Consider the following 57671-nt stretch of genomic DNA (forward strand, 5'->3'; position numbering starts at 1 on the left):
CCATGTCCAATAAGTCACCAGACTCCATGTCCAATAAGTGACCAGACTCCGCGTCCAAAATGTCCATAGACATAACACCAGCCTGCTAGACCATCAGAGTCGAGGCTGAGCGTTTCCCCAGGTGGTAATGACACTCAGTGCCGATAAAACACAGATCGTCTAGCGGGAGTCGTCGGCTGCTAGACGATCCGCACAAACCGCCCCGGTCCCGCGTGCTGCGGGCCGGGGCGGTGGGGCGCTTGAGACGTCGATAAGCAAAACGCGCTTAGGCGTGCTTCTCCTCGACGCGCTTGATGGCCTCGTCGGCCACCATCTCCTGGATGCCCATGTCCAGCTCGGAGGTGAAGCCGACGCAGGAGCAGTTGATCTCGCCGAGGACGTAGGTGTCCTCGCCGGTCTCGTCGTCGTCGGCGAGCATGAAGTCCGCGGTCCAGATCAGCGGGATGTTGTCGCCGCCGAGGTTCTCGGCGATGACCGGGCGAGCCTCAGCGAACATGTCCACGAGCTCCTGCCACTCCTCCGGCTTCTGGTAGGTGTACTTCGCGCCGGAGAACAGGGTTGCGGAAAACGCGTCGCCACCCTCGGCCGGCTTCTTGTGCACGACGAAGACCGGGTGCGGGCCGACCAGCAGGATGCGGATCTCGCCCTCGACGATGCGCGGCATGAAGCGCATGTCCACGAGCATGCCGTTGTCGCCGACGATGTACTGGTCGCAGAAGTCCATGAACTCGCCGAGCTCGCGGTCCTCGGTGTGGTTGTCCACGGCCTCGGTGCACTTGAGCTTGGTGTCCAGCGGCAGGGCGGTACCCGGCTCGACGGACTCGGCCAGGGACTCGTCGGCAAGACGCACGCGCCAGATGCCGGAACCGGTGGAGCCGCGGTTCTGCTTGAGCACGCGCTCGCCGTAGGACAGGGACTTCGGGAAGGTGTTGTGGAACTCCTCCACGTCGTAGTACGCGGCGGTATCTTCCGGCACAAGGTCGGTCTTGTTCAGCTTGACCAGGGCGTCCTTGGCGCCGTAGGAGATCATCTCCTGCGGGGTGGACATGCCCACCAGGCCGGCCTCGGACAGGCGGGTGAGCAGGTCGAAGTAGCCCTGCTCGCCGCCCGGGATGTTGCCCGGGTTCACGCGGGAGATGTAGGCGTCGAAGTTTTCGGAAACGTAGGTGAACAGGTCGTCTGCCCACTCCGGGCGGAAGTAGACAACCTCGGAGTTCCAGCCCTTTTCCTTGATGGCGTTAACGATGGGCATGGTGTCCTTGCGGTGGCCGTCGAAGGACTTGTCGGAGCCGCCTTCGACCTCGAAGACAACAATCGCCTTGTGCACGGTTGGTCCCTTTCATGGTTCACGCCCCGCGCCACTCACATACCGGTGCCGCCGGGGCTGGTCAGATACCCAGAACAAACGGGCCGTAACCTGTGTGTTCCTACCTCCGACTTTAACCGGCGGCAGTGAGTTCCACCGGACGAGCAATTTGATAGTGTGCAAGTTCACACCGCCGTATTTCTCGGCCAAACACATCAAGCTCCCCGCATTCGTTTCTGTATCGTTGACGGTGGTTTTACACACCGTTGTTGCAGATGTTGCACACCGCACACGAGCGAGAAGAAAGGTTGCCGCCATGGGCATCGAGCTCGACGACACCCCGCAGTTCCAGCAGTACGCGCACCCCGAAAAGTTCGTTTCCGCGGCGTGGCTGTCCGCCCGCCTGGGCGTGCCGGGGTTGAAGGTCGTGGAAAGCGACGAGGACGCGTTCCTCTACGACATCGGCCACATCCCCGGCGCAGTCCGCATCGACTGGAAGCAGGATTTGAACGACCCGCTGGTGCGCGACTTCATCGACGGCGAGGCGTTTGCGGAACTGATGCGCTCACGCGGCATCAACCGCGATGACACTGTGGTGGTCTACGGCGACTCCTCCAACTGGTGGGCCGCCTACACCGCGTGGGTGTTCGAGCTGTTCGGCCACCCGGACGTGCGGCTTCTCGACGGCGGGCGCGACGCGTGGATGGGCGAAGAGCGCGACACCTCCTTCGTGGTGCCGGACTACCCGCGCTCGGACTACCCGGTGGTTCAGCGCCAGGATGCACCCTTTCGCGCCTTCGCTTCGGAGTTGCTGGAGCGCACACCAGCACAGCTTATCGACGCCCGTCCGGCCCCCCTCTACCTGGGCGAAGACCCGAATCCTGAGTCTTGCTCCGCGCCGTCGCTACGCCAAGGCCACATCCCCGGCGCTGTGAACGTGCCGTGGGGCCGCTCAGTGTTCCCCAACGCGCGCTTCCGCTCTCTGGAGGACATCCAGGCGATCTACGCCGACTTCGACAAGGACGCCGAGACGGTGGTGTACTGCCAGCTCGGCGAGAGCTCCTCGCACACGTGGTACGTGCTCAAGCACATCCTGGGCTTCACCAACGTCGCGCTCTACGACGGCTCCTGGGCCGAGTGGGGCAACATGGTGCGCATGCCGGTGGTTAAAGGCGACGCGCCCGAAAACGCTGCTGAATAAACGCGCCAGCGCGGTGGCGCTGTAACATGGTTCGACGTTTGTCCGACGTTTCTAACGGTTTGTTTTTCCGATTGTAAGGACGGGATTGCTTCGTGCCTACCACTGCAGCGACTAAAGACCTGCCGAACAGCGTGACCAAGGTGCTGGTGGCCAACCGCGGCGAGATTGCCGTGCGCGTCATCCGCGCGTGTGTGGACGAGGGCATCGCGTCTGTCGCCGTGTACGCCGAGCCGGACGCGGATGCGCCGTTTGCGCAGCTTGCCGACGAAGCCTTCGCGCTTGGCGGTTCGAGCGCGGCTGAAAGCTACCTGGACATGGACAAAGTCCTCGCTGCGGCGGAGAAGTCCGGTGCGGACGCGATCCACCCGGGCTACGGCTTCCTGTCGGAAAACGCGGAGTTCGCGCAGAAGGTCATCGACGCTGGTCTGACCTGGATCGGCCCCTCCCCCGAGGCTATCGCCGCGCTGGGCGACAAGGTCACCGCCCGCCACATCGCCGAGGCCGCGCAGGCCCCGATGGCGCCGGGCACGAAGGACCCGGTTTCCGGCGCGGACGAGGTCGTCTCCTTCGCTGAAGAGCACGGCCTGCCGGTGGCGATTAAGGCCGCGTTCGGCGGCGGCGGCCGCGGCATGAAGGTCGCCTACACGCTTGAAGAGATCCCGGAGCTGTACGAGTCCGCCACCCGCGAGGCCACTGCGGCCTTCGGCCGTGGAGAGTGCTTCGTGGAGCGTTACCTGGATAAGGCCCGCCACGTGGAGGCCCAGGTGCTGGCGGATCAGCACGGCAACGTCGTTGTTGTGGGCACCCGCGATTGCTCCCTGCAGCGCCGTTTTCAAAAGCTCGTGGAGGAGGCCCCGGCGCCTTTCCTCACCGACGAGCAGCGCGAGCGCATCCACGCCAGCGCCAAAGCCATTTGCCGCGAGGCCGGGTACTTCGGCGCGGGCACCGTGGAGTACCTGGTCGGCTCGGACGGCCTGATCTCCTTCCTGGAGGTCAACACCCGCCTGCAGGTGGAGCACCCCGTCACCGAGGCCACCACCGGCATCGACCTGGTGCGTGAGCAGTTCCGCATCGCCCGCGGGGAGCCTTTGCTTTTCGACGGCGACCCCGCCGCCCACGGCCACGCCATCGAGTTCCGCATCAACGGCGAGGACGCGGCCGCGAACTTCATGCCGGCGCCGGGCACCGTCACCGTCTACGCCGAACCGGCCGGCCCCGGCGTGCGCGTGGATTCCGGCGTGCGCGCGGGCTCCGTGGTGGGCGGCCAGTTCGACTCGATGCTGGCCAAGCTGATCGTCACAGGCCGCACCCGCCGAGAGGCGATCGAGCGTGCCCGTCGCGCACTCGGCGAGTACGTCGTGGCCGGGTTCCCCACCGTGATCCCGTTCCACCAGGCCATGCTGAACAACCCGGCGTTTGTCGGCGACGAGGACGGCTTCAGCGTCTACACCCGCTGGATCGAGAAGGAGTGGGACGGCGAGCTGCCGTCCACCCCGGCAACCGACGAGGACGAAGACGCGGACACCGGTGCCCCCGCCCGCCGCACCTTCGCCGTGGAGATCGACGGCCGCCGCATCGAGGTCGCCCTGCCCGAGGAACTCGTCGCGGCAGGCCCGGCGAAGCGCAAGCCGAAGAAGCGCCGCGCGAACAAGGCAGCCGTCTCCGGCGACGCCGTCGCCTCCCCCATGCAGGCCAGCGTGATCAAGGTCAACGTGGAGGAAGGCCAGGAGGTCGCCGAGGGCGACGTGCTACTCGTGTTGGAAGCGATGAAGATGGAAAACCCGGTGAAGGCCCACAAGGCCGGCACCGTGACCGGTTTGGCCGTCGAAGTTGGCGGCCAGGTGAACAAAGGCGCCGTGCTGATGGAGCTGAAGTAGCCCTTCCGCTAAGAGCCCCAAGCCTGCATGATCCGCAGCGCGGGCTCGCGGTACTGCGGCGGCAGTGCGCCGAGAATTTGCGGCAGCGCGAACAGCACCCCGGCGAGGGCGACGAGCACGACCGCGGTGATTCCCACCGCGCTCATATCCGAGCTGCCGCCGTTTTTGACCTGCTCTGGCTTGCCTCCGGGCACCGCCGTTTCGTGCACCACCGGGGTGGTGATCCGCTTGGCCTGCGCCAGCAGCTCCATTTCCTCTTCGGGGCTCACCTGCGGGCCGTTGTCGGGCACGGAGCTGCGGTTGAGCCGGGCTTCTTCCCCTTTGCTGCCCACCGCCATGCTCACGCCGGTGTAGATGGACAGAAAACCTTTGCCTTCCACCCACACCGGGCCGCCGGAATCGCCGGGTTTGCCGGACGGGCCGTCCCAGTAGAGGTTGTTACCGATGGCGCCTGCGAAGCTGCCGCAGGTGGTCTTTTTACTGGTGCCGCCGTACACGCACACCGGGTCACCCGAGCGCATCAGCGACGGCGCCACCACCTCGTCGCCGGTGATGCCGTTTTCGCCCAGCTTCACGTCGTCGGCCCAGCGGATTACGCCCCAGTCGTTGGCGGTGCCCTCGTCCGCGTTCATCGCCGACGACGGGTGGAACGTGCCGGAGGCGCGGAACCCCTTCCCCATCACAATGGCGCGGTCGCCCTTTTCGCCGCAGTGCCCGGCGGTGTAGCTGACGTTTTGGCCCCGGTCGTTGAACGCAATGGTGCAGCGGCCTTTGCCCACAACGTCAACCAAGTCGCCCTGGGCCACCACGGGGGTGGCGCCCGATGCAGCCCCGGTGGTTGGCGCGACATCGTTGGCCACGGGCGCTGCCACGGCGTATGCCGGGGTTGCGGCGAGGGCCAGGGCGGTGGACGTCGATAGGCAAATGCGTCGAAGCATGGCAAAAGATTAACGTGGTGCGCATGGATTACACACCTGAGTTTCAACTGCGCGAGGCCACGGAGTCCGACCGCACCTATCTGCGGCGGCTGAATTACCTCACCGATGTCTTCGGCAACGAGGACGGCGACCTGGGCGACAGCGAGCGCGAAGGCTCCGAAAGCTACGTGGGCCAGTGGGACCCGGAGCGCGAAAGCGGCATCATCGCATTCGACCAATTCCATGTGCCTGCAGGTGGTGTGTGGTTGCGGTACTGGCAATCGCCTGACGACGGCTACGCGAACCTCGCCCCAAACATCCCCGAAATCGCCATCGCGGTGGAAAACCGCTACGCCGGAAACCGGCTCGCGGTACGGCTTTTGCAGGCCGCGGTGGAGCTGGCCAAGCGCCAGGGCGCACCCAAGGTGGCGCTGTGGGTGGACCCGGACAACGACCGGGCGCGCCACCGCTACGAGAAGTTCGGCTTCACAAACGTCGAGGGCGAAGACGACGTGATGGTCATCGACGTGGACGACTTCACCGCTTAGGCCGGTGTCGCCGGTGCCAGACCGCGCCGGTGCCAGACCGCGCCGGTGCCAGACCGCGCCGGTGCTCGACCGCGCCGGTGCCCGACCGCGCCGGTGCTCGACCGCGCCGGGCCGCAGATCTGCTAGTTCCCCCACGCAGCCTTGGTCGGGCAACTAGCAGATCACGCTGTTACTGGAATTCTTTTTCAACACCACCTGCGAAAACGCAAAATTGGACACTTAATCTGCTAGTTGCGCTTTTGGGCGAACTAGCAGATCCGTAAAACCCGGACCGCAAAGCGAACACCGCGCGGCCGCTCACGGTCCACGCGGTGCTGACAACGCTCCCCGCTTAGGCGATAACCACCACCAGGTCGCCGCCTTCCACCTTGGTCGGCTGGGTGAACGCGACGCGCTCGATCGTGCCATCCTTGGTGGCCGAGATCGCAGCCTCCATCTTCATCGCCTCGATGGAGGCCACCGGGTCGCCGGCCTTGACCTCGTCGCCTTCCTTCACCGTGACGGTGACGGCACCGGCGAACGGGGCTGCCACGTGGCCCGGGTTCGAAGAATCGGCCTTCTCCACTTCTGCGACGGTGGACTCGGCGGACTCGTCGCGCACGGTGATCGGGCGGACCTGACCGTTGACGGTGAGGATGACCTGGCGCATGCCCTTCTCGTCGGGCTCACCCACGGCGTCGAGGCTGACCACCAGCGGCGGGCGGTTCTCGTCGATCTCGCCGTACCAGATCATGGTCTCCTCGCCCTCTTCGAGGCCGTAGAAGAACGTCTTGTCGCCGAGCTGGTCGGTAATGCCGTAGGTGCGCAGGTGCTCCTGGTACTCCGCGTACTGCTTCGGGAAGAGCAGCTTGTCCAGGGCGGCGCGGCGGGTGTCGTGGTCCTCGGAGTCAAGGTCCACGGCCAGCTCCTCCGGCACCTTGACGGTGTGGTCGACCTCAGAGCGGTTCTCAAGCGCCTGGTCGCGCAGCAGTGGCCAACCGCCCGGAGGCGTGCCCAGCTCGCCCTGCAGGAAGCCGATGACGGATTCCGGGATGTCGTACTTGCGCGGGTTCTCCGCGAACTCCTGCGGGCTGACACCCTGGCCCACCAGCTGCAGCGCCAGGTCGCCGACGACCTTGGACGACGGGGTGACCTTGGTCGGGCGGCCGAGGATCTCGTTGACGCCGGCGTAGTAGTCCTCGATGAGCTCGAAGCGGTCCTCCAGGCCCAGCGCCTTAGCCTGCGTGCGCAGGTTGGACAGCTGGCCGCCCGGGATCTCGTGCTTGTACACGCGGCCGGTCGGGCCCGGGATGCCGGACTCGAACGGGGCGTAGACCTGGCGCACGGCCTCCCAGTAGGGCTCCATGTCAAAGACGGCCTGCAGGTCAATGCCGGTGTCGCGCTCAGTCTGCGCGAATGCCGCGACGAGGGCGGACATCGACGGCTGGGAGGTGGTGCCCGCCAGCGGCGCAGACGCCACGTCGACCACGTCGGCGCCGGCGTTCGCGGCCGCCAGGTAGGTGGCCAGCTGGCCGCCCGCGGTGTCGTGGGTGTGCACGTGCACCGGCAGGTCGAAGCGCTCGCGAAGCGCGGTGACCAGCTTGGCGACGGCTGCCGGGCGCATCAGGCCTGCCATGTCCTTGATGGCCAGGACGTGGGCGCCCGCGTCGACGATCTCCTCGGCGAGGTTGAGGTAGTAGTCCAGCGTGTACAGGTCTTCCGCCGGGTCCATCAGGTTGCCGGAGTAGGCCATGGCCACCTCGGCGACGGTGGTGTTGGTCTCCAGCACCGCCTCGATGGCCGGGCGCATCTGGGAGACGTCGTTGAGCGCGTCGAAGATGCGGAAGATGTCGATGCCGGAGGTGGCCGCCTCGCGCACGAATGCCTTGGTCACGGAGTCCGGGTACGGGGTGTAGCCCACGGTGTTGCGGCCGCGCAGCAGCATCTGGATGTTCACGTTCGGCATTGCCTCGCGCAGCTCGTCTAGGCGCATCCAGGGCGACTCGTGCAAAAAGCGCATGCCCACGTCGTACGTGGCGCCGCCCCAGGCCTCCACGGAGGTCAGCTGCGGGGTGAGGTGGCCGACGTGCTTCGCCGCCGCGACCAGGGTGTTGGTGCGGATGCGGGTGGCCAGAAGCGACTGGTGCGCGTCGCGGAAGGTGGTCTCGGTGACACCCAGGGCGGTCTGGTTGCGCAGCTTCTCCGCCCACTTTTTCGGGCCGAGTTCGAGCAGCTCGTCGCGGGAGCCGCGCGGCAGGTCGCCGTAGTTTGCCTCCGGCAGCTTCTTCGACGGGCGGATGTTGGTCGGGCGCGGGCCGTTGGGCTGGTTCACCGTCACGGATGCCAGGTAGTTGAGGATCTTGCCGGCGTCGTCGGCGGCGGCCGGGGCCTCGAGCAGGTTCGGGTGGTCCGCGATGAAGCCGGTGTTGATGCGCTCGTTGCGGAACTCCGGCTCGGACAGCAGGGCGCGCAGGAAGCCGATGTTGGTGGACAGGCCGTTGATGGTGAACTCGTTCAGGGCGCGCAGCGCGCGGTCCACCGCCACCTGGAAGTTGCGGCCTCGGCAGGTCATCTTCACCAGCAGCGAGTCGAAGTTCGGGGTGATGGTGGTGCCGACGGCCACGTTGCCGTCGAGACGCACACCCGCACCGCCCGGGGACTGGTAGCCGGTGACCACGCCGGAGTCCGGGCGGAAGCCGTTGGCCGGGTCTTCGGTGGTGATGCGGCACTGCAGGGCGGCGCCGTTGACCTCGATGAGGTCTTGGGTGAGGTGGATCTGCTCCAGCTTCGCACCGGCGGCGATGTACATCTGGTTTTTCACGATGTCGATGCCGGTGACTTCCTCGGTCACGGTGTGCTCGACCTGCACGCGCGGGTTCATCTCAATGAACACGTGGTTGCCCGCCTCGTCCACGAGGAACTCGACTGTGCCGGCGCCTTCGTAGTTGATCTCCTTGCAGAAGTTCACCGCGTCCTGGCAGATGCGCTGGCGCTGCTCTTCGGTGATGTGCTGCGCCGGAGCGATCTCCACGACCTTCTGGTGGCGGCGCTGCACGGAGCAGTCGCGCTCAAACAGGTGCACGACGTTGCCGTGCGAGTCGGCCATGATCTGCACCTCGATGTGCTGCGGGCGGATCACGGCGCGCTCGATATAGACGTTCGGGTCGCCGAACGCGGCCTCCGCTTCGCGGGAGGCTTCAGCAGCAAGCTTCTCGACGTCCTCCGGTCGCTCAATAAAGCGCATACCGCGACCGCCACCGCCTGCGACCGCCTTGACGAAGACGGGGAACTCGAAGTCCTTGGCGTATTCAGCCAGCTGCTTCGGGTCGTCGGACGGCTCGGAGTCCTTTAGCACCGGCAGGCCGGCGCGCTCCGCAGCCTGGACGGCGGCGGACTTATCGCCGGTCAGGTCCAGGGTTTCGGGGCTGGGGCCGATGAACTTAATGCCGTTGTCGCGGCAGGCGCGCGCCAGGTCGGCGCGCTCGGAAAGGAACCCGTAGCCCGGGTAAATCGCGTCCGCGCCGGTTTGCTTCGCGGCGCGGATGATCTCGTCGATGTCCAGGTACGCCTTCACCGGCTGGCCCGGCTCGCCGATCTGGACGGCCTCGTCCGCGAACGGACGGTGGAAGGAGTTGCGGTCCTCGCGGGGGTAGACGGCGACGGTCTTCGCGCCGGTCTCAAACGCTGCACGGAAGGCACGCACGGCAATTTCGCCACGGTTGGCCACCAGGATCTTGTTGAAGGTGGGCAGGTCGTGAAGCGGGAGATTATCCGGGTTCATCGGTTGCCTTTCACAAAGGAAGTTTTTGCGGTCATAGGGATAGCACAAGTTTAATACAGATCACATCATTTTCGGGGCGCTTTGGGGGACAATGTGGGGGTGGAAAACGCGGGCCGTCGACAAGCGACAGCCCGCGTTTCGGGGGTAGTGCGATCTAGCGCTCGATGTGGCGCTCCTCCGGGCCGTTGTAGGCGGACAGCGGACGGATCAGCGAGTTGTTCTCGAACTGCTCGATGATGTGCGCAGTCCAGCCGGTGATGCGCGACATCACGAACAGCGGGGTGAAGAACTCGATGTCGAAGCCAAGGATGTAGTACGCCGGGCCCGACGGGAAGTCCAGATTCGGGCGGATGTTGATGGAGGTGTTTTCGTACATGGTCTTGGCCATGATGTCGTACATCTCCACCCACTTCTGAGCGTCCTTTTCCGGGTGCTCCGCGGCAAGCTTCTTAAACGCGGCCTCCATGGTGGGCACACGCGAATCGCCCTTCTTGTACACGCGGTGGCCGAAGCCCATGACAAGCTCCTTATTCTTCAGCTTGTCCAAGCACCACTGCTCCGCCTTGGCCGGATCGCCGATCTCTTCCATGTGGTGCATGACGAACTCGTTGGCGCCGCCGTGCAGCGGCCCCTTGAGCGCGCCGATGCCGCCAGTGATGGCGGACCAGCCGTCGGACATCGTCGACGCGATGGTGCGGGCAGTGAAGGTGGAGGCGTTGAAGGAGTGCTCCGCATACAGGATCATTGTCTTTTCAAACGCCTCGATGTCGGAGGGGATGTTCGCCGGCGAGTTCTCCTCGTCGCCGAAGACCATCCAAAGGAAGTTCTCGGAAAAGCCCTTCTCCTTGTCCGGCGCGATGTACTCCTTGCCCTGTCGGCGGCGGATGTCCGTGGCCACGATGGTGGGCAGCTTGGCCAGCAGCTTGCGGCCGATGCCGCGCAGGTGGTCGGAGCTCGGGGTGAACTTCTCCGGGTCCTCTGCGCCCAGGTAGGACACGGCGGTGCGCAGCACGTCCATCGGGTGGCAGTCCTTGGGCATGAAGTTGATCACCTGGATCAGCTCTTCCCCGATGTCGCGGTTTTCCATGCAGCCGCCGCGGAATTCCGCCAGCTGCTCCTCGTTCGGCAGCTCGCCGTTCCACAGCAGGTAGGCCACTTCCTCGAAGGTGCAGTGCTCTGCCAGCTCCTGGACCGGGTAGCCGCGGTAGAGCAGCGAGTTAGTCTCCGGGTTCACCTTGGACACTGCGGTGTAGTCGGCGACGACGCCGTTGAGGCCTTTGCGGATGTCTTGGTCAGTCATGGGGGTTCACTCCTTGGGGTGAGGGTTGGGTGGGGTTACTGCTCGAAGGTGGAGCTGTAGGTGTCCTTGGAATAGGTGAAGACGGACTGGTCGAACTGGTTGTACTCGTCGTACCGGACCAGCTCGTAGAGCCGGGAGCGGTGCTGCATCTTGTCCAGCCACGGCACCTGGGAGCCGGTTTCGGCCATGTCGCGCAGCATCGCCTCGGTCTGGCCCATGGCGATGCGGAAGGTGGTCACCGGCCAGATCACGGCGTTGTAGCCGAGGTCCTCCAGCTGCTTCGCGCTGAGCAGCTCGGTTTTGCCGAACTCGGTCATGTTTGCCAGAAGCGGCGTATCCACGGCCTCACGGAACTTGGCAAAGTCCGCCTCGGAGTACAGCGCCTCGGTGAAGATGAGGTCGGCGCCGGCGTCCGCGTATGCCTTGGCACGCTCGATGGCCTCGTCGATGCCTTCGATGCCGGCAGCGTCGGTGCGCGCGCAAATAACGAAGTCGTCGTCGTGGCGCTCGCGCACCGCGGCGGTGATGCGGCGCACCATCAGATCCGTTGGCACGACCTCTTTGCCGTCGAGGTGGCCGCAGCGCTTCGGGTTGACCTGGTCTTCCAGGTGCAGCGCGGCCAGGCCCGCGGCCTCGAACTCGGCAACGGTGCGGGCGGCGGACATGGGCTCGCCAAAACCGGTGTCGGCGTCGATGAGCACGGGCAGGTTGGTGGCGCGCGCGATCTGGCCGCCGCGGTTGGCCACCTCGGACAAGGTGGTCAGGCCGATATCTGGCAGTCCGAGGTCGTTGGCTACCACGGCGCCGGAGACGTAGACGCCGGAAAACGCGCCGATGTCTTCGATGAGGCGTGCTGTCAGAGGATTGAAGGCGCCGGGCAGGGTCGTGATGCGCTCGTCGAGAAGCGATGCCCGCAGTGCTTTGCGGCGCTCATTCGGGGTTTTGTCGGGTGCGAACATTAGAAGATGCCTCCCGGAATCTGTTCCGCGGCGGCGCGGGTGGCGTCGTTGACACGGATGTTCAGCTCGGTTAAGTCGGTGAGGTTTTCCAGGTCCTGCACCGCCGCGAGGAAACGGTCCTGCTCCTGGCTGTCCACGATCCCTTCGGCCAACGTCCGGAACTTGGCAATGTAGTTCTCGCGGGCGAAAGGTCGCGCGCCGTACGGGTGGGCGTCTGCCACGGCCATTTCGTCCTCGATGACGGTGCCGTCTTGGAAGGTGATCAGCGCGCGTGCGCCGAAGGCCTTCTCGTCCGGGTCGTCTGCGTGGTAGCGGCGGGTCCACTCCTTGTCCTCCACCGTGGAGACCTTGTGCCACAACTCCACGGTCTCCGGGCGGTTGGCGCGCTCCGGGGTGTAGGAATCCACGTGGTGCCAGCCGCCGTCTTCAAGCGCGACTGCGAACATGTACATGATGGAGTGGTCGAGCGTCTCCCGGGAGGCGGAGGGGTCCATCTTCTGCGGGTCGTTCGCGCCGGTGCCGATGACGTAGTGGGTGTGGTGCGAGGTGTGCAGCACGATGGACTCGATCTCGGCGGTGGTCTTGCCGGCGTCCGCGATGGTCTGCTTCATGCGCCGCGCCAGGTCGATCGGGGCCTGCGCCTGGTATTCGGCGGAGTGCTCCTTGGTGTAGGTGTCCAAGATGGCGCGCTTTTCCTCGCCGTCTGCCGGCAGGGGCACGGTGTAGGTGCGCTCCGGGGAGTGGAGCATCCAAGCGATGAACCCGTCTTCGCCTTCCCAGATCGGGGCAGGTGCGCCCTCGTCGCGCATGGCGCGGTCCACAGCCTCGATGGCCATCTTGCCGGCAAACGCCGGGGCGGAGGCCTTCCAAGAAGAGATCAGGCCCTTGCGGGACTGGCGGGTGGCGGTGGTGGTGTGCAGCGCCTGGCCCACGGCCTGGTAGATGGTGTCCACGTCTAGGCCGAGCATGGTGCCGATGCCTGCGGCTGCAGACGGGCCGAGGTGGGCGACGTGGTCGATCTTGAACTCGTGGAGGCAGATGCCCTTGACCAGGTTGACCTGGATTTCGTAGCCGGTGGCGATGCCGCGGATCAGGGCCTTGCCGTCGAGGCCCTTGTGCTGGGCGACGGCGAGGATGGGCGGGATGTTGTCGCCCGGGTGGGAGTACTCGGCGGCGAGGAAGGTGTCGTGGTAGTCCAGCTCGCGCACGGCGGTGCCGTTGGCGAAGGCGACCCACTCGGCGGAGTAGGTGCCGTCCTCGCCGAAGACGGGCGCGCCGTTGTTGTCGGCGGGGTGCGCCTTGGCCATTTCGCGGGCCACGGCGACGGGGCGGCGGTTATAGGAAGCGACGGCGACAGAGGCGTTGTCGATGATGCGGTTGATGATCATCTCGCGGGTGTCTTCCGGAACTTCCACCGGGTCGACTGCGACTTTGGCGATCTTGTAGGCCAGATGCTCTTCGATGGGAAAGTCCTCGGCGGACTTATGGGTGCGTACTTCGTGGTTGATCATTCGTGGGGACTCCTTCCAAACCGACCGTGATGGTGTGCCTCATACTAAGACCGCAAATGTGTCGCGGGTCATAGTCTGTTGTGTGTATTCTTGCGTCCAAAAGCAGGAAGGATTGCAAAGTGTTGTAAATCAGCAGCGCAACCATGCAATCGGAGAGGTACGACGGCTATGGCAAAGCTCTACGCGGGGGGACAAATACGCACGCTGCGCTCCACTCGCGGCCTCACTCAAGCGGAGATGGCCAAAGCACTCGAGCTCTCTCCCAGCTACCTCAACCAGTTAGAAAACAACCAGCGGCCCCTGACCGCGAGCGTGCTTGTGCAGCTCACGTCCGCTTTCGGGGTGGACGCGGCGTACTTTTCCGGCGCGGCCGAGCGCGCCGCCGCCGCGGACTTGGCGGAGCTCATCCCCGACACCCCCGAGCACGAGCTCGCCGCCTTCGCCCGCGCGTACCCGGCGATCGCAGACAAGGTGCGCGGTATCCCCGCGCGGCTGGAGGGCAGCTCACCCAACCCGTACGAGACCGCGCGCAACTTCTTCCAGAGCCACGGCAACTACTTTCACGCCCTCGATGTGGCCGCGGAGTCGCTGGCGGAGCACCTCGGCGGCCGCCAGATGCGCCTGACGCGCTTAGCGGCGGCGCTGGACCGGGACTTCGGCTATCCCGTGCGTTTTAACCAGGACGTTCAGGGGCGAAGTGCCGTCGATAGTCAGCCCCGCGAAATCCGGCTACGGGCGGGACTGACCGAAGGACAACAGTGCTTCGAGCTGGCGTACCACTACGGCACGCTCGCGCACGACCGGGAGATCGCCGAGCTCACAGCGCCTATCGACGACCCTTCGGCCCGCCACGTCACCACCCACGGCCTGGCGCAGTACTTCGCCGCCGCCGTGACCATGCCGTACGCGGAGATGCTCGCCGCGGCGAAAGAGACGCGCTACGACATCGACGTTGTCTCCGCCCGCTTCGGCACCGGCTTCGAATCCACCTGCCAGCGACTCGGCACCCTGCAGCGGCCCGGCGCGAAGGCGGTGCCGTTCGTGTTCATCCGCACCGACCGCGCGGGCAACGTGTCCAAGCGCCAGGCCACCGCAGGGTTCCACTTCTCACGTTCGGGCGCGACGTGCCCGCTGTGGGTGGTGCACCGCGCCTTTGAAACGCCGAACCGGGTAACCAGGCAGGTCTCCTCTACCCCGGACGGGCGCACGCAACTGTGGGTGGCGCGGATGGTGCAGGGGCCAGCGGTCGGTTTCGGCTCGCCTAGGCGCGAGCATGCGGTGGCGCTGGGCTGCGACGCGATGCACGCACACGAGCTGGTCTACGCCGACGGCCTCGACGTGGACCCGGCGTCCGCCACCCCGATCGGGCCCGGGTGCGCCACCTGCCCGCGCACGAAGTGTCCGCAGCGGGCGTTTCCGGAGTACTAGCCCAGCACTAGTCCAGGTCGGTGTTGGTGACCAGGCGGCGCGCCGCCTCCGTGATGGAGCCGGACAGCGACGGGTAGACCGCCATGGAGCCGGCGAGCTGGCGCACGGTGAGGTTGTTGGCCACCGCGATGGTCACCGACAGGATCAGCTCGGAGGCGGTCGGCGCGACGATCACGCCGCCGAGCACCTGGCCGGATCCCTTGCGGGCGAAGATCTTGACAAAGCCGTACTGCAGCGAGCGCATCTTCGCGCGCGGGTTGGTCGCCAGCGGCAGCTTGTAGATGTCGGCGTCGACCTCGCCGTCGCGGATCTGCTGCTCGGTCACACCCACCGCGGCGATCTCGGGGCGGGTAAACACGGCGTTGCCCACCGTCTTCAAACGGATCGGGGTGACACCCTCGCCGAGTGCGTGATCCACCGCGATGCGGCCCTGCTGCGCTGCCACGGACGCCAGCGGCATCAGGTCCGTGCAGTCGCCGGCGGCGTAGATGCCCGCCACGTTGGTGCGGGAAACGCGGTCCACGTGGATGTGGCCGGACGGGGTGACCTCCACGCCCGCGGCCTCCAGGTTGAGGTCGGCAGTGTTCGGGATGGAACCGATGGACATCATCACGTGCGAGCCCTCGATGGCGCGGCCGTCGGTGGTATGCACGACCACACCTTCGCCGGTGTTTTCCACGCGCTCCACACGGGCGTCCTTTTCCAGCTGCACGCCGCGGTCCGCCAGCACGTCCTCGAGCACGTCGGCGGCGTCGGCGTCGTCGTGAGGCAGGATGCGGTCGCGCGAGGCCACCATGGTCACCTTCACCCCCAGCTCGGCGAATGCGGAGACGAACTCCGCGCCGGTTACGCCGGAGCCGACCACGACCAGGTGCGTCGGCAGGTCTTTCAGGTCGTACATCTGACGCCAGTTCAGGATGCGCTCGCCGTCCGGCTCAGCCCCCTTGAGCACGCGCGGGCTCGCGCCGACGCATACGAGCACCATGTTGCAGGTGAGCGTCTCCGTCGAGCCGTCGGAAGTCTCGACCTCGATGTTGTGGGTGGTGTGGCCCTTCTGCTCCTCCGCAAACCGCGCGCGGCCCTCGATAAAGCGCACGCCGCCCTGCTCCAACTGCGCACGGATGTCGTCCGACTGCTTGCCGGCGAGCGCCTTCACACGATCGTTGAGCGCCAGCAGCGACAGCTTCGAATCGCCCAGCGCGTGGCTCAAGCCCATGTCGTCCGCGCGGCGCAGGTCGTTTTTGATGTTCGCACCAGCAATAAAGCTTTTCGACGGCACGACGTCCTTCCGGATCGCCGAGCCGCCAGCGCCGCTGTCCTCGACAATGGTGATGTCCGCACCGTACTTGGACGCCATCAGCGCAGCCTCGTAGCCGCCCGGGCCTCCACCGATGATGACAATCTTCTTGGACAAAACAGCACTCCTCATGGGTCGAATGACGGGAACCAAACTGGGAGACAGTCTACCCAGACAACTCCTATTCTTCGCCCGGGCGGAAGTACTCCTCCACGATGGAGCCGAACAGCCGCACGCCAACCCCGATCGCGCGCTCGTCCACGTTCAGGTTGCCCTGGTGCAGGTCCTGGTATTCGCCCTCCCCACTCCAGGCGCCGAGGCGCATCATCGCACCCGGCACATGCTCGAGGTACCAGGAGAAATCCTCACCGCCGCTGGACTGCGGGGCGGCCACCACCGACTGCGGGTCCACCGCGCGGGCCGCTTCGACGGCCAGGGCGGTCGCGGCGTCGTCGTTGAGCACCGGCGGCACCCCGCGGATGTAGTCCAGGTGATAGGTGCAGCCCGTGGGCGCGACGATGAGGTCGATGAGGTCAGTCAGCAGGTCCTCGTTCTGGCGCCAGGTGGTGATGTCGGCGGTGCGCAGCGTGCCTTCGAGCAACCCGCGCTTCGGAATCGCGTTGGCGGCATCCCCCGCCTCCGCGTGGCCGAACACCAGCACAGTGCCGGTGCGCGGGTCCACCCGGCGCGACAGCAGGCCGGGCAGCTGGGTGATCAGCGCGCCCATGGCGTAGACCACGTCCGCGGTCAGCTGCGGGCGGGAGGTGTGCCCGCCGGGGCCGTGGACCTCGATACGGATCACGTCGGACGCCGAGGTGATCGCGCCGGCGCGCACGCCGATCTCGCCGACCTTGATGTGCGGCTCGGCGTGCACGGCGTAAATAGACCCGACGCCCTCGAGCGCGCCCCACTTAATCACGTCCAGGGCGCCGCCACCCATGACTTCCTCAGCGGGCTGGAAGATGATGCGCACCGGGTTTTCCAGCTCCACCGTGGACAGCGCGCAGGCGAGTGCTAAGGCGACGGTGGTGTGGATGTCGTGGCCGCAGGAGTGGGACACGCCCGGATTGGAGGACGCGAAGCTCAGGCCCGTCTGTTCCGGCACGCGAAGCGCATCGATGTCCGCGCGAAACGCCAGGCGCTTGCCTTCCGCTGGCCCCAAGTCCACGTACAGGCCAGTGCCCGGAAACCGCACCGGGTGCAGGCCATAACTTTCCAGTGTTTCCACGAGGAAGTCGGTGGTGGCGACTTCCTCGTTGGACAGCTCCGGGTGGGAGTGGATGTGGCGGCGCCAATCAATCACGCGCTCCTGATTGTCAGTGAACCAGCGGTCCACCGCGGCGGCGATTCCGGCGTTTTCCACGTGCGCTCCCTTTATCCAGCTTCGGCTATCAGTTTTTGCTGACATGAGTGTACGCGCACCTCCCGCAAAGTAGACAAAGCGGTGCGGTGGAGGTTGACGCGGACCGCTAGAACGCGGGCGTGCCCTGCGGGGCGCCGCGGCGCAGATACGTGTCGTGGAACCTCGCGGTGTCCTGCGCGCTGCGGGGCCACTGGAACCTGATAGGTGCCGGTGCTTGCGAATCCGTCATTGGGAAACGGCCTTCGACGTTTTCCGCCGCGCCAGGCAGAAGCGCCGCCGGCGGTACCTGCAGCGCTGAAGCGAGCCGGTAGCAGGTACTCAAGGTGGGGTCGGCCACCTTGGAGTTGTAGTCGTTGCGCTCCAGGTTCGAAATCAGCGAGCGCGACACGCCAGCCAGCTCCGCGAGACGTGTTTGGCTCAGCCCCCGCATGAGCCGGATGGCGCGCACGCGCTCCCCCAGCCCGAGTGCGTAGCTCGCCCAGTGCGATTGCGGCAGTACTTCCCCCATAGTCTTTTCCCCCGTTTGTCGGCGCTCCCCTAAAGCGTTCAACTAGTTATGCCACGCAATGTAGCGCGCAATGTGCGGGCGCGCTACCGGTGGGACGTCGACAAGCTTAAAGCTCGATGTTGCGCGGGCCGTAGAGACGGTCTCCCGCATCGCCCAGGCCAGGGACGATGTAAGCGTCCTCGTTGAGCGCCGGGTCGATGGTGGCGGTGACTAGGCGCACCGGGCCGCCGTGGGCCTCGAGCTTGTCCACGCCCGGCTGGGCCGAGACCATGCAAATGCAGGTGATGTTGTCCGCGCCGCGCTCCACCAACAGGTCGATGGCGTGAATCAGCGACCCGCCGGTGGCCAACATCGGATCCACCAGGAACACGGGCTGGCCGGACAGGTCTTGCGGCAGGGCCTCCAGGTAGGGCACCGGCTCGTGCGTCTCCTCATCGCGAGCGAGCCCGATGAAGCCCACCTGCGCGTCCGGGATCATGGACAGCGACGGGTCCACCATGCCCAGGCCCGCGCGGATGATCGGCACGATAATCGGCGGGGTGGCAAGGCGCGCGCCCCGGGCGGTGGCTACGGGGGTTTCGGTGTCGAACTCCTCCACCTCTAGGTCACGCGCCGCTTCGTAGATGAGCATCGCGCCCAAGTCCGCCAGCGCCGCGCGGAACGCTGCGTTGTTGGAGCGTTTGTCGCGCATGATGGTCAGGCGGGACGCGGCGAGGGGGTGGTTGACAACCGTGATATCCATGCCGGCCATGCTAGTTCACTCGGCGGGCCGCGAAAATATTTTCCCCCTCGAGGGAACCGGGGCGGTGTTTTCAGCGTCCAATGGCCATGACTGTATTTCACATTGACTCCGCTGCCGTATCCGCCATGACCGATTCGCTGCGCGATGACGCAGCACGATTGCACTTGCTTACCGACGTCTCCGTGCCCCACACCTGGCCCCTCGGCGAATTCAGTGCCGCGGTGACCGAGTCCATCGCCAAAGCGAACACGGACGCTGAAGCGCTGCGCGCTGAGGCCCACCGCATCGCAGAAGTGATGGACCTTACGGTGGATGCCGCCGCGGCCGTAGACACCTGCACCTGCCGGAAGCTGGGAGCCGCGCTATGAGCTCCCTGAAGACCGAATTCGGCAGCGCAATCGACCTGCTCAACCGCATCGCCGGCCCACTCAACGTCAGCCTGGACGTGCACGGCACCGCCAGCATGCTGGCGAAACTTCTCCCCTTCGACCTGCCCACCCTGCCGGGTTTCGGCATGCCGGATTTCAAGGACTTCGACCCGCTGGCCGCGGTGGCAAACACGTCCGGGGCATCACGCGTTGGTGCCGCGGCGGATCTTGCGGACTACCGCGCAACGATCAGCGACGGAGTGCTGCGCGGCGGTGTGTTGATCGGCACCGCGGCATTTGATCTGGTCACCATCGCCGGAGCGCTCATTAACAAGGCGATGGCGGCACCGGCGATCGCTACCTCGCCAGCGGGCCTGTTCGGTGCCGCCGCCTACGTGGCCGGGATTATTGCCGACGCAATCAACGAGGCCACGCAGGTGCTCAACGCTTTGGAGAAGGAACTGCGAGCCATCGCGGACACGCTTACCTCCGCCACCACCGCCGCGTTAGACCGCGTCATGCCCGGCGCCGGCCCGGCAACCGAGAAGGCCCACGGGGAGCTGCAACGCCTGGCCTCTCTGGGTGCACCAGCTGCACCATCGACGCCCAAGCCCGCGCCACCGGCGGTGAAACCGGCCTCCGCCGTCGCCCCGCCACCGCCGCCGGAACCTGCCGCGGCGGCTGCCCCGCCGCCGGAGCCTACTCCGGCGCACGAGGAGGGATCCGCTGTCGGCGCCGCCGCTGTCGAGGCCGCGAAAAGTCAGATCGGCACACCCTATGTGTGGGGCGGGGCCGCACCGGGCGGCTTCGACTGCTCCGGGCTGACCTCCTGGGCGTACGGTCAGGCGGGGCTGGACATCCCGCGCGTCGCCGCGGACCAGACCGTGGGCAGGCAGGTGTCGTATCAGGAGCTGCAGCCCGGGGATCTGGTGTTGTGGTCCGGCCACGCCGCCATGTACGCGGGAGACGGGATGATGATCGAGGCTGGCAGCCCGGTGCAGATGAACCCTGTGCGCACAGAGAATCTGGGCATGACCTTCCGCGGATTCTGGAGGCCGACCGGCTAAAGTTTCCCGCATGACTACGCGCGCGATTCTCCCCGTCAAGATCTCCCTGACCGAGGGCGACTTCTACACCCTGTGGGCACCCACCTGGAAGGAAAAGGGCACCGAGTGGCAGGCGTTCCTTGGCGACGACCAAGCCGTGCTGGCCTTCCACTCCCCTGAGGAACTCTTGGCCTACCTGGAAACGACCAACGCCCACGACCTAGCGGACCACCCCAAGTGGCAGCAGTTCCAGGCCCAGGGCGACGACCGCGTGGTGCCGAACGACAAGCAGCACTTCGACATCATCGGCGCGCCCGAGTTTTTGGCCGGCCGCCCGAGCCACGAAAACGTCTCGCGCCTGTCGCGGGTGTTCCAGATCTCCCGCTCGCTTGCGGACGTAGCCTCCGCCGAGCAGGCGCAGATCTTCTTCGCCTCCCACTCCATCCTGGGCAACGTCAGCCGCGGCTCCGACCACTACGCGGGCGAAAACGGCCTGTCCGAGTGGTCCGGCGTCGGCCGTGTTGTGTTGGCGAACTGGGAGAATGTGGTCAAGTCGTTGGATGAGTCTGTGCGTGTCGTCGATACGCATCAGCTCGACACCGAGCGCGTCGCAGCCGCAGGGACCGCCATCGCCGCCGCCACCGAGGCCCGTGCCGCGGCCGCTGAGCAGGCACGCGCGGACGAAGAGGCGCGCGCCGCCGCGGAAGATCCCTACGACTCCTCCCCGTGGGGCCGCGCCGGCATCGACCCGGTGAAGATCTCCATTCAAGGCCAGAGCGTGTACACGCTGCGCACCTACCTTCGCGGCGCCCCGGTATTTTTGGGCAAGTACGGCGAGATCATCACCTTCCCCTCCACCAAGCACCTGGGCCGCTGGATCCTGGAGCACGACGACCACGACCTGGCGGGCGTGTCCACGTGGCAGGACCTCATCGACACCGCCAACGCTGGCGAGCTGAAGGTGGAGGTCCACCCGGACAACTCCTACTCCTTCAACGGCATTGCCGCCGACATCAACAAGGGCCCCGACGCCGTGGACACCGCGCAGATGTCGAAGGCGTACGAGCTGCTCGCAGATGCCGCGGACTGGGCGCAGGACGACTCGCTGAACTCCCTGCTTCTGGCCAACCCGCGCATGCAGGACTACCTGGCGTACATGCTCGGCTCCACCCGCGCCGCAGGCTACGTGCCGTCCGCGCCTTTTACCGATAAAGCGGAGGCCTGGACCGAGATGGAAAACCAACTGATCAAGCGCTTCTCCAAGTTCTAAGCCATTTCGCCGTGCGCCCAGGGCATGCCGACATGCCGGGCAAACGTGCGACCTTTACAATTCACTCATGGCAGTGGACCAGGTCGACCCCCTCATCAGCTCCATCTATCACTGGATGGACATCTCCGGCGTGCTGCTGATGGGCATCATCGGCGGCACGCTCGCCCGCCAGCTCGGCTACGACATCGTGGGCTTCTTCTTCATCGCCATGCTCTCCGCCTTAGGCGGCGGCATGCTGCGCGACGTACTGATCAACCAGGGCACCGTCGCCGCGATGAGCCAGCCGGAGTACCTCATCTTGGCGTTCACCGGCGCGCTGATCGCCCGGTTCACCTACTTCAAGGGCAAAGCCTGGGAGATGTTGCAGTCCCACGGCGACGCGCTCGTGTCGTCCCTGTGGGCCGCCACCGGCGCATCCAAGGCCATCCAATACGGCCTGCCGGTGCTGCCCACCATCATGATGGGCGTGTTCACCGCCACCGGCGGCGGCATGATCCGCGACGTGGTCACCGGCCGTGAACCCAGCGTCTTCGGCGGTAACCAACCCACCGTCATCCCGGCAGTGGCGTGCGCGGTGATCATGCTGGTGGGCAACGCCACCGGCTACCCGGCGCTCGGCATGGTCATCGGCCCCGTGACCAGCTTCGCGTTGTTCCTCGCCGGCTACTGGGGCAACTGGCGCGTTTCCACGGACTCCGAGTTCGCACCGGTGAACACCACGGTCAACGCCACCGCAACCCAGGTCGCACACCTGGCCAAGAAGGCGGAGGACAAGTCGCGCGCGGTGGCCCGCGGGCTGGAGCCGACGCGGGTGCGCTCGTGGCGCCACCGGCAGATGGAAAAAGCGCTGCAGCGCCGCATTGAGGCGGAGATCCGCAAGGGCAAGCGCCCGGCGGAGGCGGTCAGCGACGCGGATGATTTCCTCACCGAGTTCACCACCCAGTTCCCCGCCATCGACGCGGAAGTTCTGGCGGAGGCGGTTGGTGTCGCGCCGGAGCCGGAGGTTGCGGAAGACGAGGGCCTCTTCGACAGCATTGGCGTGGACCTGACCGGCGATTCCTACGAGGAAGACGCCGCCGAGGAGCCGGACCCGGCCGAGACGGAGGCGATGAACGCGGACATGCTGGATATTATTCTCTCCGACGAGGCTTTGACCGACGAGCTCATCGAGCGGCTCGCGGCCCGCTACGACCAAAAGGAGTCCTAGATGAAGCGTGCGCTCGCAGCGGTGACAGCATTGAGCTTTTGCTTGTCGACGACAGCTCACGCCCAAGACGCCGAAACCCCGACCGAGACCACCTCCCCGGCCGGCCCGACCGTCGGCTACTACGACGAGGGCGGCAACTGGATCCCGCCCAGCCGCGGCCGCGCGCCCGACACCGACGCCTGCCCACAGGCCACTTGGCCGCCGGAGCCGGTGTCCACCTCCGAGCGCGCCGCCACCTCTCCTGCCCCGCTGCCGGTGCTTTTCGACGGCCCCTGCGGCGTGACCGCCGCCGACGGCTACACCACCCCCGACGGCGTAGTCGCCTCCGCCTGGCTGGTCGCCGACCTAAATTCCGGCGAGGTAGTGGCGATGAAGGACCCGCACGGTCGCTACCGGCCGGCCTCGATCATCAAAGTGTTGCTGGCACTGACCGTCATCGACGAGCTGCCGCTAGACCAGAAGGTCGAAGTCTCCGCCGAATCCGCCGGCCAGGAAGGCTCTGCCGCCGGCATCGGCGAGGGCGGCGACTACACCGTCGAGGACCTGCTCACCGGACTGCTGCTGTCCTCGGGCAACGACTGCGCGCACGCGCTCGCCCAAGCCCTCGGCGGCGACGAGCTCGCACTCGGCAAGGTCAACGCGCTGGCCAAGAAACTAGGCATGGCGGATACCCGCGCCACCTCCTACTCCGGTCTGGACGGCGCCGGGATGTCCACCTCCGCCTGGGACATGGGCTTGGCCTACACCGTGGCGTTCGCGGACCCCACCTTCACCCGCATCGTCGACACGGAGCACACCACCTTCCCCGGCTTCGACGACCTGCCAGCATTCGAGCTGTGGAACGACAACCAGCTCTACCTCAACGACCCGGACGGCATCGGCGGCAAGACCGGCTACACCGACGACGCGAACCACACGTTCGTCGGTGCCGTGAACCACGAAGGCCGCCGCCTCGTGGCGGTTGTGCTGGACACCACGGCTTACGACCACCGCCCCTGGGAGCAGGCGCAGATGCTCTTGCACGAGGCGTATGGGGTGCGAAGCTCCGTCGCAAAGCTTGAGCCTCTCGCTGAGAAGACCACCGTCACCCCAGAAACGACAACGGCCGCCCCCACCCCCGCGCCTGAACGTGCTGGGGAGGAGACGACCTGGAACCGCTGGTGGTCCTATGTGATTGTGGTGGCCGTACTCGCGCTCGCCGCGCTGGCCACCGCGTTTAGTCTCGGGACAGGAGAGAAACCACGCCGACGCCGATAGCGCCCAGCGCCGCGCCAACCCCCAGCGTCTTGCCGGACGGCTTGGACTCCTCCCTGCCGCGGACCGCGCCGGCGCGGACGTTGATCACGGCCGGCTCCGGCACCTCAGCCGGGGCCAACGCGAGGGATTCCTCGGTGGTGGCAGTCCACGCCGCGACGTAGAGCACCACGCGCCAGATCAGATACAGCAGGACCATCAAGGTGATGATCGGGCCAAAGATCGCACCCGCCGGGTTACCGGTGGCCGAAGAAATGACCAGGCCAGCAAACTGCTGCAGGATGGCGAAGATAACCGCGCCGAGCAGCGCACCCTTCAAACCGGACTTCACCGGAACCTTCGTGCGCGGCATGTACATGTTCACCCACAGCATGACCAGGAAGCTGGCCAAAACGCTGACGAGGAAGCCGACAACCCACACCACAAGGCGCGCGCCTGGGAAATCGCCGATGCCGAGGCGCTCCATCAGGGTGCTGGTCCAGCTGGACACTCCCAGGGCAGTCACTACTGCGGCGACGATGAACAGGACGATCAGCACGATCAGGCCCAGCAGGTCCGCGAGCTTCTTGGTAACAAAGTTGCCGCCCTCGTTCGCATCCACCTTCCACATCGCGGACACGCCCACGCGCAGGTTGTTCATCCAACCCAGGCCGGACCACAAGGTGGTGAGCAGGCCGATGCCGGCCACCGCGCCACGCTGGTCGATCGCGGTCTCAACCAGCTCGTTGACCATGTCTCCCAAATCCCCGTCCAGCGACTGGGTGATCTGGTTTTGAATGTCGTCCATCAGATCTGGACGGGCGTTGAGGAAGAAACCGAGGCCCGCGAAGACCAGCATCAGCAGCGGGAACAGCGCCAGCACGGAGAAATAGGTGATGCCAGCGGCTAGCTGGTTGCCGCCTTGAGCGCCGAAACGCTCGTTCATGCGCAGCAGGTGACCAGCGGCGGGAGACTTCTTCTCCACCTTTTCCTCAAAGCCGCCCTTCTGCTGCTTCGAGGCGCGCTCAATGCCGTGTTCGTCGGTGTACGCCTTGCGCGGCGCGGTCGAGGTAGCCATCGACGTCCCTTCAAATATGTGTCATTTACCAAACACATCGTAGAGGAGGCCGTGCGATGACGGGACGGAGCCGGGGCATGGTGGCGGCAGGCCCTTCGCACACCACATCAGTTCAGTCAATTCTGTATAGTTCAGGACATACTGTATAGTTCAGTTCATGCTGACTATTGCTTCACGCCTCGACGTCATGAACCGGCTCGGCCGGGCCATGGCGGATCCGACGCGTTCCAGAATCCTGATGACACTACTCGACGGCCCGAGCTACCCGGCCGTGCTCTCGCGCGACCTGGACCTGACCCGCTCAAACGTCTCGAACCACCTGACCTGCCTGCGTGACTGCGGCATCGTCGTCGCCGAGCCGGAGGGCCGCAAGACCCGCTACGAAATCGCCGATCCGCACCTCGCGGCAGCGCTCAACGCGCTGGTGAACGCGACGTTGGCTGTCGACGAAAATGCCCCGTGCATCGACCCTGAGTGCTCGGTGCCCGGCTGCGGCGAGAAGGGAGCGGACGCATGAGCTCGGCGTGTGGATGCGAACACGAACCCACCACAGAGATCGAAGAACTCGATCGGCCATGGTGGAAGGACCCCGAGTTGCTGCTGCCGATCTTCTCCGGCGTAGCCCTCTGCATAGGCCTGACGCTGGGCTGGTCCGGGCTAGAGACACCCGCGACAGTACTGTTCTGGGTCGGCCTGCTGCTAGGGGCGTATACGTTCGCGCCCGGCGCGATCCGGAACCTTGTCACGAAGCGCAAGCTCGGCATTGGTTTGCTGATGACGATCAGCGCGGTCGGCGCCGTGATCCTCGGTTACGTCGGGGAGGCCGCGGCGCTAGCGTTCCTGTACTCGATCGCCGAGGCACTGGAAGACAAGGCGATGGACCGGGCGCAGGGCGGACTGCGGGCACTGTTGAAGTTGGTGCCGCAGACCGCGACGGTGCTGCGCGACGGCACGTCGGTCGAGGTCGCAGCGAAGGACCTCGTGGCTGGCGAGCTTATGCTCGTGCGCCCCGGAGAGCGGATCGCCACGGACGGCATCATTCGGTCTGGGCGCTCCAGCCTTGACACCTCAGCGATCACCGGAGAATCCATTCCGGAGGAGGTTGCGCCCGGCGACGAGGTGCCCGCGGGAGCGATCAACTCCGCCGGTGTGCTGGAAGTAGAGACGACCGCAGCTGGAACGGACAACTCGCTGACCACACTCGTGGACCTGGTCGAGCAGGCGCAGGCGGAAAAGGGCGACCGCGCCCGGATCGCCGACCGGATTGCTCAACCCCTAGTGCCCGGGGTGATGATCCTGGCGGTGCTAGTCGGCGTGATCGGCTCGCTGCTGGGCGACCCCGAGACGTGGATCACCCGTGCGTTGGTGGTTCTGGTCGCAGCGTCGCCGTGCGCGCTGGCAATCTCCGTGCCGCTGACGGTCGTGGCCGCGATCGGCGCGGCCAGCCAGTTCGGCGTGGTCATCAAGTCCGGCGCGGCGTTCGAGCGGCTCGGCGGCATCCGTCACCTGGCGGTGGACAAGACCGGAACCCTCACCCGCAACCAGCCCGAGGTTACCGGCGTGGTCCCGGCAGACGGGTTCGATCGGGCTCAGGTGCTTGCTTTCGCGGCGGCAGTTGAGCAGCAATCGACGCACCCCCTCGCCGCGGCGATCGCGGCAGCGGGGCCCGAAGCGCCCGCCGCCCTGGACATCAGCGAGGAAGCCGGGCATGGCATCGGCGGCACCGTCGAAGGTCGACGGGTGCTGGTGGGCAGCCCCCGGTGGATCGACGCCGGGCCACTGAAGACAGACGTTGAGCGCATGGAGTCCGAGGGCCAGACCTGCGTCCTGGTCACCGTCGATGACACCCTCGCCGGAGCGGTCGGTGTCCGCGACGAGCTGCGGCCCGAGGTGCCCGAAGCCGTGCAGACCCTGCGCGCCAACGATGTGGAAGTGAGCATGCTCACCGGCGACAACACTCGCACCGCCCGGGCGCTGGCTGAAATCGCCGGAATCGATGACGTGCGCGCCGAGCTGCGCCCGGAGGACAAGGCAAGCATTGTCGCCGCATTCTCCTCTAAGACACCGACGGCGATGATCGGCGACGGCATCAACGACGCGCCGGCACTGGCGGGCGCGACGGTGGGCATAGCGATGGGAGCGACTGGCTCTGATGCCGCGATCGATTCCGCTGACGTCGCCTTCACCGGCCACGACCTCCGACTGATCCCGCAAGCGCTGCAGCACGCCCGCCGAGGCAGCAGGATCATCAACCAGAACATCGTGCTGTCTCTGGCCATCATCATCGTGTTGATGCCACTGGCGATCACCGGCGTGCTGGGCCTAGCCGCCGTCGTATTGGTTCACGAGGTCGCCGAAGTCATCGTGATCTTGAACGGCCTGCGGGCCGCACGAGCGAAGCACTGAGGCTGCGCCGGAAGCGGACCCCCGGCCCCGCCGCGAGCCCCTAGCGCTTCGGTGCGAGGAAGCCGACCTTGTCGTACACGTCGGCCAACAGCGGGGCCGCGACCTCGCGGGCGCGTTCGGCACCGCGGGCCAGGATGGCTTCGAGCTCGCCGCGGTCGGACATCAGCTCGTCGTAGCGGGCGCGAAGCGGCGTGGTGAACGCTTCGAGTGCTTCTGCGGTGTCGACCTTGAGCGCGCCGTAGCCCTGGCCCTCGTAGCCGGCGACGATGTCGTCGATAGGCTTGCCGGTCAGCGCCGACTGGATGACCAGCAGGTTGGACACGCCCGGCTTGTTCTCCTTGTCGTAGGCGATCACGCCATCATTGTCGGTCACGGCGGAGCGGATGCGCTTTGCGGACGTCTTCGGTGCGTCCAGCAGGTTCACAATGCCCTTCGGGTTCGCACCCGACTTGGACATCTTCGAGGTGGGATCCTGCAGGTCGTAGATCTTCGCCGCGCCCTCAACGATCGTGCCCTCCGGCACGGTGAAGGTCTTGCCGTAGCGGGAGTTGAAGCGCTCCGCGAGGTTGCGAGTCAGCTCCAGGTGCTGGCGCTGGTCCTCACCCACCGGTACAAGTTGCGGGGAGTACAGCAAAATGTCGGCCGCCATGAGCACCGGGTAGGTGAACAGGCCCACGGAGGTGCGGTCCTGACCCTGCTTGGCGGACTTGTCCTTGAACTGCGTCATGCGGCTCGCCTCGCCGAAGCCGGTCAGGCACTGCAGCACCCACGTCAGCTCGGCGTGCTCGGGCACGTGCGACTGCACGAACAAGGTGGAGCGCTCCGGGTCGATGCCGAGCGCGATCAGCTGGGCGCAGCCGGCGAGGGTGCGGTGGCGCAGCTCCTCGGGGTCCTGGTCCACGGTGATGGCATGCAGGTCCGGGATGAAGTAGAAGGCGTCGTAGCCGTCCTGCAGGTCGATCCACTGTTTCAGCGCACCGAGGTAGTTACCCAGGTGGTAGGAGTCGGCGGTGGGCTGGATTCCGGAAAGCACGCGTTGCATGGGGTTCATCATATAGTTAGCCCATCACCGCCTTTGAAAGGATTGCTCGTGCCACAACTCGATATGCGTCAGATTCAGCAGGGTCTCGCAGCCCTGGTCACGTTGATCACCCTCATCAGCGCCATTGCCGGTCTGGGCAACCAGCTGGGAGTGGAGTCCTCCTCCGGCAGCTCCTCACCGTTCGGCTCCCGCACGGTGGAGGTATCGCAGCAGGAGCTCATCGATGCCACCAACCGGTTCCGCGCCGACCACGGGCTGCCGGCCCTGAAGCCGCTGCCGGAGATGAACACGTTCGCCCAGGAATGGTCTGAAACGATGGCGCGCACCGGCAACTTCGAGCACCGTTCGCCGTTGAAGATGCCGGAGCAGCCCAACCTGGTCATGGGCGAGAACATCCTGCAGAACTCCCCGTCCGCCACGGCTGACGCGATGGTGCAGCAGTGGGCGAACTCCCCCGGCCACCGCGCCAACATGCTGCACACCCGGTACACCCACATCGGCGTGGGCATCGCCGACAAGGGCGGCAAGCGTTACGCAACGCAGAACTTCGGCTACTACTTCTAAACGCCTCCGCCAATGCGCGTCACCGTCCTCCAACCCGATGCCGCCGCGCCGCTGCAACGCCTCGGCCCGTGGCTCGAGCGCGCCGGCGCCACCCTGCGCACCGTCGATCTCAGCGGCGAGAAGCCATTGCCTATCGACGCCTCCGGTGACCCCCTCATCCTCCTCGGCGGACGCGCGAATGCGCTGGACACGCACGCGTCGCCGTGGCTACCGGCGGTGCACGAGCTGCTCCGCAGCGCCTTCGAATCGGGCAGACCCGTGCTCGGCATCTGCCTGGGCCACCAGATCATCGCCGACTGTTTCGGCGGCGAGGTTTCCGTCGGTCTAGCGACGCAAGACGAGGAAGGCGCCACCCAGGTGACGTTGACCGACGCTGGCGTGGACGATCCCCTGCTCGGCCCCCTCGGCGCATCCTTGATGGTCGAGCAATCCCACCACGACGCGGTAGTCGCGCTTCCTCCCGGCGCGACACTCCTGGCCTCCAGCGAGCGCTGCCCGATTCAGGCCATGCGTCTGGGGTCGATCGTCTCGGTGCAGTTTCACCCGGAGTGCTCGCCGGAGGTGGCCGGCCAGTGGGCGGCGAATGGCGGCCACTACGGTGCCGCGGTCGAAGCGGAGCTGCTGCGCCACGACGATCATCTCACCCGCACCGGCGAAAGGCTGGCCGAGGGCTTCGTCGCCGCGGCCCGCGCCTGGCGCTAACGGAAATGGTCGCCGCTGCCCCGCCCCCATTCCGGTCCCATTCCGGCCCAATTCCGGCCCATTCCGCCCCCAATTCCGAGGATGCTTACTCCAGGATGCTTACTTCTCGAGTGGCGCGCTCCACAACGGTCGATCGCTCTCGAGGGATAAGCATCCTGGGGTAAGCATCTAGAGGCTGCCGCAGCCCGCCCCTGTGGCCACCTCCACTGCAACCACGGCCACGGCGTAGTCGCCGTCGTGGCTGATACTCACGCTGCAAACCGGCGGCCCAACCTCCCCGGCGCGGCCGTGCAGCTGGACCGCGGGGCGACCGAACGCATCCTGAACTACCTCTACCTCCGCGAAATTGAAGTCATCGGGGGCGATTTGCGGCGGCCGCCCGAAGCGGGTGGACGCCCAGGCTTTGACGTAAGCCTCTTTCACGGCCCAGCGGCCAGCCAGCGATGCGACCGAGTCCGGCTTCGCGGCACATTCGCGCCGCTCCCGGTCGGTAAACACCTGCATGAAGGTGGATCCCGGCAACTTCATTTGCTGGGCCAAACCGGGAATGTGGACCAGGTCAGTGCCGATGTACATGCGCGTTCCTCCCGTCGGCGGTTGCGACTTTGTTGTGTTTGCGATCGCATAAGAAATGCTGGCTATTTTCTGTGAATCGTGGCCAATCCTTTTACTTACGCTTCAGTAGGTTTACTATGCCCGCATGGCTTTTAATTTTGACTCCAAAACTATTTTGGATGACAAACAACGTTCGTCAACAGCCGACAAAATAGCGGAACTGCGGCGCCTGCGCACCGAGGCACACGAACCGCTGGGGCCGAAACCCCTGGACAAAGTCCGTTCCGCCGGCCGCCTCACCGCACGCGAGCGCCTGGACTACCTGCTCGATGAGGGCTCCTTCGTGGAAACCGACCAGCTGGTGCGCCACCGCACCCACGACTTCGGTATGCAGGCCAAGCGCCCGGCAACAGACGGCATCGTGTGCGGCCACGGCACCATCGACGGCCGCGAAGTGTGCGTCTTTTCCCAGGACGGCACCGTCTTTGGAGGCGCGTTGGGTGAGGTCTACGGCGAGAAGATGACCAAGATCCAGCGCCTCGCCGTGACCACCGGCCGTCCGCTGATCGGGCTTTACGAAGGCGCAGGCGCCCGCATCCAGGACGGTGCGGTGTCGTTGGACTGGATCGCGCGGACCTTCCTGCACAACATCGAAGCCTCCGGCGTGGTCCCACAGATCTCCGTGATCATGGGGGCGTGCGCGGGCGGTAACGCCTACTCCCCCGCGCTGACTGACTTTGTGGTCATGGTGGACGAGACCTCGAAGATGTTCGTCACCGGCCCGGACGTAATCAAGACGGTCACGGGCGAGGAAATCTCACAAGAAGAGCTCGGCGGCGCCTGGATGCACATGCAGCAGGGCGGCAACTGCCACTACGTTGCGGAATCCGATGAGGATGCGCTCGACTGGGTGGCTGACTTGCTTGAGTACTTGCCGTCGAACAACCGCCAGAAGTCGGCGCCGCGTCCCGCAACCCCAACCGATGCAGAGGCAGACGCCACCGATGCTGCCGCGCTGGATTCATTGATCCCAGACTCGCCCAACACCCCCTACGAGGTCCGCGACGTGATTGCGCATATCGCGGACGACGGCGAATTCCTGGAGGTCATGGAGCAGCGTGCTGAAAACGTCGTCACTGCGTTTGGCCGGATTGAGGACCAGCCGGTGGGCTTCGTCGCTAATCAGCCCATGGTGCTCGCAGGTTGCTTGGACATCGATTCGGCGGAAAAGGCCGCGCGTTTCATCCGCACGTGCGACAGCTTCAACATCCCGATTGTCATGCTGGTGGACGTACCCGGCTTCCTGCCCGGCGCGAACCAGGAGCACAGCGGCATTCTGCGCCGCGGTGCAAAGCTGCTGTACGCCTACGGCGAAGCAACCGTGCCGAAGGTGACCGTGACCATGCGCAAGGCATACGGCGGCGCGTATTGCGTGATGGGCTCAAAAGGCCTTGGCGCCGATGTGAACTTGGCATGGCCTACCGCGCAGATCGCGGTGATGGGTGCGTCTGGCGCGGTCGGCTTCATCAACCGCAAAGACATTGCAAACGCCCGCGATTCCGGCGTGAACGACGAGGAGCTCCGCGAACTGATTGCGCAGTACGAGCGCAACTACGAGGACGAGATGCTCAACCCGTACAAGGCCGCTGAGCGAGGCCTGATCGATTCGGTCATCCTCCCAAGCGAAACCCGTGCTGTTATCGCAGCGCAACTGCGTTTCTTCCGTGACAAGACCGTAGCGCGTCCAATGCGCAAGCACGGCAATATCCCGCTCTAATCCCGCTCCGATGCAAAGGACCATAAGGACACTGTTATGAATTCCACCTCTTTTTCTTCCCTGAAGCGTCCCGCAATCCTGTTCCCGGGGCAGGGTTCTTCCTGGCAGCAGGCGCTCGCTGATGCTGCCGCGACTCCTGTGGCACGTTTCCGCATGGAGCAGCTTCTTAACGACGCCCAGTCCCTCACCGCTGCTGTTGCCCGCCCGTTGGCCTCTGTCGTGCCAGGAGTTGTGCAGCGTATTCGCGACGCGATGGATGCGGACACCTCGCACGAGGCGATCGACGCCCTGCCCGCGGTCAGTGCACCGGCGATTCTGCTGTCGCAGATTGTTGCCGCGGAAGATCTCGAGCAGCTCGGGCTCGACACCACCGACGCACTGTTCGCTGGACACTCCCAGGGCATCTTGGGCGCCGCCGCGCTCAATCGCGCCAACGGCCCACAGGCTGCGGAGAAAGCTCTTGCGTTCGCCTTCATCATGGGTGCTGCCGCAACCAACGTGTACGGTGGCGCCGACTCGCGCAGCCGGATGCTTTCGGTTCGTGGGCTGACGCCTGAGCAGGTCGGTGAGTTTGTCGTCGATACGCAAGCGGCTCCTATCAGCGTGATCAATGGGCACCGCCACGTGGTGCTGTCTGGCAGCCCGGAGGCGCTCACGCAGGCACGCAAGGACATCGAAGCGGCTGCGAGCAACTACAACGCCAAGTTGGAAGTGGAGTACGGCGGATCCGAAATCACGCCGGTGTTCGACTCGCTTGATGTTGCGTACCCCTTCCACGTGGACACGAACGTCCCCGCTGTGGAGTTGGCGCAGCAGTGGGCGGACGCGTGCGGCATCACCTTTGAAACCACCACTCCCCGTGAACTTGCGCAATCAATTTTGGTGGACCGGTTCGACTTCACCGAAACTGTGCGCGACCTGATTGCCCAGGGCGCGAGCCACATTTTCACGTTTGATACGGCTACGGCGACGATTGCGACCAACTTGGCCAACGGCTCCGGCGTCGCTGTGTTGGACGCGTCCACCGCCGCGAAGCGCGACGAGCTTGCACGCCCGGGCGCTGAGTTGCCGCAGGGCGTGGACTACTCGGCCTACGCGCCACGAGTGATCGCGCTGCCGGATGGCAAGACGTACACGCAGACGAAGTTCTCGTCGCTAACTGGTCTGTCCCCGATCATCCTGGGTGGCATGACCCCAACGTCCGCGGACGGCGAGATTGTCGCCGCCGCTGCCAACGCCGGCTACTGGGCGGAACTTGCCGGTGGCGGCATGTACTCCGAGGAGGAGTTTGGCAAGCACACCGCCAACCTCAAGGCGTTTTTGCAGCCTGGTCGCACCGCGCAGTTCAACACCATGTTCTTCGACCGCTTCCTGTGGAACCTGCAATTCGGCCAAACGCGCATGGTGCCGAAGGCCCGCGCTGCTGGTGCTCCGTTTAACGGCGTGTGTATCTCCGCGGGCATTCCGGACGTCGACGAGGCCACAGAGCTGTTCGCGCAGCTGCACCAGGATGGCTTCCCTTACATTGCGCTCAAGCCCGGTACAACGCAGCAGATCCGCAACGCGCTCGCAATCGCTGCGGCGAACCCGGACGACCAGGTCATCTTGATGGTGGAGGACGGCCACGCTGGCGGCCACCACTCCTGGGTTGATCTGGAGGACATGCTGTTGGAGACCTACCCCGAGATCCGCGCGCACGACAACGCGGTGCTCACCGTCGGCGGTGGCGTGTACTCGCCGGAGCGTGCCGCGGAGCTGATTACGGGCCGTTGGTCTGAGAAGTTCGGTTTGCCTGCGATGCCGGTGGATGGAGTGTTCGTCGGCACCGTGGCTATGGCCACGAAGGAGGCGAAGGCCACGGATTCGGTCAAGCAGCTGCTCGTGGACACGCCTGGCCTGCCGCCGGAGAACAACGGCGGTTGGGTCGGCCGCGGTCGCGGCGTAGCGGGTGTGGCGTCGTCGCAATCGCACCTGCTGGCGGACTTGCACGACCTGGACAACTCCTTTGCCAAGGCGGCACGGTTCATCGCCTCGTTGGATATTGAGGAGTACCCGGCGCACCGCGAGGAGATCATCGAGGCACTGTCGAAGACGGCGAAGCCGTACTTCGGCGACGTGGAGACGATGACGTACGCCGAGTGGGTCAAGCGCTTCGTCGAGCTCGCCGATCCGTTTATCGACCAGACCTGGAACGCGCGCTTTGTTGCGTTGCTCCAGCGCATCGAGGCACGTCTGAACGAGGCCGACCATGGCGAGATCCCGACCCTCTTCCCCGACGATGTCGAGATCTCCCCGCGCGATGGTCTCAGCACCTTGCTGCAGCACTACCCGCAGGCGCGCGAGGTCGTGGTTTCCCCGCGCGATGCGGCGTGGTGGATCGGTCTGCACTATGCCTACCCGAAGCCGTTGCCGTGGGTGCCAGCACTTGATGCGGATCTGAAGTCCTGGTTTGGCAAGGACACCTTGTGGCAGGCACAGGATGAGCGCTACACCGCTGACCAGGTGCGCATTATCCCGGGCCCGGTTGCGGTTGCTGGTATTACGCGTAAGAACGAGCCGGTTGCGCAGTTGCTGGCACGTTTTGAGGATGCCGCGACGCAGATGCTTATCGACGACGGCGCCACCGCCGAATCCCGCTTCGCTCGACGTAGCGACGCCGCCGACGAGGCCGCGTATCTGCGCTCCTGCCCGACCTTGGTGTGGCACGGCCACCTGATGGCCAACCCTGCATACGCGCTGGACGAGGACGCCTTCGACGTGGAGGCAACCACCAACACGGCTGGTGAGCGCGAGTGGACGATCCGAATCCACGCTGATTCCGCGTGGGACCACCTGCCGGACGACCAGCGTCCGTTCTACGTGCGTGAGGTGAACATCCCGGTCGAGATCCCTGCCGGTGCGGGCACGGGTGCCTCCCCGATTGTGGACGGCGATCGCCTGTCTGACAGCGTCTTCGAGCTGCTGTCTGGCCTGGCTGGTGTCGGTTCGGTCAGCGAAGCCGGCGACACGATTACTGAGATCCCGCAGATCGAGGCACCGACCGAAGACGCGCCTTTTGGTGTGGCGCGCTCGTCGTTTACGCTGCCCGCTTCCCTTTTGGCATCGCACTCTGCAGTCACCGGCGGCGCTGTGGCCGACAACGCTGTGGTGGGCACGCCAGACGTGCTGGTTGGCCCCTGCTGGCCGGCGATCTACGCAGCGCTGGGCTCCGGCAAGTTGGCTGACGGCACGCCGGTGATCGAGGGCCTGCTCAACGCCGTCCACCTGGATCACGTCATCGACCTGCGCGTCCCGCTTACCGAGCTTGCAGATGGCCGGCGCATCGACGTGACCTCCAAGTGCACCTCGATTGCTGAGTCCACCTCTGGCCGCATTGTCACCGTCGAGTTGGAGCTGCGCTCCGGCGACGAGGTTGTGGCAACCCAGATGCAGCGCTTTGCCATCCGTGGTCGCGCCACCGGTACTGCAATGCCGGTCCCGGCACCGGCCTACGGTGGTGGTGCAGCAAGCGAGCAGGTTGAGCCGACCCCGCGTTCGTTCATGGACCGCACCGTGGTGCGCGCACCGTCGGACATGACCCCGTTTGCTCTGGTCTCCGGCGACTACAACCCGATTCACACCTCCGCCAACGCAGCAGCCCTGGTCAACCTGGATGCGCCGCTGGTGCACGGCATGTGGCTATCCGCCACCGCACAGCACCTGGCTGCTGGCCACGGCCAGGTCATCGGCTGGACCTACTCCATGTACGGCATGGTGCAGCTTGACGACGATGTAGAGATCACCGTCGAGCGCGTCGGCCGCGTCGGCATCCAGCAGGCCCTTGAGGTGACCTGCCGTATCGCCGGCGACGTCGTCTCCCGTGGTCAGGCGCTTCTGGCCCAGCCGCGCACCGCCTACGTCTATCCCGGCCAGGGCATTCAAACCCAGGGCATGGGCAACGGCGACCGTGCGGCTTCCGCTGCCGCGCGCGACGTGTGGCGCCGCGCTGACCGCCACACGCGTGAGACCCACGGGTTTTCCATCCAGCGCATTGTGGAAGACAACCCGTCGCGCCTGGTCATCCGCGGTCTGGAGTTCAAACACCCGGATGGCGTCCTGCACCTGACCCAGTTCACGCAGGTGGCCATGGCCGTTGTCGCCTACGCGCAGACGCAGCGCCTGAACGAGGCCAACACGTTGGCCTCCGGCGCGTACTTTGCGGGCCACTCGCTCGGTGAATACACCGCGCTTGCAGCCCTGGGCAACATCTTTGACCTGGAAGCGGTCATCGACATCGTGTACTCGCGTGGCTCCGCCATGGGTTCCCTGGTGCCACGCGACGCGGAGGGCAACTCCGACTACGGCATGGGTGCGCTGCGCCCGAACATGATCGGTGTCGGCCCGGACAAGGTCGAAGCGTACGTCGCTGGTGTTGCGCAGGATTCCGGCGAGTTCTTGGAGATTGTCAACTACAACATCAAGGGCCAGCAGTACTCCGTGGCTGGCACGAAGCGCGGCCTTGCCGCCCTGGAGCGCAAGGCTAACTCGGTTAATCCACGCGCCTACGTCACGGTTCCAGGCGTGGACGTTCCGTTCCACTCACGCGTGCTGCGCGAGGGTGTTGCAGACTTCGCCGAAAAGCTCGACGAGTACATGCCGGAAATCATCGACGTGGACACGCTGGTGGACCGCTACATTCCGAACTTGGTGGCCAAGCCGTTTGCGCTGACGCAAGAGTTCATCGACGCCGTCACCAACGAGGTCCCCTCCGAACGCCTCAAGGGCATGACGCCGGAGAACACCGAACGCAACACGCTCGCGCGCACGCTGCTCATCGAGTTGTTGGCGTGGCAGTTCGCCTCCCCTGTGCGCTGGATTGAAACCCAGGACTACCTGCTTGGTCGCATCGACCAGGTCATCGAGGTCGGCCTTGCCTCTTCACCGACGCTGACCAACCTGGCAAAGCGCGAGATGGATGTCATCGGCATTCACGTGCCGGTTTTCAACGTTGAGGCAAGCCAGGACATCGTCATGCTCAACGACGTGGTTGCCGCGCCGGAGCCCGTGCTTGTCGACGACGCCCCGGCCGACACAGAAGCCGACTCGACCCCAGCGACCGAATCCGCCCCACAACCGGCAGCCGAGGCAGCACCCGCCGCACCAGCAGAGTCAGCACCGGCAGCACCGGCTGCACCGGCATCCGGCGCGCCCGTGTCCGACCTTCCCTTCACCGCAGCCGATGCGATCACCGTCCTGTTCGCGCTGCAGAACAAGATCCGTCCCGAGCAGATCAACGCTTCGGACACGATTGAGGAGCTCACCGGCGGCGTGTCGTCGCGGCGCAACCAGCTGCTCATGGACATGTCCGCCGAGCTCGGCGTGCCTGCCATCGACGGCGCAGCGGAGGCCGACGTGGCTACGCTGAACACGCGTGTGAACACCGCCGCACCGGGCTACACCCCGTTCGGTGCTGTCCTGTCCGAGGCCGTGGGCACCCGCCTGCGTCAACTCTTCGGCAGCGCAGGCCTGAAGCCGGCGTTTGTCGGCGAGCACCTCGCGGCCGCGTGGGGCCTGCCCACAACCTGGACCGCGCACGTCGAAGCTGAGATCTTGTTGGGCAGCCGCACTGAGGAATCGGTGCGTGGCGGTTCGCTCAACAGCCTGCCGTCGGCCACGACCAAGGCGGAGATCACGGCACTGATCGACCAGGCGGTACAAAACGTCGCCGCACGCTACGGCGTTGCAGTCTCCCAGGCCACCAGCGGCGGTTCCTCCGGCGGCGGAGTGGTGGATTCGGCTGCACTCGACGCCTACAAGGACGAAGTCACCGACACCCTGGTGGCCACCGCCCGCACGTTGCTGAACAAGCTCGGCATCGAAGACGAAGTCGCGGAAATCCCCGCACCGGACACCACGATCGTGGAAACGATCGAGGCAGAACTCGGCTCCGGCTGGGTCAAGCAGGTCACCCCAGTCTTCGACGAGCGCAAGGCAGTGCTTTTCGACGACCGCTGGGCCCAAGCCCGCGAAGACCTCGCACGCGTCGCCCTCGGTGAGATCGACCTCGCACCACAGCGCTTCGCTGGCACCGGCTCCACCGTGGCCAAGCAGGCCGAGTGGTACGCCAAGCGCGCAGAAGGTGATCGTCGCAACGTACTCGGCGAGATCGCAGCAGCCGCCATCGCCGACGCGAACGAGCCGTACGCAGACGACGTCGCCTTAGTCACCGGTGCCGCGCCGGGTTCCATCGCCACCGCAGTGGTGGAACGCCTGCTCGCAGGCGGTGCGACGGTCATCATGACAGCGTCCAACGTCAGCCAGGCGCGCAAGGAATTCGCCCGCACCCTCTTCGCCGAGCACGCCTCCGTGGGCGCGCGCCTGTGGCTGGTGCCGACGAACCTGTCGTCCTACCGCGACATCGATGCACTCATCGACTGGATCGGGTCCGAGCAGAAGGAAACCGTCGGCAAGGACGTCAAGATCATCAAACCGGCACTCACCCCGACGCTTGCCTTCCCGTTCGCCGCACCTCCTGTGTCCGGCTCGCTCGCAGAGGTCGGTGGCAACGCCGAAACGCAGGCCCGCCTGCTGCTGTGGTCGGTCGAACGCACCATTGCCGGCCTGTCCGACTTGGCGCAGCGCGGCGATAACTTCCCTGCCGAGCGCGCTCACATCGTTCTGCCGGGCTCGCCGAACCGCGGCACGTTCGGTGGCGACGGCGCCTACGGCGAGGTCAAGGCTGCCTTCGACGCGATTGTGAACAAGTGGTCTGCGGAAACCGGCTGGCCGGAAGGTGTCACCCTGGCGCAGGCCCGCATCGGCTGGGTTGCCGGCACGCACCTGATGGGCGGCAACGATGGTCTCGTCCCGGCGGCACAGGCTGCAGGTATTCACGTGTGGAGCCCGGAGGAGATCTCCACGCAGCTGCTCGGCCTGGTCACCGAGGAATCCCGTGAGCAGGCGAAGCAGTCCCCGCTGGATCTCGATCTCACTGGCGGGCTCGAGAAGGCAGGCGTGTCCATCGCCGATCTGGCACGGAATGCACGTGTGGATGCGGCGGGCACGGAGTCGTCGACAAGCAATGGCGCCACGGTGCGCGCACTGCCAAACGTCACTACCCCGCGCCAACCCGCACCGGCGAGCGTGGGCGATGTCACCTGCTCGCTGGACGACATGGTGGTTGTCGTCGGCATCGGCGAAGTATCCAGCTGGGGCTCCGGACGCACCCGCCGCGAAGCCGAATACGGCATCACGCGCACCGGCGAGGTCGACCTCACTGCAGCCGGCGTCCTCGAACTGGCGTGGATGATGGGCCTGATCACCTGGTCCGAGGACCCGAACCCGGCCTGGTACGACGAAGACGGCGCGGAGGTTGCCGAGGAGGACATCTACGAACGCTTCCGCGACGACGTCATCGCACGCAGCGGCATCCGCACGCTGACGGACAAGTACTTCCTCACCGACCAAGGCTCCATCGACCTTGAGCAGGTCTACCTTGACCGCGACATCACGTTTACCGTGACCACGGAAGAAGAAGCACTTGCATACGTGGAAGGCGACGGTGAGAAGACCACTATCCGCCAGATCGACGGCGAATGGAGCGTGACACGCCACGCCGGTGCCCTGGCACACGTGCCGAAGAAGGCCACCTTGTCGCGCACCGTCGCTGGCCAGATGCCGGACGGGTTCGACCCGACCAAGTGGGGCATCCCCGCCCAGATGGCCGACGGAATGGACCGCATGGCCGCCTGGAACCTGGTCACCGCCGTCGACGCGTTCATCAACGCCGGATTCACCCCGGCGGAGCTCCTGCAGAAGGTGCACCCATCTTTCATCGCCACCACCCAAGGCACCGGTATTGGCGGAATGGAATCGCTGCACAAGGTATTCGTCTCCCGCTTCATCGGCGAGGAACGCCAGACTGACATCCTGCAGGAAGCGCTGCCCAACGTGGTAGCCGCGCACACCATGCAGGCGCTTGTCGGCGGCTACGGCTCCATGATCCACCCGGTCGGCGCGTGCGCCACCGCCGCAGTCAGCATCGAAGAAGCGGTGGACAAGATTGCGCTGGGCAAGGCCGACTTTGTCGTCGCCGGTGGTATCGACGACGTCCAGGTCGAATCCCTCCAGGGCTTCGGCGACATGAACGCCACCGCCGAAACCGCCAAGATGACGGCACAAGGTATCGACGGCCGCTTCATCTCACGCGCCAACGACCGTCGACGCGGCGGCTTCCTCGAAGCCGAAGGCGGCGGCACGGTCCTGCTCGCCCGCGGCACCCTCGCCGCCGAGCTCGGCCTGCCGGTGCTGGCAGTGGTCGCGTACGCCTCCAGCTTCGGCGACGGCGCACACACCTCCATCCCGGCACCAGGCCTCGGCGTGCTGGCGGCGGCCTGCGGCGGTACCGACTCGCGCCTGGCCCGATCCCTGTCCTCGCTGGGACTCACGCCTGATGATGTCACCGTCTTGTCCAAGCACGACACCTCCACCAACGCCAACGATCCGAACGAGTCCGAACTGCACTCCGTGCTGTGGCCGGCCGTTGGCCGCGACCCGGATGCACCGATGTACGTCATCTCGCAGAAGACCCTCACCGGTCACTCCAAGGCAGGTGCGGCGCTGCTGCAGACCGGCGGACTTCTCGATGTCCTGACAACCGGCGACCTCCCGCCGAACGCCTCGCTGGACTGCGTCGACCCTCTCATCGAGTCGAAGGCAACCAACCTGGTGTGGCTGCGCTCCCCGCTCGCTCTCGGAGCCGGCAACGTGAAGGCGGCGGCCCTGACCTCGCTCGGTTTCGGCCACGTCGGCGCGCTCGTGGTGCTGGGCCACCCGGGTGTGTTCGAAGCCGCACTGAAACGCGACAACCGCGACGCCGACGCCTGGCGTGAGCGCGCCACCGAACGCCTCGCCCAGGGCGCAAGCCGACTCGAGGCCGGGATGATCGGCCGCGCCGACCTCTTCACCCAGGTGGAGAACCGCCGCTTCACTGGTATCGACGACCACGCCGACGAGATCGCACTCCTGCTCAACCCCGATGCCCGTCTCAACGTCGACGGCACGTACCCGACCGCGACCCCGACCGTTTAAGGAGAGTCACCATGACACCACTGTTTCGTACCGACGACACGTCGCTGTCCCACGACGAACTGGCAGCACTGACCACCGTGCTCGCCGAGGCCCAAACCTGGCAGGCCACCTCCGCTGCTGAGGCCGGCGCCGGTGCTGCCTACGAAGACAACATGTTCGGCGATGCGTTCGGCCAGCCAACCATCGGCAACGTCACCTACTTCTAGAAAGGACCGCACATATGCATGACTTTCCGTTCCGCAAGGTCCTCGTCGCCAACCGCGGCGAGATCGCGGTCCGTATCATCCGCGCAGCCCGCGACGCAGGCCTTGCCTCCGTGGCGATCTACGCCGACCCCGACAAGGACGCGCCCTACGCCGAAATGGCGGATGAGGCGATTGGGATCGGTGGCGAGACGTCGTCGCAAAGCTATCTGGATATCGACAAAGTGCTCAAGGCTTGCCGCGACAGCGGTGCGGACGCCGTCCACCCCGGCTACGGCTTTTTGGCGGAAAACGCCGAGTTCGCCCGGCGCGTCATTGACGAGGGTCTGACCTGGATCGGACCGCCGCCGCGGGCCATCGACGCGCTTGGCGACAAGGTCACTGCCCGACGCATCGCTGAAGAGGTCGACGCCCCACTGGTGCCGGGCACAAAGGACCCGGTAGACAGCGCGGACGAGGTGCTCGCGTTTGCCGACGAACACGGTCTGCCGGTGGCTATCAAGGCGGCGTACGGTGGTGGCGGCCGCGGTATGAAGGTCGCCCGCACGCGTGGCGAGATCCGCGAGCTGTTCGAGTCCGCCACCCGAGAAGCCAAAGCAGCGTTCGGCCGTGGCGAGTGCTTCGTGGAGCGCTACCTCGACCGCGCCCGCCACGTTGAAGCACAGGTGCTGGCGGATACGCACGGCAACGTCATCGTCGCTGGCACCCGCGACTGCTCCGTGCAGCGCAGGTTCCAAAAGCTCATCGAGGAAGCCCCCGCCCCATATCTCACCGATGAGCAGCGCGAACGCATCCACGAGTCTGCCAAAGCGATTACGAAGCGAGCAGGCTACGTGGGCGTTGGCACCGTGGAATATCTCGTCGGTGCTGACGGGCTGATCTCCTTCCTTGAGGTCAACACCCGCCTCCAGGTCGAGCACCCCGTCACCGAAGAAACCACCGGAGTGGACCTTGTCATCGAGCAGTTCCGCATCGCCGCCGGCGAGCCGCTGCGTTTCGACGCCGATCTGGAGCCCACCGGCCACGCCTTCGAGTTCCGCATCACCGCCGAAGACGCCGGCACCAACTTCATGCCCATGCCCGGCACCGCCACCGCTTACATCGAACCCGCAGGCCCCGGCGTGCGCGTCGACTCCGGCATCCGCGCCGGCTCCACCATCGGCGGCCAGTTCGACTCGATGCTGGCCAAACTCATCGTCCGCGGCGAAACACGCGACCAGGCCATCGCCCGCGCCAAGCGCGCCCTCGCCGAATTCCGGGTCGAAGGCATGCCGACCATCATTCCTTTCCACCAGCGCATGCTTGACGACGACGCCTTCACCGGCGACGCCTCCCAATTCGCCGTATACACCCGCTGGATCGAAGAGGAATGGGACCCGGACGTCGCGCCCTACGAGTCCGACGGCGCTGGCGACGACAGTGACCAGGATGAGGTGCGACGCCGAACCGTCTCCGTCGGGGTCAACGGCCGATCGATCGAGATCACTCTGCCGGAGACGTTGCTTCTCGGCGCCTCTGCTTTGACTCGCCGCGACCGCAAGCGCCGCTCCCGTAGCGGTGGATCGGGAGGCAAGGGTTCCGGCAAGGGCGCAGCCAGCGCAGACACCCTGACCGCACCGATGCAGGGCACCGTGGTGAAGTCCGAAGTTACCGAAGGTGCTCGAGTCGAAGCCGGTGACATCGTGGTCATCCTCGAGGCCATGAAGATGGAAAACCCGGTCAAGGCTCACAAGAGCGGTGTTGTGAAGAACCTCGCGGTGGAGGCCGGCAGCCATGTAGATAAGGGCGCGGCACTCCTCGACATCACCGACGCCGAGTAGCCGCTGGCCTGCGGTTTCATCGACATAACCGGATCTCACCCGGCGCGTCAAAAATTGGGGGTTGACGCGCCGGGCTTTTCGGTTCTATGGTTACCCACATGAGTGGTAAACCCATATACCAACAAATTGCAGATGAGTTACGTGACCTCATCGGCGCTGACACCCTCGCCCCCGGCGACCGGGTGCCGTCCACTAACGAGTTGTCCGCTTATTACTCCGTCAACCCCACCACCTCCGCCAAGGCGCTCACCGAACTGTTCAACGAGGGCCTCCTGGAGAAACGCCGCGGGCTTGGCATGTTCGTCCTGGAGAGTGCGCGTGAGCAGGTGTTACGTACGCGTCGTGATGCATTTGCCCGCGATTTTGTCCAACCGTTTGTCCATGAGGCCAACCAACTCGGCATCACCACCGAGGAGCTGACCGCAATGATTGAAAAGGAGCGCACCCGATGAACCCCGGTTTTTACGCGCTGGTCGGCCCGAACGCCGCCGGCAAAACCCACTACCTGCACACACTCATGGGCCCGCACGCTGCATTGGTGCCGGCTGGTGCGGACGCGAAGTTTGCGGGCACAACCGTGGACGATCACCTGCGCGCAGTCGCAGCGATCTACCCGCACGTGGACCTAGACTTTCCCAACGCCCGCATCAGAGACCTCTCCGTTGGGCAACGCCGCCTCCTCACCATTGAGATTGCCCTGGCCATAGGTAAGGACCTACTGCTTCTCGACGAGCCGTTTGACGGCATCGACACCACCACCCGCAAACAGGTCCGCCAGAGACTGATCGACTACATCGCGGAGAACCCGCAGCGCAGAGTGGTGATGGCATCGCATCGCCCGGAGGACTTCGTGGGTCTCGCCACCCATGTCATCCAAGTGTTTGATCGGGTGGTTTCGCGCCCAGTCCCACTCGACGACGCCCGCCTGTGCTTTCCAACGGTCACCGGCCCCACCGCCGAGATCAAAGACCTTATCGCCCGCTTCCCCGTCGCCGAGACGGCGAGTCTCGGGCCCACGACACGCGCGACGTTCGCCGAACCTATCGGCGAGGCCGATGTCCACTTGCCCATCGAGTACCCGGACGATGCCGAACTCATTGACCTCCTCGCGACGGAAAGGCCCGCACGATGAAACTCTTCCTCAGCCCCTTCAAACCACTGTCCTACCTGGCAACACTGGCTGTTTTGCTGGTCCTAGTCCCGCTGGGCCGTTTCTACCAGGGCGATGGCTCCCTCTGGACCGTCTTCGGAGGCTTCGCACTGACCGTCCTATTCATCCTGGCAGGTGCGCAGTGGAGTGCGTTGAACCAGATCGGCGCAAGCTTTACTACGTGGATGAACTCAGCCACACTCACATCCATCGTGGCGGCAGTGGCGCTGGGCGTCCCCACCGCGGCATCCTCGATCTACAACCAGTTCAAGAGCCCGTACTACCAAGCCTATGACCTGTTCCTCTTCACCAACGGCGCAGACGTGCCCTGGGTGGACACTAACGGCACCCCCTACATCATGGCGAACGCCGGGCAAGACACCTCGTCAATGGCGTGGACGGTGCTGCTCCACATCGCGTTCTTCTTCGTTGCTGCCATCGTGGGGGTTGCGCTCGGCTTGGTCTACGCCTCCTTCGGCGCGGGGCGCGGTCTCATTACCGCATTTGCCACGTTCCTCATCGCGGTCGCGTTGTACTGGGCTACTGAGTCCCATGTAGACGATTGGTACACCGCCGCCGTCGGTGGCGTAAGCGCCGCATGCTTGGTCACACTCGCCGTCAGCGCGGTGGCGTTTCGCAACACGAGGCGCTTCGTGCGCTAGCAGCCACTCCCGCCCCTGCTACTTCTCCAACCATTCGGAGCGCAGCAGCCCATGGCGGGAGCAGGCAGCCTCCCACGCCATCGGGCTGATTTTTACCACCATGCGCCGCTGACATAGCGGACATATACGCGGCGCATCGTATGGCCTGGCCGGGTCAAGCGGCCAGGCGATCTCGCCGGAGAGGACTGCGTCGGCGAGTTCCGTTGAATCCGGGATTTTCATTACCGGATCTTCTTACAGCGACTTGATGGTGTCGTAGAGCACGCCGTGGCCGGAGTTGGCCTTCTCGCCCACCGGGGTAATGCCCAGGTTCACGCCCGGCGTTGCGCCCTCCATCACACGGTCGACGGCGTCGCGGTCCTTCTCCATCGGGCGGCCAAAAGTGGTCAGGTAGTTGCCACCGATAATGGCGTTGGCGCCGCCTTGGAGGCCGGCTTCGGTGCCGTCGTCGCCAAGCGCGAGCTCCGTGCCACCCGCAAAGCGCAACTGGGTCGACGGCATGGCCAGGCGGAATGCGGCGACGGCGCGCAGCGCCTCGCCCTGCGGGACCAGCGGACGGTCCGCGAACGGGGTGCCCGGGCGCGGGTCGAGGAAGTTCATCGGCACCTCGTGCGGCTGGATTTCCGCGAGCTGCACGGCGAATTCGGCGCGCTGCTCGATGGTCTCGCCCAGGCCGATGATGCCGCCGCAGCAGGTTTCCATACCCTCTGCCAGCACGTTTTCCAGGGTGTCCTTGCGCTCTTGCCAGGTGTGGGTGGTCACCACGTTGGGGAAGAAGGACTCTGCGGTTTCGAAGTTGTGGTTGTAGCGGGACACGCCCATCTTGGCCAGCTGGTGCGCTTGGTCGCGGGTGAGGATGCCCAGGGAGGCGGAAATGGAGATGTCCACCTCGTCCTGGATGGCGGTGACGGCTTCGGCGACCTGGTCGAGCAGCTGCTGGGTCGGGCCCTTCACAGCGGCGACGATGCAGAACTCGGACGCGCCCATCTTCTCGGACTGCTTCGCGGCTTCCACCAGCTCGTTGATGTCCAGGGTCACAGAGCGGACCGGGGACTCGAAGAGGCCGGACTGGGAGCAGAAGTGGCAGTCTTCGGGGCAGCCGCCCGTCTTCAGGGAGATGATGCCCTCGAGGGAGACGTCCACGCCGCAGTGCTTGATGCGCACCTGGTGCGCCAGGTCGAGCAGTTCCGGCAGGCGCTCGTCTTCGATGTTGAGGATCTGGACGAGCTCCTCCTTGTTCAGCCCCTCGCCGTTTTCCAGGGCCTTTTCGCGTGCGATTTCAAGGATGTCAGTCATCGCTGCACTCCAATCTTGGTGGTTCACATCACAAGTAGGTGCCAGTGTAGACCGTCCTTGAACGGTGTTCAGCAATTAGCGGTATTCAACCAAAAGCGGCGAGTGGTCGGACCACCGCTGCTCCACCGTGGGCGCCTTATCCACCCAGGTGCGCTCGGCGCGCTCCAGCATGTTCGCGGTGGCCGCCTGCACGTCAATGCGCCAGCCCGCGTCGTTGTTGAAGGCCTGGCCGCGGAACGTCCACCAGGTGTACGGCGCGTCCTCCGGGTGCAGCCTGCGTGCAACGTCGAACCACTTCGGGGAGCCATTCGCTTCACGACGCCCTCCGGCCGCGTACTCCACAGCGCCCGCCCAAACGGCATCAGCCTTCACGTCTAAGTCCTGCGGCTGTTCATCCGGGAAGCAGCCGAATACCGCGTCCATGAACGCGCGCTCGTGCGGCAAAAAGCCCGACTTCTTGCGGTTGGTTTTCCAATTCTTCAGATCCTCGCGGCGGTGGCAGATGTTCCAATCGCCGCCGATGACCATGTCCGGGTACTCGCCCGCCCACTGTTCCAGGAGCGGCTCGAACTCGTCGAGGAAGCGGTACTTCTCGTCCTGCTTCGGGGTGTCGGCAGATCCCGACGGCAGGTACAACGAGCCGACGCGGGTGCCGTCGGAAAGTGTGGCCGCGATAAAGCGTCCGGCATCTTCGAAACTGGGGATGCCGAAGGTGACGTCGTGAAGCGGAGTGCGAGACAGGATGCCCACACCCGCGCGCCCCTTCGCGCCGGGGGTCTCCGCGGGGGCGACGGCGAGATGCCACCCTTCATCGAGCGCGGGCGCTAACGCCGCGCGCGCCTGGTCGACGGTGGCGCGAACCTCCTGCATAAGCACCACATCCGCTGGGGTTTCATCGAGCCAGGCCAGCATGCCCGGGTTGTTTTCGTTGCGGATTTTGGTGGCGGCGCGGATGCCGTTGACGTTGACCGACGCGATTGTGAGACTCATGTGTGATGACCCTAGTAGTCTGGTTGGCTGAAGTCAGACACCTTATACCTAAGGAGCATTATGGCGAAGATCATTTGGACCCGCACCGACGAAGCGCCGCTGCTGGCGACGTACTCCCTCAAGCCGATCGTGGAGGCCTTCGCTTCCCGCGCCGGCATCGACGTGGACACCGCCGACATCTCGCTGGCCGGCCGCATCCTCGCGCAGTTCCCGGACCGCCTCGGCGACAAGAAGGTCGACGACGCGCTCGCGCAGCTCGGTGAGCTGGCGAAGACGCCGGAAGCCAACATCATCAAGCTTCCGAACATCTCCGCTTCCCTGGTGCAGCTAAAGAAGGCCATCGCCGAGCTGCAGGCCGCCGGCTTTGACATCCCGGATTACGAGGACGCGCAGGAGAAGTACGACGCGGTCAAGGGCTCCGCTGTGAACCCGGTGCTGCGCGAGGGCAACTCCGACCGCCGCGCCCCGGAGGCCGTGAAGAACTTCACCAAGAAGCACCCGCACTCCATGGGCGAGTGGTCCTCCGACTCGAAGACCAACGTGGCGACGATGGACTCCGGCGACTTCCGCCACAACGAGAAGTCCGTCATTATGCCGTCCGAAGACACCTTGACCATCAAGCTGGTCAAGGCTGACGGCGGCGAGGAGGTGCTCAAGGACGGCCTCAAGGTGGAAGCCGGCGAGGTCATCGACGGCACCTACATGTCCGCCAAGGCTCTCGACGCCTTCCTGCTGGACGCAGTGAAGCGCGCCAAGGACGAAGGCGTGCTCTTCTCCGCGCACCTGAAGGCCACCATGATGAAGGTCTCCGACCCGATCATCTTCGGCCACGTCGTGCGCGCGTACTTCAAGGACGTCTACGACAAGTACGGCGAGGAGCTGCTCGCAGCCGGCCTGGACGGCGAGAACGGCCTCGGCGCCATCTACGAAGGCCTGTCCGAGCTGGAAAACGGCGAGGAGATCCGCGCCGCCTTCGACAAGGCCCTGCAGGACGGTCCGGCTCTGGCGCAGGTGAACTCCGCCAAGGGCATCACCAACCTGCACGTGCCGTCGGACGTGATCATCGACGCTTCCATGCCGGCGATGATCCGCACCTCCGGCCACATGTGGAACGCCGACGACCAGGAGCAGGACACCCTGGCCGTCATCCCGGATTCCTCCTACGCCGGTGTGTACCAGACCGTGATCGACGACTGCCGCGCAAACGGCGCCTACGACCCGACCACCATGGGCACCGTCCCGAACGTCGGCCTGATGGCCAAGAAGGCTGAGGAGTACGGCTCCCACGACAAGACCTTCAAGGTGCCGGCCGACGGCAAGGTCCAGGTTGTGAACTCCGCCGGCGACGTGCTGATCGAGCACGACGTGGAGTCCGGCGACATCTGGCGCGCATGCCAGACCAAGGACGCCCCGATCCAGGACTGGGTCAAGCTGGCCGTCAACCGCGCACGCCTGTCCGGCATGAAGACCATCTTCTGGCTGGATGAGGAGCGTGCCCACGACCGCAACCTGATCGAGCTGGTGAACAAGTACCTGCAGGATCACGACACCGAGGGTCTGGACATCTCCATCGCCTCCCCGGTCGAGGCCACCAAGACCTCCGTGGAGCGCATCCGCCGCGGCGAAGACACCATCTCTGTGACCGGCAACGTCCTGCGTGACTACAACACGGACCTGTTCCCGATCCTCGAGCTGGGCACCTCCGCGAAGATGCTCTCCGTGGTCCCGCTGATGGCTGGCGGTGGCCTGTTCGAGACCGGTGCCGGCGGCTCCGCCCCGAAGCACGTCCAGCAGGTCCAGGAAGAAAACCACCTGCGTTGGGACTCCCTCGGCGAGTACCTCGCACTGGCTGAGTCCTTCCGCCACGAGAAGAACACGAACGGCAACGAGCGCGCCGGTGTCCTGGCCGCCGCGCTGGACCAGGCCACCGAGAAGCTTCTCGACGAAGGCAAGTCCCCGTCCCGCAAGGTCAACGAGATCGACGACCGCGGCTCCCACTTCTGGCTCTCCCTGTTCTGGGCAGAGGCACTGGCAGCCCAGTCCGACGACGCCGAGCTGGCCGAGGTCTTCGGCCCGATCGCGAAGGACCTGCGCGACAACGCCGATGTGATTGACAAGGAGCTCCTGGACGCCCAGGGCAACGCTGCCGACCTCGGCGGCTACTACTGGCCGGACGAGGAAAAGACCTCCGCGGTCATGCGCCCGTCCGCAACCTTCAACAAGATCATCGACGAACTGGAGAAGTAGCTCGCTGATCTGAGATCGGCCGGTGCCGGGGTTTCGCGCCCCGGCGCCGGCCGGTTTTTGTTGCGCTGTAATTTGCCTGAGCGGCTATCCCGCCTCGGGGTGAAAGGAGTAATCCCCGGTCCAGGGATTGTGGATATGCACTTCGTACCCGATTCCCTGCTCAGCGGCACCGTCAAGGAGCGCCTGCAGCTCCTTCGCATTGAAGTAGCTCTTGCTCAACACGAGCCCAGCCACAATGAGTGCGAGAAACAGCACGAGCGCAATCACGCTCGCGATCGTGGTGCGGTTCATAGTGGGTCCTTTCCAGTGTGGGTGCTCCCCGCAGCGTATCGGCGGGCCACCCTGAACACTAGGAACTTTCGTACTTTCTTTGAATGGCTTGGTCCATTCGACTCGCCCAGGATGCTTACCCGAGGATGCTTACCCCGGTTAAATGCTTACCCGAGGATGCTTATTTCTCGAGTAACGCGAAAGAACCAGCCGGGGGTTCGTCGAGAAGTAAGCACTTGGGAGTAAGCATCTAGGAACGGGTAAGCATCCTGCAGTAAGCATCTAGCCCATCCGCGCCGCCAGCACCTCGGTGCCGGCCAGCGCAGCCCGAACTTCCGCGATGAACACGTGGGGTTGTTCCCGCAGGAGCTTGGATTCGAACCGCAAGATCACGTAGCCCTTGTTGCCAATCCGTTTCTGGCGGCTGAATTCCTTCTTCCACACCTCGCCAGCGTCGTCACGCTCGTATTTGATTTCGCCGTCGATTTCGATGATCAGCCATCCCTGGACCAAAAGGTCGGCAAAGTAGCGCTCGATCCTGGCCTGGGCGACCACCGGCCCGATCCCAGCCTCGATCAACAACCCTCTGGCCAGGGATTCGTACGCCGAATCCGAATTCGGTATGGCGTGCTCCAAACACTTCCGGGCCACACCGATCCCCTTGGCCCGCCCCATTTTCCGGATCTCTTTTTCAATCGCGTCCCTTTCAATGCCGCGGCGCAGCAGATAGTCGGCGGCGATGAGCCCTTCGATGAACCCGTGGTAGCGGGCGATATCGATGAACGTGCGAGTCGGAGTAGTGATGCAGTGTCCTTCGTAGATCAACTGCTCATCGCGACGAAGCTTGGAAAACCGAAACGCGTAGCGCCCACTTTGGGCTCGGCTCTGCGACACACTCCGCGACGGCAGCGCCACTTCCACCGGTTCCTCTCCGCGTGAGATCACCCACATGCCCAGCTTCCGCGCCGCCGACCTCCCCACCAACACGGCGGCGTTGCTCACCATCGCGGCGGCCTCCACGCGCAGCCACTGCCGTTCGTGGTATTTCAGCTCGCCCCACGTCGCAGTCGGAAACCACACAGTCGGTTCCAGCTCCACAAACTCCTCATCAGGGAAGGTGTCGTGCGCGAGCCTTCGCTTATCGACGAGCTCCGCCCTCAACTCCCTTTTCCGTTCTTCCCAACGCCCCAGTTCATGTGCGTCTTCTCGGTCCATCCCCATGGCTCTTAGACGCACGGAACCCCGCCACGGTTCCCTGGCAGGTTTATATTCACGCAAAGCCACAGCCCACAGCACGTATAGACCGCTTGGTACGCAACGACAGACAAAGCGGACTACATTGCACCCCATGACGAACTCGAAGCAGAAGTACGACAACTCCAACGCCAGCGAATGGTCGTTCGGCACCCGCTCCATTCACGCCGGACAGCAGGTGGATCAGGATTACGGCGCGCGCAACCAGCCGATCTACATGACCACCAGCTACGTCTTCGACGACGCCCAGCACGCTGAGAACCGCTTCAACCTCTCGGATGCGGGCCCGATTTACACCCGCCTGACCAACCCGACGCAGTCCGCGCTGGAGGACCGCCTCGCCTCGCTCGAGGGCGGCGTGGCAGCAACGGCGTTCGCCTCCGGCATGGCTGCGGAGACCGCCGCGATTCTCACCCTCGCCCAGGCTGGTGACCACGTGGTCACCTCCCCGCGCCTCTACGGCGGCACCGAGACGCTCTTCCAGCACACGCTGCCGAAGCTGGGCATCGACTTCACCTTCGTGGACAACCCGGACGATCCGGAGAGCTGGCAGGCTGCAGTCAAGCCGAACACAAAGGCGTTCTACGGAGAGACCTTCGGCAACCCGATCGCGGACGTGCTGGACATCCCGGCCATTTCCGAGGTGGCCCACAACAACCAAGTCCCGCTGATCGTGGACAACACCATGGCCACCGCAGCACTCGTCCGCCCGCTGGAGCTGGGCGCGGACATCGTGGTCCTTTCCACCACAAAGTTCTACACCGGCAACGGCGCGGCCATCGGCGGCGCGATTGTGGACGGCGGCTCGTTCGACTGGACCGTCGAGCGCGACGGAGAATCAGTCTTCCCCCTGTTCACCACCCCGGACCCGGCGTACCACGGCCTGAAGTACGCGGACCTCGGCGCGCCCGCCTTCGCGCTGCGCGCCCGCGCCGGCCTGCTGCGTGACACGGGTGCGGCGATTTCCCCGTTCAATGCCTGGGTGGCGCTGCAGGGGATCGATACGTTGGCGTTGCGCGTCGAAAAGCATAATGCGAACGCAAAGAAGGTCGCCGAGTTCCTCGCAGCCCACGACAAGGTGGCCAAGGTCAACTACGCGGGCCTGGAGGGCTCGCCGTACAAGGCCACGCAGGAGAAGCTGGGGCTGAAGTACACCGGTTCGGTGCTGTCCTTCGACATCGCGGGTGACCAGAACGACAAAACCGCGGCCTGGAAGTTCATCGACGCGCTGAAGCTGCACTCCAACCTGGCCAACATCGGCGACGTGCGCTCGCTGGTGGTCCACCCGGCATCCACGACGCACTCGCAGTCCGACGCCGAGGGCCTCGCGCGCGCCGGCATCACCCAGGCCACGGTGCGCCTGTCAGTGGGCATCGAGGACGTCGAGGACATCATCGCGGACCTCGAGCGCGGCTTCGCGGCGGTGTAAATGCTGGCTGCGGAAGGCGAGCTGGCAACCGTCGCTATCGGCGACGTCCACACCGAGGCAGGCGCGGTGATCGAGGATGCGCACATTGCCTATCGACGGTGGGGCGTCCCCCGTGGCGACCTTGCCGGCAAGAACAACATCCTGCTGATCGAGCATGCACTCACCGGCGACTCCGACGCCGCCGACTGGTGGTGCGAGGCCATCGGCCCCGGCAAGGCGCTGGACACCGACGAGTGGTGCGTGATCTGCACGAACGCGCTGGGGTCCTGCTACGGCTCCACCGGGCCTGCCAGCGAACACCCGGACGGTGGTGTCTGGGGCTCGCGCTTCCCGGCGATCAACATGCGCGACATGGTGCACGCCGAACACGCCTTTTTGGAAGCGCTCGGCATCGGCCGTGTCCACGCGATCATCGGCGGTTCCATGGGCGGCGCGCGCACCCTGGAGTGGACGCTGCTCTATCCCGAGACCGTGGACTACGCGCTGGTCCTCGCGGTTTCCGCACGCGCGAGTGCCTGGCAGATTGGTATCCAGACCGCCCAGATCACCTCCATCACCCAGGACCCCGACTGGCACGGCGGCGACTACCACGGCACCGGTTCCGCGCCGAACGCCGGCCTGGCCGCCGCGCGGCGCATCGCGCACCTGACCTACCGCGGCGAACTGGAAATCGACGAGCGCTTCGGCACCGCCGCCCAGTCGGGCGAGAACCCGCTCGGGCAGTTCCGTGCGGACGGCGAGCGCTTCGCCGTGCAGTCCTACCTGGAGCACCAGGGCAAAAAACTCACCGAGCGTTTCGACGCCGCCAGCTACGTCACCCTCACCGAAGCCTTAAACCGCCACGACGTGGGCCGCGACCGCGGCGGGCTGAACAAGGCACTGGCGTCGTCGACGGTGCCGACCATGATCGTGGGCGTGGACACCGACATTTTGTACCCCTACCACCAGCAGGAACACCTCTCACGAAACCTGGGCAACCTGCTCGCCATGGCGAAGTTGTCCTCCCCCGTCGGCCACGACGCCTTCTTGGTGGAGGCCCGCCAGATGGACCGGATCCTGCGCAACTTCATTTCGCTGACGCACGAAACCCCGTCCGCGCGCGAGGTCGCAGCGGAGCGCGGCGCCTACGACATCTAGAGGTCGTTGATCTGCACTTCGGTGCCGTCCGCGGTGGCCAGGTAGGCCCTACCCATGCCGACCCAGCCGGCAAACGGGGCGTCGGAAAGCGTGATGCGCTCGTGCACATGTCCGAGCAGCCACGCGCCGTACCCGCAGGCGGCAAGCTCGTCGCGGGTGCACGGCAGGCAGGGGTTGTTGGAGTACTCCCCTGTCACCGAGGTGTGCAACAGCCCCAGGTTCGGCGCGTCTTCGATTGGCGCGGGGAACTTTGCGACGAGCTCACGCGGGTCCCGGTCCACCTCCACCGCGGCGGTGTGCAGCGCCCACCCACCCGCTCGGATGGTCTGGGGCTCTTGCCTTGCGACGATCACGCCACCCGGAATAATTCCAGTGAGGTCGTGGTGCACGTCGTGGTTACCAGCGACGAACACGACGTTGTCGAACAGCTCGAGCCCGCGGTCGAAAAACCTGGTGACCTCGCCGTATGTAGCGTCGGTGAAACGCTTGCGGTCGATGACGTCGCCGAGCATGACCAAATGCCGCGCCCCCGCCTCCGCGCCGCGTCCGAGGGTGTCCAGGGCCCAGTCGATGCCCGGGCCGGTCTTCTTGTCGCCGTGTTGCTTGCGGCCGAGGTGGATGTCGGCGACAACGAGGATGGGGGCGGCTGCGAAGACGGGGTCGGCTGCGTGGTTGGGCATGGTACAAGGATATCCGTTGATCCTTCAGTCGCAATTTTGTACGAATCAACGACGCCGAAAGCTGACCTGGGCGTTTGCAAGCCCAAAAACGGCCAAATGGTCGATTCGTACAAAATCTTGTCCGCGGGCTAGACGTCGCCCAGGAAAATCTGGGTGTGGCACAGGTCGAAGATGTCCACGTCCGCGGTTTCCCCGTACACCATCGGGTACAGCTTCTCCCGGTTCGGCAGGCGCGTCTGCTCGTACTCTTCGGGTGACTGGTGGTCCAACACCACCACGAAGCGGCGTCCGGGCAGCGTGTTCAGCCCGTCCTCAAGTTCCATCGCAAATTCATCGTTGCTGGCATCGGTCCAGCCGCGGGGAATGAGGTCCGTGATGTCGCGCGGCAGCCAGTGCCCAATCGTGCGGGCCAGCTCAATTGCCGCGTCGACCCGCATTTCCTCGTTGAGTTGCGCCGCGGCGCGGGCCAGGTCCCGGGGCACTTCAAACGTGCCGTCGAAGTTGCTCATCACCGATAGCGAGTACGCGTACATGTCCAACAGGTTGCGGCGGTACACCCCGTCCTCGTCGAAGCGCGGGGAGTACACCAGGTTGTCCAGCTGCTTCGCGTAGGCGAGTTCGGTGTAGTACTCCACCGGGGTGTAGCCGCAGGTGACGCTGCAGAATTCCTCGGCGGCCTCGCCAAGCTCTTTCAGCAGCGGAAACGCCTCGTTGTCCGTGTGGACGATATAGGTCAAGCGCATGCCGTCGACGTAAATAGAGGTGGCAAGACGGGACCTGATCGTCCCGTCCGGGTACATCGGCACCGGGTAGACAGTGCGGCCCACAGCGTTATAGGTATCCACCTCGTCCGCTTCCAGAATGTTCACGCTCACCGCCTCGTGGTCCGGGGTGAGCGTGGCGGCGAAGCTTTCTGGCGTCTGCAAATCGTCCACAACCACGACTTGGTCTGTGGGGCTGTGGCTTAGCAGCCGCGCTGGCAGCCACGTCTCTAAGCAATCGTGAAAATCCTCGAGTTCATCCATGAGGAAGTTGCCCGCCGCCTGTTCGCACTTCCTGGCCTGGTAGTAGGCGTTGGTGAAGCGCGGGTCCCACTCCTTGAGTACCTCGAGATTGTCGGCGGCTTCCGCGAAGTAGCGGCGCGCCTGCGACGGGGTGGCGTCCACAGAATTGCGTGCGAGGTCCAGCAGCTGGTGGGTGTTGGCCAACACGAGGTAGGCGTCCAAGGACTCGGTGCGCCACGGCTCCACCGGCGTGTATTCGGACGCGACTGCCGTCAGCGTTGCCGAAAGCTCCCGGGCGAATTCAACCTGCTGTGGCGACGGGGCGTCGTAAAAAAGCGACTGCACCATCACGGTCACCTCAACCTCGGCGCCGGGGACGTCGGTGGTGAGCGCGAAGTAACTCGGGCGGGAATCTGTCATGCGGGACCTCCTGGGGAAACGACAGCTTTAACCCTACGAACCTCGCCGACACGCAGTGCCCAGTTACCGAACGGACGTGCTACTTCTGCCCTGCCACCAGCGGATCAGCACCAGCACGACGGTGGAGGTGCCCACGCCGATCAGCGTCATCGCCATGGCTTCGGCGCGGTGCCCCTGCTCAAACTGGTTCATAATCCACGGCGCGAGCAGGTTGATGCGCGTCGGCCGGATCAGGGAGGACATGACCAGCTCACGGATGCCCACGAAGAACGCGAGCAGCCAGCCGGCGAAGATGCCGGGCGCGAGCATGGGCAGGGTGACGCGGGTAAACGTCTGCCAGGACGTCGCGCCGGCGACGGCGGAGGCCTCCGAGAGCGTCGGCGACATGGCGGCTGCGGAGGTCTTAATGTTCTGCACCGCCATGGGCACGAACAGCACCGTAAACGCCATGACCAGGATCAGCTGCGAGCCGTAGGGGGTAAACGGCAGCTTCGGCGAGTTCCACAGCAGGATGAAGCCGATGGCCAGCACGATGCCGGGCACGGTGTCCGGGGCGACGGCCAAGAAGTCCGAGAAGCGCGCGGGCCAGCGGCGGCTGCGCATGGTAAACACTGTCACCGCCAGCGCCAGGATCACGGCGGTGGTCGCGCCGATGGCCCCAAGCGCGATGGAGCGCGTCAGCGCCTCCTGGCCGGACGGCATGCTCAGCACGATCTGGAAATAGTCGAATGTGAGGTTGTCCGGTGTCGGCGGCTTGGAGCGCAGGATGGTCATCGCCGCCAGAATGATGGAAATGTACGGGATGAACACGCTCAAGGTGAACACGATCGCGGTGTACATCCAGGCAAGAGCCATCATGCTTCTCGACGGCCGAAGGTTGACCGCGCGCGAGACCCTGCCACCGGAGGCGAGCACCCCGCGGCCGGCCCACTGCTGCACCGCCCACGCCATCACGCCGAGGGTAAACAGCACGCTCGAGGACGCGGCCGCTTTGGAGAAGTTCAGCGGGTCGATGGTCACGTCCTGGTAGATCGAGGAGACGAGCACCTCGTAGCCGATCGCGTTGCCGAGGGTGACCGGGGTGCCGAACTCGCCGGCGGCCTTGATAAAGACGATCAGCGCGCCGAGCGAATAGGGCCCGACAACTGCGGGGACGACCACGCGGCTGAACTGCTGCCACCGGCTGGCACCCGCCACCTGCGCCATCTCCAGCTGCGAGGCGGGGATGGACGCGAACGCGTTGCGCAGGATCAGGTAGAGGAACGGGAACAGCTCGGCGGCCATGATGAAGCCCATGCCCCACACTGAGTTGATGGCGGACCGGACGGCGTCGCCAAGCGTGGGCCCCAAAAGCATGTCTGCCACGCCGCGCAGGCGGGTGAAGTCCATCCACGCCATTGCCGCGGCGAACGGCGGGGTCATAAACGGCACCATGACCAGCACTTCCACCCACCCGGCGCGCCGCATGGGCGTCCAAGAGCGGAAGAATGCCAGCGGTGCCGCGAAAAGGGTGGCGAAAAAGACGACGAGGACCGAAAGCCAGACCGTGTTGCGGATGACCCGCAGCATCTCCGGTCGCAGCAGGCTATCCAGGGCGGAGTCTTCGCCCCGGTAGCCGGTTACGGCTGTGATCAGGACGGACACCAGCGGTGCCGCGACCAGGACCAGCAGGATGAGCAGTACCGGATAGACCCCGGGGTTGGCTTTCGTCTTCGTCGTCATTGGTGCCTGTTACTTCAGGTAGCGGTCAGCGAACTGCTCGCGGACGTTCTTGGACTCCTCGGAGATGGCGACCCAGTCGTCAGAGATCTGGCTGATCTCCGCCAGCTTCGGGCCGTTCTTCGGGTCCACGTTCTTGTTGGACGGGATCATGTTCTTCGACGCGGAGATCTGCTGCGCCTCCTCAGAGAACATGAAGTCCACGAAAGCCTTGGCGGCGTCCATGTTGTCGGAGGACTTCATGATCATTACCGGGCGCGGGGTCACGGTGGTGCCGGAGGACGGGATGACAACCTCCAGCGGCTCGCCCTTGCCCTTGGCGGAGTAGGCGGAGTAGTCCACGCCGCCGAAGACGA

Annotated in this window: 45 protein-coding genes (1 of these 45 running past the window's edge); 23 read left to right on the top strand and 22 right to left on the bottom strand. The window is 65.3% G+C overall.

What is annotated here, in order from left to right; all coding sequences use genetic code 11:
• Positions 1-265 precede the first annotated feature (265 nt).
• On the bottom strand, positions 266-1327 hold the full coding sequence (locus NUW87_RS01875) for a Cj0069 family protein (protein ID WP_239219669.1): 1062 nt from the start codon (positions 1325-1327) through the stop codon (positions 266-268).
• A gap of 295 nt (positions 1328-1622) precedes the next feature.
• Here NUW87_RS01875 and NUW87_RS01880 point away from each other — a divergent pair, with 295 nt between their 5' ends.
• Together NUW87_RS01880 and NUW87_RS01885 are read left to right on the top strand one after the other, a co-directional pair.
• Positions 1623-2507, top strand: a complete 885-nt coding sequence (locus NUW87_RS01880) for a sulfurtransferase (RefSeq protein WP_239219670.1) — start codon at positions 1623-1625, stop codon at positions 2505-2507.
• A 92-nt stretch (positions 2508-2599) separates the two neighbouring features.
• A complete protein-coding gene (locus tag NUW87_RS01885) occupies positions 2600-4384 on the top strand; it encodes an acetyl-CoA carboxylase biotin carboxylase subunit (protein ID WP_269027026.1) in 1785 nt (594 codons plus the stop codon).
• An 8-nt stretch (positions 4385-4392) separates the two neighbouring features.
• Here NUW87_RS01885 and NUW87_RS01890 read toward each other — a convergent pair whose 3' ends face one another.
• Positions 4393-5322, bottom strand: coding sequence for a chymotrypsin family serine protease (locus NUW87_RS01890; RefSeq protein WP_269027027.1), 930 nt, complete (start codon positions 5320-5322; stop codon positions 4393-4395).
• Positions 5323-5345: 23 nt separating this feature from the next.
• Here NUW87_RS01890 and NUW87_RS01895 point away from each other — a divergent pair, with 23 nt between their 5' ends.
• The gene (locus NUW87_RS01895) at positions 5346-5849 is read left to right on the top strand and encodes a GNAT family N-acetyltransferase (RefSeq protein WP_239219675.1); all 504 of its coding nucleotides are present in this window, start codon (positions 5346-5348) and stop codon (positions 5847-5849) included.
• Positions 5850-6180: 331 nt separating this feature from the next.
• Here the strand turns inward: NUW87_RS01895 and NUW87_RS01900 are convergent, their stop codons facing one another.
• The 4 genes from NUW87_RS01900 to prpD form a co-directional block, all read right to left on the bottom strand.
• Complete coding sequence (locus NUW87_RS01900) at positions 6181-9609, bottom strand: pyruvate carboxylase (RefSeq protein ID WP_269027028.1); 3429 nt, start codon at positions 9607-9609, stop codon at positions 6181-6183.
• A gap of 154 nt (positions 9610-9763) precedes the next feature.
• Positions 9764-10909 carry a bifunctional 2-methylcitrate synthase/citrate synthase gene (locus NUW87_RS01905; protein WP_239219687.1) on the bottom strand — a complete coding sequence of 382 codons (1146 nt, stop codon included), beginning with the start codon at positions 10907-10909 and terminating at the stop codon, positions 9764-9766.
• Between the two features lie 35 nt (positions 10910-10944).
• Complete coding sequence (gene prpB, locus NUW87_RS01910) at positions 10945-11868, bottom strand: methylisocitrate lyase (protein WP_239219688.1); 924 nt, start codon at positions 11866-11868, stop codon at positions 10945-10947.
• Positions 11868-13379, bottom strand: a complete 1512-nt coding sequence (gene prpD, locus NUW87_RS01915; RefSeq protein WP_269027029.1) for a 2-methylcitrate dehydratase PrpD — start codon at positions 13377-13379, stop codon at positions 11868-11870. Before prpD ends, prpB begins: the two co-directional genes overlap by 1 nt.
• Positions 13380-13547: 168 nt before the next feature.
• Between prpD and NUW87_RS01920 the strand changes: the two genes are divergently transcribed.
• Entirely contained in the window at positions 13548-14807 is a 1260-nt protein-coding gene (locus NUW87_RS01920) for a helix-turn-helix domain-containing protein (protein ID WP_269027030.1), read from the top strand.
• A 7-nt stretch (positions 14808-14814) separates the two neighbouring features.
• Here the strand turns inward: NUW87_RS01920 and NUW87_RS01925 are convergent, their stop codons facing one another.
• The 4 genes from NUW87_RS01925 to upp form a co-directional block, all read right to left on the bottom strand.
• The gene (locus NUW87_RS01925) at positions 14815-16221 is read right to left on the bottom strand and encodes an NAD(P)H-quinone dehydrogenase (RefSeq protein ID WP_377733987.1); all 1407 of its coding nucleotides are present in this window, start codon (positions 16219-16221) and stop codon (positions 14815-14817) included.
• Positions 16222-16285: 64 nt separating this feature from the next.
• Entirely contained in the window at positions 16286-17512 is a 1227-nt protein-coding gene (locus NUW87_RS01930; RefSeq protein WP_269027032.1) for an amidohydrolase, read from the bottom strand.
• A gap of 61 nt (positions 17513-17573) precedes the next feature.
• Positions 17574-17975 carry a helix-turn-helix domain-containing protein gene (locus tag NUW87_RS01935; protein ID WP_269027033.1) on the bottom strand — a complete coding sequence of 134 codons (402 nt, stop codon included), beginning with the start codon at positions 17973-17975 and terminating at the stop codon, positions 17574-17576.
• Between the two features lie 106 nt (positions 17976-18081).
• Positions 18082-18717 carry a uracil phosphoribosyltransferase gene (gene upp, locus NUW87_RS01940; RefSeq protein WP_154839206.1) on the bottom strand — a complete coding sequence of 212 codons (636 nt, stop codon included), beginning with the start codon at positions 18715-18717 and terminating at the stop codon, positions 18082-18084.
• A gap of 86 nt (positions 18718-18803) precedes the next feature.
• On the opposite strand from upp, the gene NUW87_RS01945 reads away from it, so the two are divergent.
• From NUW87_RS01945 to NUW87_RS01965, 5 genes are all read left to right on the top strand, one after another.
• The gene (locus NUW87_RS01945; RefSeq protein ID WP_269027034.1) at positions 18804-19085 is read left to right on the top strand and encodes a hypothetical protein; all 282 of its coding nucleotides are present in this window, start codon (positions 18804-18806) and stop codon (positions 19083-19085) included.
• Entirely contained in the window at positions 19082-20152 is a 1071-nt protein-coding gene (locus NUW87_RS01950) for a C40 family peptidase (RefSeq protein WP_269027035.1), read from the top strand. The genes NUW87_RS01945 and NUW87_RS01950 overlap by 4 nt, the downstream gene beginning before the upstream one ends.
• Positions 20153-20162: 10 nt before the next feature.
• Entirely contained in the window at positions 20163-21401 is a 1239-nt protein-coding gene (locus tag NUW87_RS01955; protein ID WP_269027036.1) for a SatS C-terminal domain-containing protein, read from the top strand.
• Positions 21402-21468: 67 nt separating this feature from the next.
• On the top strand, positions 21469-22608 hold the full coding sequence (locus NUW87_RS01960) for a trimeric intracellular cation channel family protein (protein WP_269027037.1): 1140 nt from the start codon (positions 21469-21471) through the stop codon (positions 22606-22608).
• Positions 22609-23865: a D-alanyl-D-alanine carboxypeptidase family protein gene (locus tag NUW87_RS01965; protein WP_269027038.1), complete on the top strand. Its 1257-nt coding sequence runs from the start codon at positions 22609-22611 to the stop codon at positions 23863-23865.
• Here the strand turns inward: NUW87_RS01965 and NUW87_RS01970 are convergent.
• The gene (locus NUW87_RS01970; protein ID WP_269027039.1) at positions 23825-24919 is read right to left on the bottom strand and encodes a YhjD/YihY/BrkB family envelope integrity protein; all 1095 of its coding nucleotides are present in this window, start codon (positions 24917-24919) and stop codon (positions 23825-23827) included. The genes NUW87_RS01965 and NUW87_RS01970 overlap by 41 nt on opposite strands.
• A 157-nt stretch (positions 24920-25076) precedes the next feature.
• On the opposite strand from NUW87_RS01970, the gene cmtR reads away from it, so the two are divergent.
• Entirely contained in the window at positions 25077-25436 is a 360-nt protein-coding gene (cmtR, locus tag NUW87_RS01975; protein ID WP_034662574.1) for a Cd(II)/Pb(II)-sensing metalloregulatory transcriptional regulator CmtR, read from the top strand.
• Positions 25433-27325 (top strand): heavy metal translocating P-type ATPase, encoded by a 1893-nt coding sequence (locus NUW87_RS01980; RefSeq protein WP_269027040.1) that lies wholly within the window; start codon positions 25433-25435, stop codon positions 27323-27325. Before cmtR ends, NUW87_RS01980 begins: the two co-directional genes overlap by 4 nt.
• Before the next feature lie 40 nt (positions 27326-27365).
• Here NUW87_RS01980 and trpS read toward each other — a convergent pair whose 3' ends face one another.
• Positions 27366-28376, bottom strand: coding sequence for a tryptophan--tRNA ligase (gene trpS / locus NUW87_RS01985; RefSeq protein ID WP_269027229.1), 1011 nt, complete (start codon positions 28374-28376; stop codon positions 27366-27368).
• 39 nt (positions 28377-28415) lie between these two features.
• Here trpS and NUW87_RS01990 point away from each other — a divergent pair, with 39 nt between their 5' ends.
• Both NUW87_RS01990 and NUW87_RS01995 read left to right on the top strand, forming a co-directional pair.
• Positions 28416-28931, top strand: a complete 516-nt coding sequence (locus NUW87_RS01990; protein ID WP_269027041.1) for a CAP domain-containing protein — start codon at positions 28416-28418, stop codon at positions 28929-28931.
• A 12-nt stretch (positions 28932-28943) separates the two neighbouring features.
• Complete coding sequence (locus tag NUW87_RS01995) at positions 28944-29633, top strand: type 1 glutamine amidotransferase (RefSeq protein WP_239219715.1); 690 nt, start codon at positions 28944-28946, stop codon at positions 29631-29633.
• Between the two features lie 168 nt (positions 29634-29801).
• Here the strand turns inward: NUW87_RS01995 and acpS are convergent, their stop codons facing one another.
• Entirely contained in the window at positions 29802-30209 is a 408-nt protein-coding gene (acpS, locus tag NUW87_RS02000) for a holo-ACP synthase AcpS (protein WP_269027043.1), read from the bottom strand.
• A 124-nt stretch (positions 30210-30333) separates the two neighbouring features.
• Between acpS and NUW87_RS02005 the strand changes: the two genes are divergently transcribed.
• From NUW87_RS02005 to NUW87_RS02035, 7 genes are all read left to right on the top strand, one after another.
• Positions 30334-31965, top strand: a complete 1632-nt coding sequence (locus NUW87_RS02005) for an acyl-CoA carboxylase subunit beta (protein ID WP_269027044.1) — start codon at positions 30334-30336, stop codon at positions 31963-31965.
• Between the two features lie 36 nt (positions 31966-32001).
• A complete protein-coding gene (locus tag NUW87_RS02010) occupies positions 32002-41034 on the top strand; it encodes a type I polyketide synthase (protein WP_269027045.1) in 9033 nt (3010 codons plus the stop codon).
• An 11-nt stretch (positions 41035-41045) separates the two neighbouring features.
• On the top strand, positions 41046-41240 hold the full coding sequence (locus tag NUW87_RS02015) for a hypothetical protein (RefSeq protein ID WP_168684811.1): 195 nt from the start codon (positions 41046-41048) through the stop codon (positions 41238-41240).
• 14 nt (positions 41241-41254) lie between these two features.
• On the top strand, positions 41255-43057 hold the full coding sequence (locus NUW87_RS02020) for an acetyl/propionyl/methylcrotonyl-CoA carboxylase subunit alpha (RefSeq protein WP_269027046.1): 1803 nt from the start codon (positions 41255-41257) through the stop codon (positions 43055-43057).
• A gap of 98 nt (positions 43058-43155) precedes the next feature.
• Positions 43156-43509, top strand: a complete 354-nt coding sequence (locus NUW87_RS02025; protein ID WP_269027047.1) for a GntR family transcriptional regulator — start codon at positions 43156-43158, stop codon at positions 43507-43509.
• Positions 43506-44189 carry a hypothetical protein gene (locus tag NUW87_RS02030; RefSeq protein WP_269027048.1) on the top strand — a complete coding sequence of 228 codons (684 nt, stop codon included), beginning with the start codon at positions 43506-43508 and terminating at the stop codon, positions 44187-44189. Before NUW87_RS02025 ends, NUW87_RS02030 begins: the two co-directional genes overlap by 4 nt.
• Complete coding sequence (locus NUW87_RS02035; RefSeq protein ID WP_269027049.1) at positions 44186-44869, top strand: hypothetical protein; 684 nt, start codon at positions 44186-44188, stop codon at positions 44867-44869. The genes NUW87_RS02030 and NUW87_RS02035 overlap by 4 nt, the downstream gene beginning before the upstream one ends.
• Before the next feature lie 18 nt (positions 44870-44887).
• On the opposite strand, the gene bsaP is transcribed toward NUW87_RS02035, so the two are convergent.
• The 3 genes from bsaP to NUW87_RS02050 form a co-directional block, all read right to left on the bottom strand.
• Positions 44888-45091, bottom strand: coding sequence for a biotin synthase auxiliary protein BsaP (gene bsaP / locus NUW87_RS02040; protein ID WP_070570538.1), 204 nt, complete (start codon positions 45089-45091; stop codon positions 44888-44890).
• 12 nt (positions 45092-45103) lie between these two features.
• Positions 45104-46165: a biotin synthase BioB gene (gene bioB, locus NUW87_RS02045; protein WP_194560817.1), complete on the bottom strand. Its 1062-nt coding sequence runs from the start codon at positions 46163-46165 to the stop codon at positions 45104-45106.
• Positions 46166-46240: 75 nt separating this feature from the next.
• The gene (locus NUW87_RS02050; RefSeq protein ID WP_269027050.1) at positions 46241-47155 is read right to left on the bottom strand and encodes an exodeoxyribonuclease III; all 915 of its coding nucleotides are present in this window, start codon (positions 47153-47155) and stop codon (positions 46241-46243) included.
• A gap of 60 nt (positions 47156-47215) precedes the next feature.
• Between NUW87_RS02050 and NUW87_RS02055 the strand changes: the two genes are divergently transcribed.
• On the top strand, positions 47216-49402 hold the full coding sequence (locus NUW87_RS02055) for an NADP-dependent isocitrate dehydrogenase (protein ID WP_269027051.1): 2187 nt from the start codon (positions 47216-47218) through the stop codon (positions 49400-49402).
• Positions 49403-49486: 84 nt separating this feature from the next.
• Here the strand turns inward: NUW87_RS02055 and NUW87_RS02060 are convergent, their stop codons facing one another.
• Positions 49487-49693, bottom strand: a complete 207-nt coding sequence (locus tag NUW87_RS02060) for a hypothetical protein (protein WP_269027052.1) — start codon at positions 49691-49693, stop codon at positions 49487-49489.
• A gap of 261 nt (positions 49694-49954) precedes the next feature.
• The gene (locus tag NUW87_RS02065) at positions 49955-50833 is read right to left on the bottom strand and encodes a DUF559 domain-containing protein (protein WP_269027053.1); all 879 of its coding nucleotides are present in this window, start codon (positions 50831-50833) and stop codon (positions 49955-49957) included.
• Positions 50834-51020: 187 nt separating this feature from the next.
• Between NUW87_RS02065 and NUW87_RS02070 the strand changes: the two genes are divergently transcribed.
• Positions 51021-52355 (top strand): O-acetylhomoserine/O-acetylserine sulfhydrylase, encoded by a 1335-nt coding sequence (locus NUW87_RS02070; RefSeq protein WP_269027054.1) that lies wholly within the window; start codon positions 51021-51023, stop codon positions 52353-52355.
• Positions 52356-53492 (top strand): homoserine O-acetyltransferase MetX, encoded by a 1137-nt coding sequence (metX, locus tag NUW87_RS02075; protein WP_269027055.1) that lies wholly within the window; start codon positions 52356-52358, stop codon positions 53490-53492.
• Here the strand turns inward: metX and NUW87_RS02080 are convergent.
• The 4 genes from NUW87_RS02080 to NUW87_RS02095 form a co-directional block, all read right to left on the bottom strand.
• Positions 53489-54172, bottom strand: coding sequence for a metallophosphoesterase family protein (locus tag NUW87_RS02080; protein WP_269027056.1), 684 nt, complete (start codon positions 54170-54172; stop codon positions 53489-53491). The two genes, metX and NUW87_RS02080, sit on opposite strands and share 4 nt — an antisense overlap.
• A 128-nt stretch (positions 54173-54300) precedes the next feature.
• Positions 54301-55596, bottom strand: a complete 1296-nt coding sequence (locus NUW87_RS02085; RefSeq protein ID WP_239219845.1) for a hypothetical protein — start codon at positions 55594-55596, stop codon at positions 54301-54303.
• Between the two features lie 63 nt (positions 55597-55659).
• Positions 55660-57318: an ABC transporter permease gene (locus tag NUW87_RS02090; protein WP_269027057.1), complete on the bottom strand. Its 1659-nt coding sequence runs from the start codon at positions 57316-57318 to the stop codon at positions 55660-55662.
• A gap of 9 nt (positions 57319-57327) precedes the next feature.
• Positions 57328-57671 carry the 3' end of an ABC transporter substrate-binding protein gene (locus NUW87_RS02095; protein ID WP_269027058.1) on the bottom strand. 718 nt of this gene lie beyond the right edge of the window, so only the last 344 of its 1062 coding nucleotides appear in the window; its start codon lies beyond the right edge, outside the window — the gene reads right to left on this strand; it ends in the stop codon at positions 57328-57330.

The organism is Corynebacterium pilbarense (genome assembly GCF_026930265.1).
In the GTDB taxonomy this organism is placed as follows: Bacteria; Actinomycetota; Actinomycetes; order Mycobacteriales; family Mycobacteriaceae; genus Corynebacterium; species Corynebacterium pilbarense.

Coding starts and splice junctions, on each gene's coding strand:
- NUW87_RS01880 (WP_239219670.1), top strand. CDS start 1,623: ATGGGCATCGAGCTCGACGACACCCCGCAGTTCCAGCAGTACGCGCAC.
- NUW87_RS01890 (WP_269027027.1), bottom strand. CDS start 5,322: ATGCTTCGACGCATTTGCCTATCGACGTCCACCGCCCTGGCCCTCGCC.
- NUW87_RS01895 (WP_239219675.1), top strand. CDS start 5,346: ATGGATTACACACCTGAGTTTCAACTGCGCGAGGCCACGGAGTCCGAC.
- NUW87_RS01900 (WP_269027028.1), bottom strand. CDS start 9,609: ATGAACCCGGATAATCTCCCGCTTCACGACCTGCCCACCTTCAACAAG.
- NUW87_RS01905 (WP_239219687.1), bottom strand. CDS start 10,909: ATGACTGACCAAGACATCCGCAAAGGCCTCAACGGCGTCGTCGCCGAC.
- prpB (WP_239219688.1), bottom strand. CDS start 11,868: ATGTTCGCACCCGACAAAACCCCGAATGAGCGCCGCAAAGCACTGCGG.
- prpD (WP_269027029.1), bottom strand. CDS start 13,379: ATGATCAACCACGAAGTACGCACCCATAAGTCCGCCGAGGACTTTCCC.
- NUW87_RS01920 (WP_269027030.1), top strand. CDS start 13,548: ATGGCAAAGCTCTACGCGGGGGGACAAATACGCACGCTGCGCTCCACT.
- NUW87_RS01930 (WP_269027032.1), bottom strand. CDS start 17,512: ATGTCAGCAAAAACTGATAGCCGAAGCTGGATAAAGGGAGCGCACGTG.
- NUW87_RS01935 (WP_269027033.1), bottom strand. CDS start 17,975: ATGGGGGAAGTACTGCCGCAATCGCACTGGGCGAGCTACGCACTCGGG.
- upp (WP_154839206.1), bottom strand. CDS start 18,717: ATGGATATCACGGTTGTCAACCACCCCCTCGCCGCGTCCCGCCTGACC.
- NUW87_RS01945 (WP_269027034.1), top strand. CDS start 18,804: ATGACTGTATTTCACATTGACTCCGCTGCCGTATCCGCCATGACCGAT.
- NUW87_RS01950 (WP_269027035.1), top strand. CDS start 19,082: ATGAGCTCCCTGAAGACCGAATTCGGCAGCGCAATCGACCTGCTCAAC.
- NUW87_RS01955 (WP_269027036.1), top strand. CDS start 20,163: ATGACTACGCGCGCGATTCTCCCCGTCAAGATCTCCCTGACCGAGGGC.
- NUW87_RS01960 (WP_269027037.1), top strand. CDS start 21,469: ATGGCAGTGGACCAGGTCGACCCCCTCATCAGCTCCATCTATCACTGG.
- NUW87_RS01965 (WP_269027038.1), top strand. CDS start 22,609: ATGAAGCGTGCGCTCGCAGCGGTGACAGCATTGAGCTTTTGCTTGTCG.
- NUW87_RS01970 (WP_269027039.1), bottom strand. CDS start 24,919: ATGGCTACCTCGACCGCGCCGCGCAAGGCGTACACCGACGAACACGGC.
- cmtR (WP_034662574.1), top strand. CDS start 25,077: ATGCTGACTATTGCTTCACGCCTCGACGTCATGAACCGGCTCGGCCGG.
- NUW87_RS01980 (WP_269027040.1), top strand. CDS start 25,433: ATGAGCTCGGCGTGTGGATGCGAACACGAACCCACCACAGAGATCGAA.
- trpS (WP_269027229.1), bottom strand. CDS start 28,376: ATGAACCCCATGCAACGCGTGCTTTCCGGAATCCAGCCCACCGCCGAC.
- NUW87_RS01995 (WP_239219715.1), top strand. CDS start 28,944: ATGCGCGTCACCGTCCTCCAACCCGATGCCGCCGCGCCGCTGCAACGC.
- acpS (WP_269027043.1), bottom strand. CDS start 30,209: ATGTACATCGGCACTGACCTGGTCCACATTCCCGGTTTGGCCCAGCAA.
- NUW87_RS02005 (WP_269027044.1), top strand. CDS start 30,334: ATGGCTTTTAATTTTGACTCCAAAACTATTTTGGATGACAAACAACGT.
- NUW87_RS02010 (WP_269027045.1), top strand. CDS start 32,002: ATGAATTCCACCTCTTTTTCTTCCCTGAAGCGTCCCGCAATCCTGTTC.
- NUW87_RS02015 (WP_168684811.1), top strand. CDS start 41,046: ATGACACCACTGTTTCGTACCGACGACACGTCGCTGTCCCACGACGAA.
- NUW87_RS02020 (WP_269027046.1), top strand. CDS start 41,255: ATGCATGACTTTCCGTTCCGCAAGGTCCTCGTCGCCAACCGCGGCGAG.
- NUW87_RS02025 (WP_269027047.1), top strand. CDS start 43,156: ATGAGTGGTAAACCCATATACCAACAAATTGCAGATGAGTTACGTGAC.
- NUW87_RS02030 (WP_269027048.1), top strand. CDS start 43,506: ATGAACCCCGGTTTTTACGCGCTGGTCGGCCCGAACGCCGCCGGCAAA.
- NUW87_RS02035 (WP_269027049.1), top strand. CDS start 44,186: ATGAAACTCTTCCTCAGCCCCTTCAAACCACTGTCCTACCTGGCAACA.
- bsaP (WP_070570538.1), bottom strand. CDS start 45,091: ATGAAAATCCCGGATTCAACGGAACTCGCCGACGCAGTCCTCTCCGGC.
- bioB (WP_194560817.1), bottom strand. CDS start 46,165: ATGACTGACATCCTTGAAATCGCACGCGAAAAGGCCCTGGAAAACGGC.
- NUW87_RS02050 (WP_269027050.1), bottom strand. CDS start 47,155: ATGAGTCTCACAATCGCGTCGGTCAACGTCAACGGCATCCGCGCCGCC.
- NUW87_RS02055 (WP_269027051.1), top strand. CDS start 47,216: ATGGCGAAGATCATTTGGACCCGCACCGACGAAGCGCCGCTGCTGGCG.
- NUW87_RS02060 (WP_269027052.1), bottom strand. CDS start 49,693: ATGAACCGCACCACGATCGCGAGCGTGATTGCGCTCGTGCTGTTTCTC.
- NUW87_RS02070 (WP_269027054.1), top strand. CDS start 51,021: ATGACGAACTCGAAGCAGAAGTACGACAACTCCAACGCCAGCGAATGG.
- metX (WP_269027055.1), top strand. CDS start 52,356: ATGCTGGCTGCGGAAGGCGAGCTGGCAACCGTCGCTATCGGCGACGTC.
- NUW87_RS02080 (WP_269027056.1), bottom strand. CDS start 54,172: ATGCCCAACCACGCAGCCGACCCCGTCTTCGCAGCCGCCCCCATCCTC.
- NUW87_RS02085 (WP_239219845.1), bottom strand. CDS start 55,596: ATGACAGATTCCCGCCCGAGTTACTTCGCGCTCACCACCGACGTCCCC.
- NUW87_RS02090 (WP_269027057.1), bottom strand. CDS start 57,318: ATGACGACGAAGACGAAAGCCAACCCCGGGGTCTATCCGGTACTGCTC.